This window comes from Streptomyces sp. NPDC035033, assembly GCF_040636735.1.
Taxonomy (GTDB): domain Bacteria; phylum Actinomycetota; class Actinomycetes; order Streptomycetales; family Streptomycetaceae; genus Streptomyces.
The window spans coordinates 57672-111139 of the sequence record NZ_JBEZUZ010000011.1 but is presented as its reverse complement, the minus strand read 5'-3'; the positions used below and the strand labels follow the sequence as shown (position 1 = coordinate 111139).

The window sequence follows — 53468 nt, the reverse complement described above, 5'->3', positions numbered from 1 at the left end:
CACACTCTTTCCCACCCCCACGCTCTTCCGATCTTAACTGACCGGGTGGCTCGCTGGAGCCGCTGCGCATTAGGGGAAGGCCCCGCACCGGACGGTGCGGGGCCTTCTCGCGTTTCCGTGCGCCGCGGCTCACGGCCGCCAGGACCAGGGCCGTCCGTCCGGCCCCAGGCCCACCACCGTGATCCCCCGGGCGCCCACGTGGAGCGCGGGCGCCCCCACCGCCACCGGGCCGCCGGTCCGGGTCCGCAGCCGGCCCCCGGCCCGCACGCACGCCCGCCCCGCCGCGTCCGTCCCCAGCAGCACCGTGCCCAGCGCGCCGGAGCGCGCCGCCCGCACCTCCCCGTGGCCGTCCAGGCCCGCGTCGGCGCCGTCCGGGCCGAGCAGCCGCGCCGAGGCCGGCGCCCGGAAGTACAGCCCGCCGTCCGCGCTCGCCACCGTCGAACCCGACAGCGGCAGCGCCCCCGGCGCCTCCCGCCCGTCCACCCAGTGCCGTACGGACTTCCGGCCCGCCGCGTACAGGTGGACACGGCCCGCCGCGTCCGCCGAGACCGCGAATCCGTCCTGCACCACCGCGTCCCCCGGCAGCGCCCGCCACGGCCCCCAGGAGCCGTCCGGCGCGCGGACCCGCTCGGCGACGCCCCGCGCCGCGTTCCGCACGTAGAGGCGGACCCGCCCGTCCGGGGCCGCCACCGCCACCGGGGCACCGAGCCGGCGGCTGCGCTCCGCGCCCCGGTCCGGGGTGCCGAGACCCCGCCAGGGCAGGAACGGCCCGCCGGGAGAACGCTGTTCGAGGAGGACCACCTCCCGCCGGTTCGGCCCGCCATGCCCCTCCAGGGCCGCGAACCGCACCCCGAAGAGCAGCAGCCGCCCGTCCGGCAGCACCGCCGAGCCCAGCGACGGCGCCAGCGGCCCGCCGCCCAGGTCCTCCGGGCCGCCCCACACCCCGGGCGCCGTCTCCCGCAGCCGGACCGCCCGCAGCCCCGCCACCGCGTACGCGGCGAGCCGCCCGTCCGGCTCCTCGGCGAGCCGCGGACCGGCGCCCGGCCAGCGGTGGTGCGTCGAGCGGACCCAGCCCTTGCGGTTGGTCAGCGGCCGGTCGCCGCCCACGCCGTAGTCCCCGCACCCCGAGGGGTTCCCGCACGCCCAGGACGGATCGCCGCCGTACGGGACGAGCCGGGCCGCCTTCCCCGCCAGCACCCCCGGCGGCAGGTTCTTCGGCCAGTGCCGGTTGTAGTAGCCGCGGAAGGCGCTCGCCGCGAAGACCGGCACCGGCGCCCCGGCCCGCACCTCCTCCGCCACCCAGCGCACCAGCGCCGCCCAGCTGAAACAGGCCACCGCCGTGTGGTCCCCGTGGTCCGAGTAGCCCGGCTGCTCGGAGTTCCGGCGGCGGGTCGCGTCGTCCCCCGGCTGGACGTCCGGATCCGGGTCGAGGGTGTGCACCACCGTCGGCCGGTAGCGGCGCAGCAGCCCGGTCAGGGCCGCCACCAGACCGTCGTGGTCGTACGGCCCCGAGCGCGCGACCGGCGAGCCCGCCGAGCGGTGCGCGGGCAGTTCGAGCGCCCCCCGGTCCTCCCACAGCGCGGGCAGCGCCATGTACCGGCGCGGGGTGTGCATCGGCAGGTCCAGGAAGAGCAGTTCGACCCGGCGCCCGCCGTGCTCCAGGACCGCCCGTTCGGCCGTCCGGCCGCCGCCGAGCGCCAGCGCGCCGCGCCGCCACGGCGTGAAGCGCGGCAGGCCCAGCGCCTCCGCGTAGCTCTGCCGCAGGCCCTGGCGGCGGGCGGAGGAGTACGCGGCCCGGTCCGGCGCGGCCGGGGGCATGCCCGCGACCCGGTTGACCCCGGTGTGCTCGCCGGCCGTCACGTAGACCGAGACCAGCGGCACCCCGGCGTCGAGCAGCCGCTGCGCGTCCGGGTTCATGAAGTACAGGTCGTCGTCCGGGTGCGCGACGATCTGGAACAGCAGCGCCCGGCCCGGCTCCCCGGTGGCGAGCGCCTTGCCCGGCGCCGGGTCGGCGGCCGGGGCGGTCCGGCGCGGGGCCGGTACGGAGCAGCCGGCGGCGACCGTGGCGGCCAGGCCCGCCAGGGCGGCGGCCAGGAGCGTACGGCGGGACGGTCTGTGCACGTCGGATGGCCCTTCCCCCGGGATCGGTCCCTGGCTAGACGGCTGTCGCGGGGCCGGGGTTGCCCGTCGGCGGGCGGTCCGGGGACGTCTCGCATGCCGGACGGACCGGAATGCTTACTGGTGCGTGCATTCACATGGGTGTAACAGTGGGGTCCTGCGGCGGTCCCACAGGTGCGGGGGCGCGCGAGGACGCCGCTCGTCAACGGCTCGGCAACGGCGCCGAGTCCCGCACCGCTTCCCTGGCGCGCAGCCGTGCCAGAAGGGGGTACTCCGTGCCGTCCCAGCCCACCGCCGCGACCACCGCCGCCCGGTCCGCGCTCGACGCCCTGCGCGTCGAGATCGAGCGCCGCAACCCGGCCCAGCCCGAGTTCCACCAGGCCGTCCACGAGGTGCTCGACACCCTCGCGCCGGTGCTCGCCGCCCGCCCCGAGTACGCCGAACCCGGCCTCCTGGAGCGGCTCGTCGAGCCCGAGCGGCAGATCATCTTCCGGGTCCCGTGGCAGGACGACCGCGGCCGCACGCACGTCAACCGCGGCTACCGCGTCGAGTTCAACAGCGCGCTCGGCCCGTACAAGGGCGGCCTGCGCTTCCACCCGTCGGTGAACCTCGGCATCGTCAAGTTCCTCGGCTTCGAGCAGATCTTCAAGAACGCCCTCACCGGCCTCGGCATCGGCGGCGGCAAGGGCGGCAGCGACTTCGACCCGCACGGCCGCAGCGACGCCGAGGTCATGCGCTTCTGCCAGTCCTTCATGACCGAGCTCTACCGCCACCTCGGCGAGCACACCGACGTCCCCGCCGGCGACATCGGCGTCGGCGGCCGGGAGATCGGCTACCTCTTCGGCCAGTACCGGCGGATCACCAACCGCTGGGAGGCCGGCGTCCTCACCGGCAAGGGCACCGGCTGGGGCGGCTCCGCGATCCGCCCGGAGGCCACCGGCTACGGCAGCGTCCTCTTCGCCGCCGCGATGCTCCGCGAGCGCGGCGAGGACCTGGAGGGCCAGAGCGCCGTCGTCTCCGGCTCGGGCAACGTGGCGCTGTACACGATCGAGAAGCTGCTCGCCCTCGGCGCCAACCCGCTGACCTGCTCCGACTCCAGCGGCTACGTCTACGACGACAAGGGCATCGACCTCGACCTGCTCAAGCAGGTCAAGGAGGTCGAGCGCGGCCGGGTCGCCGACTACGCCGAGCGGCGCGGCGGCTCCGCCCGCTTCGTCCCCGGCGGCCGCGTCTGGGAGGTCCCCGCCGACGTCGCCCTGCCGTCCGCGACCCAGAACGAGCTGGGCGAACAGGACGCCGCCGCGCTGATCCGCAACGGCGTCAAGGCCGTCGCCGAGGGCGCCAACATGCCCACCACCGCCGAGGCCGTCCACCTCCTCCAGCGGGCCGGCGTCGCCTTCGGCCCCGGCAAGGCCGCCAACGCGGGCGGCGTCGCCGTCAGCGCCCTGGAGATGGCCCAGAACCACTCCCGTACGTCCTGGACCGCGGCCCGGGTCGAGGAGGAGCTGGCCGCGATCATGACCGGCATCCACCGCACCTGCCACGAGACCGCCGAGCGGTACGGCGCCCCCGGCGACTACGTCACCGGCGCCAACATCGCGGGCTTCGAGCGGGTCGCGGACGCGATGCTGGCGCAGGGCGTGATCTGACCCCGTTCCCCGCCCTCCGACCCCCCGGAAGAATTTTCTTCGAAGATCTTTCCGGGGGATGTCGAGGATCCCCGCCCCGCTCCGACCGTAGGGTGACAGCGCGCCGCGAGGGCGCGCGGGGACGGGGAGGAACCCGAAGATGAAGTACGTCGCGATGATCTACGGCAACCAGGCCAAGTGGGACTCCTTCCCGGCCGAGGCGTGGCCCGAGGCGATCGCCCGCCAGGAGGCCTTCAACCGGAAGTACCGGGAGACCGGCGAGCTGATCGGCGCGTACGGGCTCGCCGACGCGGCCGCCGCCCAGCTGGTGCGCCGCGAGGGCGGCGCCCCGGCCGTCACCGACGGCCCCTACCTGGAGACCAAGGAGTACCTGGCCAGCTTCTACCTGCTGGACTGCGAGTCCCCGGAGCGCGCCCAGGCGATCGCCGCGGACATGCCCTTCGCCGACGTGGACCCGGTGGAGCTGTGGCCGGTCCTGCACGAGTCCGCGGCGGACGTGTGAGCGAGCCGGCCGGCGTCGAGGAGCTGCTGCGGGCGAGCGCCCCGCGGGTCCTCGGCGCGCTCGTCCGCCGCCACGGCGACTTCTACGGCTGCGAGGACGCCGTCCAGGAGGCGCTGATCGCGGCGGCCCGGCAGTGGCCGGAGCAGGGCGTGCCCGAGCGGCCGGGGAGCTGGCTGCTCGCGGTCGCCCAGCGCAGGTACGTCGACCAGGTGCGCAGCGAGGCCGCGCGCCGGCGCCGCGAGGACGCGCTCGCGCTCGCCATCCCGGCGGCGGAGCTGCTCGCGCCCGCCGCCGACGAGGCGGGGGAGGAGGCGGACGACTCGCTCGCGCTGCTCTTCCTCTGCTGCCACCGGGACCTGTCGCCGCCCAGCCGGATCGCGCTGACCCTGCGCGCGGTCGGCGGTCTCACCACGGCGCAGATCGCCGCCGCGTTCCTGGTGCCGGAGGCGACGATGGCGCAGCGGATCAGCCGCGCCAAGCAGACCGTCCGGGCGGCCGGGGACGTGCTGGCGCTGCCGGAGGGCGAGGACCGCACGGCCCGGCTCGCCGAGGTCCGGCACGTGCTCTACCTGGTCTTCAACGAGGGGTACACGGCGAGCGGCGGCGAGGAGCTGACCGCGCCGGAGCTGTCCGCGGAGGCGATCCGGCTGGCCCGGCTGCTGCACCGGCTGGTCCCCGAGGACGCCGAGACGGCCGGCCTGCTGGCCCTGATGCTCCTCACCGACGCCCGCCGCCCGGCCCGCACGGGCCCGCACGGCGAACTGGTGCCGCTGGCCGAGCAGGACCGGAGCCGCTGGGACGCGGCCCTGGCCGCGGAGGGCATCGCCCTGATCAGCCGCACCCTGCCGCGCGGCCGGGTCGGCCCGTACCAGATCCAGGCGGCGATCGCGGCGGTGCACGACGAGGCGGAGTCGGCGGAGGCGACCGACTGGCCGCAGATCCTCGCCCTGTACGAGCTCCTGGAGCGGACCGGCCCCAACCCGATGGTCACCCTGAACCGCGCGGTGGCGGTCGCCATGGTCCACGGCCCCGGGGCGGGCCTCGCCCTGCTCGACGTCCTGGCCGCCGACAAGCGGCTGGCCCGCCACCACCGCCTCCTGGCGACCCGGGCCCATCTCCTCGAACTGTCCGGCGCCCCGGAGGCGGCGGCGACGGCCTACCGCGAGGCGGCCCGCCGCACGACCAGCGCGCCGGAGCGCCGGCACCTGACGGAGCGGGCCCGGCGGCTGGGCTGAGCCCGTACGGCCCACGCGGCGTCGAACGGTCCCCCGGCGGTGGTGACGGCGCGGTGCGGAGCGTGCCGGGGCCATGGCCTCCCCCGAGGGGAAGCCGGCGCGTTCACGAGGCCGCGCGCCCCTCGCGTGTGCCCGTACGTGACGTGGGGTACAGTCTTCGCCCCCGATTGGCGGCCCGGAGGGGCCGTATGGCAGACTAGCGGGGTTGCTCGGTTGAGTGCCGATGCTGCGCGCCTCCCGCCGGGGGGACCGGAAGCGAGTCCCACAGTACTCGTCGCTCCTTCTCAGGAGCGGACGTACGGGAATCTTCCGGGAAGCGTCAGCGGGGTACCGGCCAGGCACCCGGCGGGTGTCCACCCCCGCTCCGCGGTCCTCGGCCCGCACCCCCTTGGTTGGGAAATCCTTCGGGAGTTCTTCGTAGAGGGAGTGCGACACGCCCGACCGCGTGGGTCGGAGGAAGGACGCGAACCCCCCGGGTTCCGGAGCGTTACGAAGAGACAGGACTACGAAGTAGCCATGGCGGGACAGAAGATCCGCATCCGGCTCAAGGCCTACGACCACGAGGTCATCGACTCCTCGGCGAAGAAGATCGTCGAGACGGTGACCCGCACTGGTGCGTCGGTCGCGGGCCCGGTGCCGCTGCCCACTGAGAAGAACGTGTACTGCGTCATCAAGTCGCCGCACAAGTACAAGGACTCGCGCGAGCACTTCGAGATGCGCACGCACAAGCGCCTCATCGACATCCTCGACCCCACGCCGAAGACGGTTGACTCGCTGATGCGTCTCGACCTGCCGGCGGGCGTCGACATCGAGATCAAGCTCTGAGGTGACGCGCGAGATGGCTAAGAACATCAAGGGCATCCTGGGCGAGAAGCTCGGCATGACGCAGGTCTGGGACGAGAACAACCGGGTCGTCCCGGTGACCGTCGTCAAGGCCGGCCCGAATGTCGTGACCCAGGTGCGTACGAACGACGTCGACGGCTACGAGTCGGTCCAGATCGCCTTCGGCGAGATCGACCCGCGCAAGGTGAACAAGCCCCTCAAGGGCCACTTCGCCAAGGCCGACGTCACCCCGCGCCGTCACCTCGTCGAGATCCGTACCGCTGACGCCAGCGAGTACACCCTCGGCCAGGAGATCACCGCCGAGGTCTTCGAGGCGGGCATCAAGGTCGACGTGACCGGCAAGAGCAAGGGCAAGGGCTTCGCCGGTGCCATGAAGCGCCACAACTTCCGTGGTGGCAAGGCCTCCCACGGTGCCCACCGCGTGCACCGCAAGCCCGGTTCGATCGGTGGCTGCGCCACCCCGGGCCGCGTCTTCAAGGGCATGCGCATGGCCGGCCGCATGGGCAACGAGCGCGTGACCACCCAGAACCTGACCGTTCACGCCGTTGACGCGGAGAAGGGCCTGCTGCTCATCAAGGGCGCGGTTCCTGGTCCGAACGGCGGCCTCGTCCTGGTCCGCACCGCGGCCAAGGGGGCCTGAGGATATGAGCACCATTGACATTCTGTCGCCCGCGGGCGACAAGGCGGGGACCATCGAGCTCCCGGCCGAGATCTTCGACGCCAAGGTCAGCGTCCCGCTGATCCACCAGGTCGTCGTCGCGCAGCTTGCGGCCGCCCGCCAGGGCACCCACAAGACCAAGACGCGTGGCGAGGTCCGCGGTGGTGGCAAGAAGCCTTACCGCCAGAAGGGCACCGGCCGCGCCCGTCAGGGTTCGACCCGCGCCCCGCAGTTCGCCGGTGGTGGCGTCGTGCACGGTCCCGTGCCGCGTGACTACTCGCAGCGGACCCCGAAGAAGATGAAGGCCGCCGCCCTCCGCGGTGCCCTCTCCGACCGGGCGAACCACTCCCGCATCCACGTCGTCACCGGCGTGGTCGAGGGTGAGGTCTCCACCAAGGCCGCCAAGACGCTGTTCGGCAAGATCTCGGAGCGCAAGAACCTGCTCCTGGTCGCCGAGCGCGCCGACGAGGCCGCGTGGCTGTCCGCCCGCAACCTGCCCCAGGTGCACATCCTGGAGCCGGGCCAGCTGAACACGTACGACGTGATGCGATCCGACGACGTGGTCTTCACCCAGGCCGCGTTCGAGTCCTTCGTGTCTGGCCCCAAGGCCGCTGACAACGAGGGGAACGAAGCCTGATGGCCGAGATCACCAGCAAGACCTTCACGGACCCGCGCGACGTCCTCGTCAAGCCGGTTGTCTCCGAGAAGAGCTACGCGCTGCTCGACGAGAACAAGTACACGTTCATCGTCGCGCCGGGCGCCAACAAGACGCAGATCAAGCAGGCCGTCGAGGCGGTCTTCTCGGTCAAGGTCACCGGGGTCAACACGATCAACCGCCAGGGCAAGCGCAAGCGCACCCGCACCGGTTTCGGCAAGCGCGCCAACACCAAGCGCGCCATCGTGACCCTCGCCGAGGGCAACCGAATCGACATCTTCGGCGGCCCGACCGCCTGACGGCGGTCGAGTCGTCCGATATCGGACGAGGACTGAGAAATGGGTATCCGCAAGTACAAGCCGACGACGCCGGGCCGCCGTGGCTCCTCCGTCGCCGACTTCGTCGAGATCACGCGGTCCACGCCGGAGAAGTCGCTGGTCCGCCCCCTGCACAGCAAGGGCGGCCGTAACAACACCGGTCGTGTGACCGTCCGTCACCAGGGCGGTGGCCACAAGCGTGCCTACCGCGTGATCGACTTCCGTCGTCACGACAAGGACGGCGTGCCGGCCAAGGTCGCTCACATCGAGTACGACCCCAACCGCACCGCGCGCATCGCGCTGCTCCACTACGCGGACGGCGAGAAGCGCTACATCATCGCTCCCAAGGGTCTGACGCAGGGTGACCGCGTCGAGAACGGCCCGGGCGCGGACATCAAGCCCGGCAACAACCTGGCCCTCCGCAACATCCCGGTCGGTACCACGATCCACGCGATCGAGCTCCGTCCCGGCGGTGGCGCCAAGTTCGCCCGCTCCGCGGGTGCCTCCGTGCAGCTGCTTGCGAAGGAGGGCACCATGGCCCACCTCCGCATGCCGTCCGGCGAGATCCGTCTGGTCGACGCCCGCTGCCGCGCCACCATCGGCGAGGTCGGCAACGCCGAGCAGTCGAACATCAACTGGGGCAAGGCCGGCCGCAAGCGCTGGCTGGGCGTCCGCCCGACCGTTCGCGGTGTGGCGATGAACCCGGTTGACCACCCGCACGGTGGTGGTGAGGGCAAGACCTCCGGTGGTCGCCACCCGGTCTCCCCGTGGGGTCAGAAGGAGGGTCGTACTCGTTCGCCGAAGAAGGCTTCGAACAAGTACATCGTCCGCCGCCGCAAGACGAACAAGAAGCGCTAGGAGCGGGTTTAGATGCCGCGCAGTCTCAAGAAGGGACCCTTCGTCGACGGCCACCTCATCAAGAAGGTGGACGCTCAGAACGAGGCCGGTACCAAGAACGTCATCAAGACCTGGTCCCGTCGCTCCATGATCATCCCGGCGATGCTCGGGCACACGATCGCGGTGCACAACGGCAAGACCCACGTCCCGGTGTTCGTCACCGAGTCGATGGTCGGGCACAAGCTCGGCGAGTTCTCGCCGACGCGTACCTTCCGGGGTCACGTCAAGGAAGACCGGAAGTCGAAGCGCCGCTAGTAGCGGATCGCATTCAGACACGTAAGTAACTGAAGGGACAACCATGGAAGCCAGGGCCCAGGCGCGGTACATCCGCGTCACGCCCATGAAGGCCCGCCGCGTGGTGGACCTGATCCGTGGCATGGATGCCACGGAGGCTCAGGCTGTTCTGCGATTCGCTCCGCAGGCAGCCTCCGTGCCGGTCGGCAAGGTGCTCGACAGCGCCATCGCCAACGCCGCGCACAACTACGACCACACGGACGCCTCTTCGCTGTTCATCAGCGAGGCGTACGTCGACGAGGGCCCGACCCTGAAGCGGTTCCGTCCGCGTGCCCAGGGCCGTGCCTACCGGATCCGCAAGCGGACCAGCCACATCACCGTGGTCGTCAGCAGCAAGGAAGGAACCCGGTAATGGGCCAGAAGGTTAACCCGCATGGGTTCCGGCTCGGCATCACCACGGACTTCAAGTCCCGCTGGTACGCCGACAAGCTGTACAAGGACTACGTCAAGGAAGACGTCGCCATCCGTCGGATGCTGACGTCCGGCATGGAGCGCGCCGGCATCTCCAAGGTCGAGATCGAGCGCACCCGTGACCGTGTCCGCGTGGACATCCACACCGCTCGTCCGGGCATTGTCATCGGTCGCCGCGGCGCCGAGGCCGACAAGATCCGCGGCCAGCTGGAGAAGCTGACCGGCAAGCAGGTCCAGCTGAACATCCTCGAGGTCAAGAACCCCGAGGTCGACGCTCAGCTCGTGGCCCAGGCCGTCGCCGAGCAGCTCTCCTCCCGCGTCTCCTTCCGTCGGGCCATGCGCAAGAGCATGCAGTCCGCCATGAAGGCCGGCGCCAAGGGCATCAAGATCCAGTGTGGTGGCCGTCTCGGCGGCGCCGAGATGTCCCGCTCGGAGTTCTACCGCGAGGGCCGTGTGCCGCTGCACACGCTCCGCGCGAACGTCGAGTACGGCTTCTTCGAGGCCAAGACGACCTTCGGCCGCATCGGCGTGAAGGTCTGGATCTACAAGGGCGACGTCAAGAACATCGCCGAGGTCCGCGCCGAGAACGCCGCCGCCCGCGCCGGCAACCGTCCGGCCCGTGGCGGCGCTGACCGCCCGGCCGGCCGCGGTGGCCGCGGTGGCGAGCGTGGCGGTCGCGGTCGCAAGCCGCAGCAGGCTCCCGCTGCCGAGGCCCCCAAGGCCGAGGCCGCCGCCGCTCCGGCTGCCGAGAGCACCGGAACGGAGGCCTGACCGAAATGCTGATCCCCCGTAGGGTCAAGCACCGCAAGCAGCACCACCCGAAGCGCAATGGCATGTCCAAGGGTGGCACGCAGGTTGCGTTCGGCGAGTACGGCATTCAGGCCCTCACCCCGGCCTACGTGACCAACCGCCAGATCGAGGCCGCGCGTATCGCGATGACCCGCCACATCAAGCGTGGCGGCAAGGTCTGGATCAACATCTACCCGGACCGCCCGCTGACGAAGAAGCCCGCCGAGACCCGCATGGGTTCCGGTAAGGGTTCGCCGGAGTGGTGGATCGCGAACGTCAAGCCCGGTCGGGTGATGTTCGAGCTGTCCTACCCGAACGAGAAGATCGCGCGTGAGGCTCTGACTCGTGCGGCCCACAAGCTGCCGATGAAGTGCAAGATCGTTAAGCGCGAGGCAGGTGAGCTGTGATGTCGGCCGGTACCAAGGCGTCCGAGCTGCGCGAGCTGGGCAACGAGGAGCTTGTGGCCAAGCTCCGCGAGGCCAAGGAAGAGCTGTTCAACCTCCGCTTCCAGGCGGCGACGGGCCAGCTCGAGAACCACGGCCGTCTGCGGGCGGTCCGTAAGGACATCGCCCGGATCTACACCCTCATGCGCGAGCGTGAGCTCGGCATTGAGACGGTGGAGAACGCCTGATGAGCGAGAACAACGTGACTGAGAAGACCGAGCGCAACGCCCGCAAGGTCCGCGAGGGCCTGGTCGTCAGCGACAAGATGGACAAGACCGTCGTCGTCGCCGTCGAGGACCGCGTCAAGCACGCGCTGTACGGCAAGGTCATCCGCCGTACGAACAAGCTCAAGGCTCACGACGAGCAGAACGCCGCCGGCATCGGTGACCGCGTCCTCCTGATGGAGACCCGGAAGCTGTCGGCGACGAAGCACTGGCGCGTCGTCGAGATCCTCGAGAAGGCCAAGTAATCCCTCCTAGGGGGACCCCCTAGGAACAGTTCCGCCAGGCTCGGCAGGGGCACTCCGGTGCCCCTGCCGGGAACCGGCAGACAATCAGGAGATAGACGTGATCCAGCAGGAGTCGCGACTTCGCGTCGCCGACAACACTGGTGCCAAGGAGATCCTTTGCATCCGTGTTCTCGGTGGCTCGGGTCGCCGCTACGCGGGCATCGGTGACGTCATCGTCGCCACCGTCAAGGACGCGATCCCCGGTGGCAACGTGAAGAAGGGTGACGTCGTCAAGGCGGTCATCGTTCGCACCGTCAAGGAGCGCCGCCGCCAGGACGGCTCGTACATCCGCTTCGACGAGAACGCCGCCGTCATTCTGAAGAACGACGGCGACCCTCGCGGCACCCGTATCTTCGGCCCCGTCGGCCGTGAGCTGCGCGAGAAGAAGTTCATGAAGATCATCTCGCTCGCGCCGGAGGTGCTGTAAGCATGAAGATCAAGAAGGGCGACCTGGTCCAGGTCATCACCGGCAAGGACAAGGGCAAGCAGGGCAAGGTCATCGCGGCCTACCCCGCCGAGTCCCGCGTCCTCGTCGAGGGTGTCAACCGGGTCAAGAAGCACACCAAGGCCGGCCCGAACCAGGCCGGCGGCATCGTGACCACCGAGGCCCCGGTCCACGTCTCCAACGTCCAGCTGGTCGTGGAGAAGGACGGCAAGAAGGTCGTCACGCGTGTCGGTTACCGCTTCGACGACGAGGGCAACAAGATCCGCGTTGCCAAGCGGACGGGTGAGGACATCTGATGGCTACCACCACTCCGCGTCTCAAGACGAAGTACCGCGAGGAGATCGCGGGCAAGCTGCGTGACGAGTTCAAGTACGAGAACGTCATGCAGATCCCCGGCCTCGTGAAGATCGTGGTCAACATGGGTGTCGGCGACGCCGCCCGTGACTCGAAGCTGATCGAGGGCGCCATCCGCGACCTCACCACGATCACCGGTCAGAAGCCGGCCGTCACCAAGGCCCGCAAGTCCATCGCGCAGTTCAAGCTGCGTGAGGGCCAGCCGATCGGTGCGCACGTCACCCTCCGCGGCGACCGCATGTGGGAGTTCCTGGACCGCACCCTGTCGCTGGCGCTGCCGCGCATCCGCGACTTCCGCGGCCTGTCCCCGAAGCAGTTCGACGGCCGTGGCAACTACACCTTCGGTCTCACGGAGCAGGTCATGTTCCACGAGATCGACCAGGACAAGATCGACCGTGTCCGGGGTATGGACATCACCGTGGTGACCACGGCGACCAACGACGACGAGGGCCGTGCCCTTCTGCGTCACCTCGGCTTCCCGTTCAAGGAGGCGTAAGCGAGATGGCGAAGAAGGCTCTCATCGCGAAGGCTGCCCGTAAGCCCAAGTTCGGTGTGCGTGCGTACACCCGCTGCCAGCGCTGCGGTCGCCCCCACTCCGTGTACCGCAAGTTCGGCCTGTGCCGCGTGTGCCTCCGTGAGATGGCTCACCGTGGCGAGCTGCCGGGCGTGACCAAGAGCTCCTGGTAATTCCCCCTCGCCCCACGGGCGTTGAGGAATGACCGGAGTCTCTCGGTAGGCATTGGGTTGGCGGACTCCCACCCCCGTATGGCTTAGGCTAGTGGGGTTGGGCGTCCGCCGCCCGTACGACTTACTACGCCGTAGGTCCACCGCACCGCACCCGCCCCGTCTCGGATCGGGGAGAGGGATGGTGCACCAGGAAACCCCGGCGAGAGAGGCCGAAGGCCAATTCATGACCATGACTGATCCGATCGCAGACATGCTCACGCGTCTGCGTAACGCGAACTCGGCGTACCACGACACCGTGACGATGCCGCACAGCAAGATCAAGTCTCACATCGCGGAAATCCTCCAGCAGGAGGGCTTCATCACGGGCTGGAAGGTCGAGGACGCCGAGGTCGGCAAGAACCTCGTCATCGACCTGAAGTTCGGTCCGAACCGTGAGCGCTCCATCGCGGGCATCAAGCGGATCTCGAAGCCGGGCCTCCGGGTTTACGCGAAGTCCACCAACCTGCCGAAGGTCCTCGGCGGCCTGGGCGTGGCGATCATCTCCACGTCCCACGGTCTCCTGACCGGCCAGCAGGCTCAGAAGAAGGGCGTGGGTGGGGAAGTCCTCGCCTACGTCTGGTAGTCGGGAACGGAGGAAAAGCCAATGTCGCGAATCGGCAAGCTCCCCATCACGGTTCCCGCCGGCGTGGACGTCACCATCGAGGGCCGCACGGTCACGGTGAAGGGTTCCAAGGGCACCCTGACCCACACCGTCGCCGCGCCGATCGAGATCGTCAAGGGCGAGGACGGCGTTCTGAACGTCACCCGTCCGAACGACGAGCGTCAGAACAAGGCCCTCCACGGCCTGTCCCGCACGCTGGTGGCCAACATGATCACCGGTGTGACCCAGGGGTACGTCAAGGCGCTCGAGATCAGCGGTGTCGGTTACCGCGTGGCCGCGAAGGGCTCCGACCTGGAGTTCCAGCTCGGCTACAGCCACCCGATCCTGGTGGAGGCCCCCGAGGGCATCTCCTTCAAGGTCGAGTCGCCGACCAAGTTCTCGGTCGAGGGCATCGACAAGCAGAAGGTCGGCGAGGTCGCCGCGAACATCCGCAAGCTGCGGAAGCCCGACCCGTACAAGGCCAAGGGCGTCAAGTACGCGGGCGAGGTCATCCGCCGCAAGGTCGGAAAGGCTGGTAAGTAAGCCATGGCATACGGTGTCAAGATCGCCAAGGGCGACGCTTACAAGCGCGCCGCGAAGGCGCGTCGTCACCTGCGCATCCGCAAGAACGTGTCGGGTACGGCGGAGCGTCCGCGTCTCGTCGTGACGCGTTCCAACCGCGGTATCACCGCGCAGGTCATCGATGACCTGAAGGGTCACACCCTGGCGTCGGCGTCCCACCTGGACGCTTCGATCCGCGGTGGCGAGGGCTCGAAGTCCTCGCAGGCCCAGCAGGTCGGCGCCCTGGTCGCCGAGCGCGCCAAGGCCGCCGGTGTCGAGGCCGTCGTGTTCGACCGTGGTGGCAACAGGTACGCCGGGCGCATTGCCGCTCTGGCTGACGCCGCCCGCGAAGCCGGGCTGAAGTTCTAAGCCCCGGTTCCGGGACTAACGGACGTAACAGAGAGAGGTATTCCAATGGCTGGACCCCAGCGCCGCGGCAGCGGTGCCGGTGGCGGCGAGCGGCGGGACCGGAAGGGCCGCGACGGTGGCGCTGCCGCCGCCGAGAAGACCGCGTACGTTGAGCGCGTTGTCGCGATCAACCGCGTCGCCAAGGTTGTGAAGGGTGGTCGTCGCTTCAGCTTCACCGCGCTGGTCGTGGTGGGCGACGGTGACGGCACCGTGGGTGTCGGTTACGGCAAGGCCAAGGAGGTGCCGGCCGCCATCGCCAAGGGTGTGGAGGAGGCCAAGAAGCACTTCTTCAAGGTCCCCCGTATCCAGGGCACCATCCCGCACCCGATCCAGGGTGAGAAGGCCGCGGGCGTCGTCCTGCTCAAGCCGGCTTCCCCCGGTACCGGTGTGATCGCCGGTGGCCCGGTGCGCGCCGTCCTGGAGTGCGCCGGCGTCCACGACATCCTGTCGAAGTCGCTCGGCTCCGACAACGCGATCAACATCGTGCACGCGACCGTGGAGGCCCTGAAGGGCCTGCAGCGTCCCGAGGAGATCGCGGCCCGCCGCGGTCTGCCGCTCGAGGACGTCGCTCCCGCGGCTCTGCTCCGTGCGCGTGCTGGGGCGGGTGCGTAATGGCTCGCCTCAAGATCACGCAGACGAAGTCGTACATCGGCAGCAAGCAGAACCACCGCGACACCCTGCGTTCGCTCGGGCTCAAGCGCCTGAACGACGTGGTCGTCAAGGAGGACCGCCCCGAGTTCCGCGGCATGGTGCACACCGTCCGCCACCTCGTGACGGTTGAGGAGGTCGACTGATCATGGCGGAGAACAACCCGCTCAAGATCCACAACCTCCGTCCCGCCCCGGGCGCCAAGACCGCCAAGACCCGTGTGGGTCGTGGTGAGGCGTCGAAGGGTAAGACGGCCGGTCGTGGTACCAAGGGCACCAAGGCCCGCTACCAGGTTCCGGAGCGCTTCGAGGGTGGGCAGATGCCCCTCCACATGCGTCTCCCGAAGCTCAAGGGCTTCAAGAACCCGTTCCGCACCGAGTACCAGGTCGTGAACCTGGACAAGCTGGCCGCGCTCTACCCGCAGGGTGGCGAGGTCACGGTGGCCGACCTGGTCGCCAAGGGCGCGGTGCGCAAGAACCAGCTCGTCAAGGTGCTCGGCACCGGCGAGGTCTCCGTGGCGCTGCAGGTGACGGTCGACGCCGTCTCCGGCTCCGCCAAGGAGAAGATCACCGCCGCCGGCGGCACCGTCACCGAGCTCGTCTGAGCTCCGGTCTGACGTAGACGAAAGCCTGGCCGGCACCCTCCGGGGTGTCGGCCAGGCTTTTTTCGTGCCCGGGATCCTCCTCGGACCGGACCGGACCGGACCGGGCCGGACCGGGCGGCTCAGGCGGCGGCGGGGATCAGGCCCCTCGCCGTGAGACCGGCCTGGAGCCGGCTCTCGACCCCGAGCTTGGCGAGGACCTGGGTCACGTACATCTTGACCGTCGTCTCCTTGATGCCGAGCATCCGCGCGATGCGCTGGTTGGTCAGGCCGTCGGAGAGCAGGTCGAGCACGGCCTGCTCCCGCGCGGTGAGCTGCGGAAAGCGCAGCCGCGGGCCGGTCAGCTCCTCGGCCATGCTCCGGGGGAAGTAGATGAAGCCGGCCAGCGCCGCGGAGAAGGCGCGGTCGAAGTCCTGCGGGGTCGCGTCGTCCGGCAGGAAGCCGTGGAGACCCGCGGAGATGCTGGAGGCGTTCATCAAGGACCGGGCCGCCTGCCCGAAGACGATGACCCGCGAGCCGCGCGAGACGCGCTGCAGGCGGGTGAGGACGGCCGGCGCGCTGTCGGGGATCCGGGCGGGGCCGAGCAGGACGATGTCCGGGGCCCCGGCGGACACCGCCTCGTACAGGCCCGGACCCGTGGCCGTGCTGATGCTTGTTACGTACGCGAACTCTTCGACGATCCGCTGGATCCCGGCCACCTGCGTCGGCCTGTCGTCGACGACCAGGACGTGGGCGCCTGTCTGCGTGTTCATATCCCCCCGTTTGGGACGTGGTCCGGGGGCGGTGCATGGCGATGTCCCCCGCCACCGCCCCGCTGTTCCTTCCGGTCGGTTGCGAGTGTAATGACAGAAGGGCCGGCGCCAGGGGTGAATAAAGGGGAACGGTCAGGCGGTGCCGGCGGGGCGGCAGTCCTGCCAGCCGGGGCGCCAGGCCGGAAGCGCGCCCGCCCGGTCGAGCCGGGTGCCGGTGATCACCGAGCCGATCTGTCCGTCCGGGCCCTTGATCGTGACCCGTCGGTCGGGATAGCGGCCGCCGGCGTCCGCGTACGCGGTGGTGACCAGGCCGGCCGTGGTGGACCACCGCCGGGTGCCGTCCGGCTCCCGCCGGGCGGCGGGCGGGACGGCGACGGGACCGAAGAGCTCGTCGGTGATCACGTCGACCCGGCTCGGCCGCGGCTGCGGGGTCTCCTCCGTCACCGCGCGGCACGACCGCCAGTCGCGCACGGTGATGGTCTCGGGCCGGCCGGCTTCCCAGAGGCGCTCCTCCGTCACCTTCCCGGCGGAGGTGGTGACCACGCGGAGCGTCCTGACCGCGCCGTCCAGGTGCTCGACGTGCATCTCGACGTGCCGTGCCGCGGTGCCGTCCCCCGCGGGGCCGATCAGCACGGCCTCGTCGAAGGCGATGCGGGTGAAGGACGGCGCCGCGCCGACGGCACCCCGGTCGGCTGGCGCCGTCCCGGCGTCCGTGCCGAGGTCCGTGCCCGCCGCCACTCCGGCCGCCACGGCGGCGACCACGAGGACGGCTCCCGCCGCGCCTGCCCACTGCGACTTCTTCACGCTGACTGGTCCTGATCCGTTCGTGTGATCGTTCGGGTGGTCGTGGGACGACGGACAGGGGCCGCTCATGAGGACATGAGCGGCCCCTGTCCGCGGGGAGGGACCCCGCGCGGGGGACGGGTCAGCAGGTGAACCGGTTCTGGGGGCCCGAGCCGCGGCCGACGCGCGGCTCCTCGCCGTTGCTGCCGCCGCGCACGGTGCCGAACATCCGGTACGTGAAGGTGCCCTTGCCCTGGCACTTCCACTCGAGGGTGCGGACGGAGCGGTTGCCGACCCAGCTCGCGCTGGCGAGGCCGGACCAGCCGTGCCAGCGGTGGTACTGCAGGGTGGCGCCGAGGGTGAAGCCGCTGCAGTTGTTGACGGTCTGGTAGGTGCCGCGGGAGTAGTTGGTGATGCCCGTGCGCGCCCGGTTCTCCTTCCACGGCTTGCTCAGCTTGAGGTTGCAGGTGGCCGCGGCGGCGGTGGCGGAGGCGTCCGACTGCACGACCGCGGTCCGCTCGGCGGGGCGCGCGGCGGGCTCGGCGGCCGAGGCGGTGGCCGGCGCCGCCAGCAGGAGCGCGGCGGCGCAGGCGGAGGCGGCTGCCATGGACTTCTTCATCGGTGTTTCCCCCAGGTACGGAAGACGGGCCGGCTCCCGTGGTCGTCGGGAGCCTCTGGTCCCCAGTCTTCTGAGGGCGCCGGGGGAGTGTCATCCCGGCCGATGGTCGGCCGCACCCCCGACGAAAGGAGGGGTGTGCCGGGGCGGGCCCCGTGAGATTCGGGGTCCCGCGGCCTGATGGAGACGTTTCCGCTGGACTCGGCAGCCGGGTATGGTATCCGCTGTTAGCGTCCCCGGCAGTCTGTGGTAGGTACACAGGACTGCCGTCTTCTGTACCTGCTCATCATCCACAATTGACCGTTGCCCTCACGCGCGCTACGCGGGGGTCGCAGGAGGCACCGTGCTCACCGCGTTCGCCCGGACGTTCAAGACGCCCGACCTGCGCAAGAAGCTGCTCTTCACACTCGGCATCATCGTGCTGTACCGGCTCGGGGCGCACGTCCCCGTCCCCGGCATCAGCTACGAGGCCGTGCAGATGTGTGTCAAGCAGGCCAGCGAGGGCGACAACAGCCTGTTCGGCCTGATGCAGATGTTCAGTGGCGGTGCGCTGCTGCAGATCACCATCTTCGCGCTCGGCATCATGCCGTACATCACGGCGAGCATCATTCTCCAGCTGCTGACTGTCGTGATCCCGCGCCTCGAAGCCCTCAAGAAGGAGGGACAGGCCGGTACCGCGAAGATCACGCAGTACACCCGGTACCTGACCGTGGCCCTCGCCATCCTCCAGGGCACCGGCCTCGTCGCCACCGCCAAGAGCGGCGCGCTCTTCAGCGGCTGCTCCGTCGCCAACCAGGTCGTCCCGGACCCGTCGATCTTCACGATCGCCACCATGGTCATCACGATGACCGCGGGCACCGCCGTCGTCATGTGGCTCGGTGAGCTCATCACCGACCGCGGCATCGGCAACGGCATGTCGATCCTGATGTTCATCTCGATCGCCGCCGGCTTCCCGAGCGCCCTGTGGGCCATCAAGAAGAGCGGCAAGCTCGCCCAGGGCTGGATCGAGTTCGGCGTCGTCATCCTGGTCGGCTTCGTGATGGTGGCCCTCGTCGTCTTCGTCGAGCAGGCCCAGCGCCGCATCCCGGTGCAGTACGCGAAGCGCATGATCGGCCGGCGTTCCTACGGCGGTACGTCCACGTACATCCCGCTGAAGGTGAACCAGGCGGGTGTGATTCCTGTCATCTTCGCGTCGTCGCTGCTCTACATCCCGGCCCTGGTCGCGCAGTTCTCGGACTCCACCGCCGGGTGGAAGACCTGGATCGAAGCCCACTTCGTCAAGGGTGACCACCCCTACTACATCGCCACGTACTTCCTCCTGATCGTGTTCTTCGCCTTCTTCTACGTGGCGATCTCGTTCAACCCCGAGGAAGTCGCCGACAACATGAAGAAGTATGGTGGCTTCATCCCGGGTATCCGGGCTGGTCGACCTACTGCCGAGTACTTGAGCTACGTGCTCAACCGGATCACTTGGCCGGGCTCGCTGTACTTGGGTCTGATCGCTCTTGTGCCGACGATGGCGTTGGCAGGCTTCGGCGGTGCCAATGCCAACTTCCCCTTCGGTGGAACGAGCATCCTCATCATCGTGGGTGTCGGGCTGGAGACCGTGAAGCAGATCGAGAGCCAGCTCCAGCAGCGCAATTACGAAGGGTTCCTCCGCTGATGCGAATCGTCCTCGTCGGACCGCCCGGGGCCGGCAAGGGAACGCAGGCCGCGTACCTTGCCCAGAACCTGGCCATCCCGCACATCTCCACGGGTGACCTGTTCCGTGCCAACATCTCGCAGGGCACGGCGCTGGGCCAGGAGGCGCAGTCGTACATGAAGGCCGGTCAGCTCGTACCGGACTCCGTGACGATCGGGATGGCCAAGGACCGCATGGAGCAGTCGGACGCCGAGGGCGGCTTCCTGCTCGACGGGTTCCCGCGCAACGTGGCCCAGGCCGAGGCCCTGGACGACATCCTCAAGGAGGGTGGCGTCCAGCTCGACGCGGTCCTGGACCTGGAGGTCCCCGAGGACGAGGTCGTGAAGCGGATCGCGGGCCGCCGCATCTGCCGCAACGACTCCGCGCACGTGTACCACGTGACGTACAACGCTCCGAAGACCGAGGGCGTCTGCGACGTCTGCGGCGGCGAGCTCTACCAGCGCGAGGACGACTCCGAGGAGACCGTCCGCCGGCGCCTGGAGGTCTACCACACGGAGACCGAGCCGATCATCGACTACTACCGGGCGCAGAACCTGGTCGTGACGATCTCCGCGCTCGGCAAGGTGGACGAGGTCACGGCGCGCGCGATGGACGCGCTGAAGAAGTAACCCCACGCTCACGCGGTACGGCCGCGGTGCCCCTGACGGGCGCCGCGGCCGTATCGTTGTTCTGTTCCCCGTACTCGATGGAAAGGCCCCGGCCACGATGGTGCAGATCAAGACCCCCGAGCAGATCGCGAAGATGCGCGAGGCGGGGCTGGTCGTCGCCGCCATCCACGCGGCGACCCGTGAGGCCGCCGTGCCCGGCGCCACCACCCGGGACCTCGACGAGGTCGCGCGCAAGGTGATCGCCGACCACGGGGCGAAGTCGAACTTCCTCGGTTACGGCGGCTTCCCCGCGACCATCTGCACCTCGGTCAACGAGGTCGTCGTCCACGGCATCCCCGACGAGAAGACCGTCCTCAAGGACGGCGACATCATCTCGATCGACTGCGGCGCGATCGTCGACGGCTGGCACGGCGACGCCGCGTACACCGCCTTCGTCGGCACCGGTCACGCCCCGGAGCTGATCGAGCTCTCCCGGGTGACCGAGGAGTCGATGTGGGCCGGCATCGCCGCGATGCGGGTGGGCAACCGGCTGGTGGACATCTCGAAGGCGATCGAGTCCTACATCAAGCGCCAGCCGCGGCCGGCGGTCGGCGACCACAGCCTCGGGAAGTACGGCATCGTCGAGGACTACGGCGGCCACGGCATCGGCACCGAGATGCACATGGACCCGCACCTCCTGAACTACGTCTCCCGCAAGCGCGGCAAGGGCCCCAAGCTGGTCCCCGGCTTCTGCCTGGCGATCGAGCCGATGGTCTCCCTCGGCACGCCGCGCACGGAGGTCCTGGAGGACGACTGGACCGTCGTCACCACCGACGGCACCTGGTCCTCCCACTGGGAGCACAGCGTCGCCCTCACGGAGGACGGCCCCCTGGTCCTCACCGCCGTCGACGGCGGCAGGGCGAAGCTGGCGGAACTGGGCATCACCGCCGCGCCCGACCCGCTGGCGTGAGCGGCGGAATCCCGGCGGAGTAAGGATCTTCCGCGCTGGGCACACTCTCCCGATTCGTCTTTTGGGAGGGCCTGGCGTAGACTGATGCGTCGGCTCTCGTGTACCCGTGTGTCCGCACCGGAGTGCGAGAGTCGATCAAGGTAGCCGATTCGAAGGGCGAAGCGTGGCCAAGAAGCAAGGTGCCATCGAGATCGAGGGCACCGTGATCGAGTCCCTGCCGAACGCCATGTTCAGGGTGGAGCTCCAGAACGGTCACAAGGTCCTCGCGCACATCTCCGGAAAGATGCGTATGCACTACATCCGCATCCTCCCGGACGACCGGGTCGTCGTGGAGCTGTCTCCGTACGACCTGACGCGCGGCCGGATCGTCTACCGGTACAAGTAGATCTTGCCCGTACCCGCCTTCCGCGCGGGTGGTGGCACTGACCCGGAGAACCTCACATCCCATGAAGGTCAAGCCGAGCGTCAAGAAGATCTGCGACAAGTGCAAGGTGATCCGCCGTCACGGCCGGGTCATGGTCATCTGCGACAACCTGCGCCACAAGCAGCGCCAGGGCTGACGCACGCCGACCGACCTGCATCTCGCAGTTCTTCGCGCGACGCATAGCAACACGTGTACATACGCAGAACCCGTCCGGCCGTGATCCACGGCTGACGGCACCTCCGGCGGGGGCCGGGGACCCGATTCGTACCTCGTACGGCGGTCGGGAGCGGTTCTGCGGCAGACCCCCGAACACACAGGAGCCATTGAATGGCACGCGTTTCCGGTGTTGACATCCCGCGCGAGAAGCGTGTGGTGGTCGCACTCACCTACGTCTTCGGCATCGGGCGCACCCGGTCCGAGGAGATCCTCGCCGCGACCGGCGTGAACCCGTCCACCCGTGTCCGCGACCTTGCCGAGGAAGACCTCGTCAAGATCCGCGAGTACGTGGACGCCAACCTCCAGACCGAGGGTGACCTCCGCCGCGAGATCGCCGCCGACATCCGCCGCAAGGTCGAGATCGGCTGCTACCAGGGCCTGCGCCACCGTCGTGGCCTGCCCGTCCGCGGTCAGCGCACCAGCACGAACGCTCGTACCCGCAAGGGCCCGCGTCGCGCCATCGCCGGCAAGAAGAAGCCGGGCAAGAAGTAGTCCTCAGCGGACGCTTGACCAAGCGGTCTTCGCTGTAGGACCGACCACCTCCCGTAGGAGTTAAGAGATGCCCCCCAAGGGACGTCAGGGCGCTGCCAAGAAGGTGCGCCGCAAGGAAAAGAAGAACGTCGCTCACGGCCACGCGCACATCAAGAGCACGTTCAACAACACGATCGTCTCGATCACGGACCCGTCCGGCAACGTGATCTCCTGGGCCTCCGCCGGCCACGTCGGCTTCAAGGGCTCGCGCAAGTCCACCCCCTTCGCCGCGCAGATGGCCGCCGAGTCGGCCGCCCGCCGCGCGCAGGAGCACGGCATGCGCAAGGTCGACGTCTTCGTCAAGGGTCCCGGCTCCGGCCGTGAGACCGCGATCCGCTCCCTCCAGGCCACCGGCCTCGAGGTCGGCTCGATCCAGGACGTCACCCCCACGCCGCACAACGGCTGCCGTCCCCCCAAGCGCCGCCGCGTCTGACGCGTCGCCTGCTTGACCTGGGCATTCGGGCGGTGCGCCCCCTCCGGGGGGCGTGCCGCCCGTACCCTTGCAGTACGCAGTACCGCAAGACCCCCGTCGGGCGTCAAATAGTGGGCGTCCACGAATGAAGGAACACACATGCTTATCGCTCAGCGTCCGTCGCTGACCGAAGAGGTCGTCGACGAGTTCCGCTCCCGGTTCGTGATCGAGCCGCTGGAGCCGGGCTTCGGCTACACCCTCGGCAACAGCCTCCGTCGTACCCTCCTCTCCTCGATCCCGGGTGCCGCCGTCACCAGCATCCGCATCGACGGCGTCCTGCACGAGTTCACCACCGTGCCGGGCGTCAAGGAGGACGTCACCGACCTCATCCTCAACATCAAGCAGCTGGTCGTCTCCTCGGAGCACGACGAGCCGGTCGTGATGTACCTGCGCAAGCAGGGCCCGGGTCTGGTCACCGCCGCCGACATCGCGCCCCCGGCCGGTGTCGAGGTGCACAACCCCGACCTCGTCCTGGCGACCCTGAACGCCAAGGGCAAGCTGGAGATGGAGCTGACCGTCGAGCGCGGTCGCGGCTACGTCTCCGCCGTCCAGAACAAGCAGGTGGGCCAGGAGATCGGCCGCATCCCGGTCGACTCCATCTACTCGCCGGTCCTCAAGGTCACCTACAAGGTCGAGGCGACCCGAGTCGAGCAGCGCACCGACTTCGACAAGCTCATCGTCGACGTCGAGACCAAGCAGGCCATGCGCCCGCGCGACGCCATGGCGTCCGCCGGCAAGACCCTGGTCGAGCTGTTCGGTCTCGCCCGCGAGCTGAACATCGACGCCGAGGGCATCGACATGGGCCCGTCCCCGACGGACGCCGCCCTCGCCGCCGACCTCGCGCTGCCGATCGAGGAGCTGGAGCTCACCGTCCGCTCCTACAACTGCCTCAAGCGCGAGGGCATCCACTCCGTGGGTGAGCTCGTGGCGCGCTCCGAGGCCGACCTGCTCGACATCCGCAACTTCGGTGCGAAGTCGATCGACGAGGTCAAGGCGAAGCTGGCCGGCATGGGCCTCGCGCTCAAGGACAGCCCGCCCGGATTCGACCCGACCGCCGCGGCGGACGCCTTCGGCGCCGACGACGACGCGGACGCCGGGTTCGTCGAGACCGAGCAGTACTGAGGGCTCGGGCCTTCGGGTCCGTACTCGGGTGCGGGTGGACTGTGGCTGTTCGCGCAGTTCCCCGCTCCCCTTCCCGGGGCGTACGCCCCGGTCTCCGACAGGTAACCGCCTGCTCGGACACTGACTCCGGTACCTGACACGGCCGGGGCAGACACTAGGAGAAACACCAATGCCGCGTCCCACCAAGGGTGCCCGCCTCGGCGGTTCCGCCGCGCACGAGAAGCTGCTCCTCGCCAACCTGGCGAAGTCGCTCTTCGAGCACGGCCGCATCACGACGACCGAGGCCAAGGCCCGCCGCCTGCGTCCGGTCGCCGAGCGCCTGATCACCAAGGCGAAGAAGGGCGACATCCACAACCGTCGCCTGGTGCTGCAGACGATCACCGACAAGGGCGTCGTCCACACCCTCTTCACCGAGATCGCCCCGCGCTACTCGGAGCGTCCCGGCGGTTACACCCGCATCACCAAGATCGGCAACCGTCGTGGCGACAACGCCCCGATGGCCGTGATCGAGCTGGTCGAGGGCGAGATCGCCAAGAAGGCGACCGTCGCCGAGGCCGAGGCCGCCACCAAGCGCGCCGTCAAGGAGGCCGACGAGGCCGCCGCCGTCGAGGCGACCGAGGACGAGGCGAAGGACGCGTAAGCGTTCCCGCGACGTTTCTCGCGGACGGGCCCGCACCCCCTGGGGTGCGGGCCCGTTCCCGTGTGTCTGAGAGGATTTTCTGGTGAGTGATGACGTGCAGCCCGGGTTCGTACGGGTACGGCTCGACCTTTCGTACGACGGCAGGGACTTCTCCGGCTGGGCCAAGCAGGCCCGCGGGCAGCGGACCGTGCAGGGCGAGATCGAGGACGCGCTGAGGACCGTGACGCGGTCCCCGGAGACGTACGAGCTGACCGTCGCCGGCCGGACCGACGCCGGGGTGCACGCGCGCGGGCAGGTCGCCCACGTGGACCTGCCGGAGGGGCTGTGGGAGGAGCACCGCGAGAAGCTGCTCCGGCGGCTCGCCGGGCGGCTCCCGCACGACGTGCGGGTGTGGAGCGTGGCCGAGGCCCCCGCGGGCTTCAACGCGCGTTTCTCGGCGATCTGGCGGCGGTACGCGTACCGGGTCACCGACCACCCCGGCGGCGTCGACCCGCTGCTGCGCGGGCACGTGCTGTGGCACGACTGGACGCTCGACATGGACGCCATGAACGAGGCCGCGGCGGCGCTGGTCGGCGAGCACGACTTCGCCGCGTACTGCAAGAAGCGGGAGGGCGCGACGACCATCCGCACCCTTCAGGAGCTGCGCTGGGAGCGGCGGCCCGACGGCGTCCTGGAGGCCACGGTCAAGGCCGACGCCTTCTGCCACAACATGGTCCGCTCGCTGGTCGGCGCGCTGCTCTTCGTCGGCGACGGGCACCGGCCGGTGGAGTGGCCGGGCAAGGTGCTGGCCGCCGGCGTCCGGGACTCCGCGGTGCACGTCGTGCGGCCCCACGGCCTCACCCTCGAAGAGGTCGGCTACCCGGCCGACGACCAGCTCGCCGCCCGCAGCCGCGAGGCCCGCAACAAGCGCACCCTCCCGGGCGTCGCGGGCTGCTGCTGAGCCTGCGCGGCGGCCCCGCAGCTACTGCGGCGGTACCGGGGCGGCGGCCTTCGCCTGGCTCTTGCCGCGGGCGTAGATCTGGTTGAAGGCGAAGGTGCCCAGGTCGTCGCTGGCCCGGAAGACGGACGTGTCCTCCGTGGTGACCTTGGTGCCGTCGGTGAAGCCCGCCTGGGTGAAGTAGGCGTAGCGGCCGACCGAGTTCGAGCGGCGGAGGCAGACCGTCGCGTGGCAGAAGTTCCCCACGCCCGCGCCGGCGAGGGGGGCGATGCCGCCGCTGGCCTGCTTCTTCGCGGCCAGGGCGGCCTTCTCCGAGGGGAAGACGGCGACGCCGACGGTGACCGCCACGCCGTCCCTGACGTAGGTGGCGCGCACCACCCGCTGACAGCCGTTCTTCTTCAGCACCGAGCCGAGCGCGCCCTGGGTGACCGAGACGCAGTTCGTCGTCGAGGAGGTCGCGCCCTTCTTGTAGGGGCGGCCGTACATGGTGAGCTTCTTGCCGGGGAAGAGGCCCTCGGCGGTCAGCGGCGCCCGGTCCTTCTTCGGGTCGGTGATGTAGTCCTTCGGGTCCGGCGGGGGCGGCGGGGCGACCGAGGAGAAGGTCGGCGCGGGGGTGGGGGAGGCCGTCGCGGTGGCCGAGACCGTGGGGGTCGGGCCGCCGTTCTTGGCCTCCTCGTTCTTCTTGTTGGTGGCCACGACGGCGGTCGCGACGACCGCGCCCACGGCGAGGGTGGCGACGACCCCGCCCGCGACCACCAGGCGGCGCTTGCGGCGGCTGCCGGCCTCGGAGGCGGCCGCGAGGGCGCCCCAGTCGGGGGTGCCGTCGCCCTGTCCGCCCGCGAAGGGGTCCTGCGGCGGCGGATAGCCGTACCCGTGCTGCGGCTGCTGCTGTCCGTACGGCCCCGGCTGCTGCGGGTACCCGTAGCCGGGCCGCTGTCCGTACCCCTGCTGCCCCTGCTGCCCCTGTTGCTGCGGCTCCTGCGGCCACTGCGGTCCCCCAAAGCTCATGCCGCGCATCCTAAACCGCTTGGGAGAAGCCGACGCGGGCGGCGACAATGCACTCCATGGGACATGTCGAGGCCGCGCATCTGGAGTACTACCTTCCCGACGGGAGGGTCCTCCTCGGGGACGCCTCCTTCCGGGTCGGGGAGGGCGCGGTCGTCGCGCTGGTCGGGGCCAACGGCGCCGGCAAGACCACCCTCCTGCGGATGATCGCGGGAGACCTCCAGCCGCACGGCGGCTCCGTCACCGTCAGTGGCGGGCTCGGCGTGATGCCGCAGTTCATCGGCTCCGTGCGGGACGAGTCGACCGTCCGCGACCTGCTCGTCTCCGTGGCGCACCCGCGGATCCGGGAGGCGGCGAAGGCGGTCGACGAGGCCGAGCACCTGATCATGACCGTCGACGACGAGGCCGCGCAGATGAAGTACGCGCAGGCGCTCGCCGACTGGGCGGAGGTGCAGGGGTACGAGGCCGAGACGCTGTGGGACATCTGCACCATGGCCGCGCTCGGCGTGCCGTACGAGAAGGCGCAGTTCCGGCAGGTGCGGACGCTCTCCGGCGGGGAGCAGAAGCGGCTCGTCCTGGAGTCGCTGCTGCGCGGCACCGACGAGGTGCTGCTCCTCGACGAGCCGGACAACTACCTGGACGTGCCGGGCAAGCGGTGGCTGGAGGAGCGGCTGCGGGAGACCCGCAAGACGGTGCTCTTCATCTCCCACGACCGGGAGCTGCTCTCCCGGGCCGCGCAGAAGATCATCGCGGTGGAGCCCGGCGCGGCCGGCTCCGACGTGTGGGTGCACGGCGGCGGCTTCGACACCTTCCACGAGGCCCGGCGGGAGCGGTTCGCCCGCTTCGAGGAGCTGAAGCGGCGCTGGGAGGAGAAGCACGCGCAGCTGAAGAAGCTGGTCGTCAACCTGCGGCAGGCGGCCGCGGTCAGCCACGAGATGGCGTCCCGGTACGCCGCCGCCCAGACCCGGCTGCGGAAGTTCGAGGAGGCCGGCCCGCCGCCGGAGCCGCCGCGCGAGCAGGACATCCGGATGCGGCTGCGCGGCGGCCGGACCGGCGTCCGTGCCGTGACCTGCGAGAACCTTGAGCTCACCGGGCTGATGAAGCCCTTCTCGCTGGAGATCTTCTACGGGGAGCGGGTCGCCGTCCTCGGCTCGAACGGCTCCGGCAAGTCCCACTTCCTGCGGCTGCTCGCCGGTGACGGGTCGGTGGCGCACACGGGCGTGTGGAAGCTGGGCGCGCGGGTCGTCCCCGGGCACTTCGCGCAGACCCACGCCCACCCCGAGCTGGCCGGGCGCCCGCTCGTCGACATCCTGTGGACCGAGCACGCCAAGGACCGGGGCGCGGCCATGTCCATGCTGCGCCGGTACGAGCTGGAGCGGCAGGGCGACCAGGCCTTCGACAAGCTCTCCGGCGGCCAGCAGGCCCGCTTCCAGATCCTCCTCCTGGAGCTGGCCGGCACCACGGCGCTCCTCCTCGACGAGCCCACGGACAACCTGGACCTGGAGTCCGCCGAGGCCCTCCAGGACGGCCTGGAGTCCTACGAGGGCACGGTCCTCGCCGTCACCCACGACCGCTGGTTCGCCAAGAGCTTCGACCGCTACCTGGTCTTCGGGTCCGACGGCGTGGTGCGCGAGACGACCGAGCCGGTGTGGGACGAGCGGCGGGTGGAGCGGGCGCGCTGATCCCGGGGGGCGTACGACGGGGGTGGTCCGGGCGCGTTTTGACCCGCCCGGGGGCGCCCGGGTACGCTTCTGGTTTGTTATGCGTATTGGCTTCGTCGTTCTCACGCGGAGGGGCCTTACGCGGTTCCCTGGAGCAGTTACCAGTGGCTTGCATACGGGCGGTGTCCCGGCAGTGTGTGCCCCAGCTGCATGATCGCTTCAGGTGTGTCTGGACTCCATCCACTGAAGAAGCGAAGGCTACGAAGTGCGTACGTACAGCCCCAAGCCCGGCGATGTCACTCGCCAGTGGCACATCATCGACGCGCAGGACATCGTCCTGGGCCGTCTGGCGACGACGGCTGCGAACCTCCTGCGAGGCAAGCACAAGCCGGTCTACGCCCCCCACATGGACATGGGCGACTTCGTCATCATCATCAACGCCGACAAGGTCCACCTGTCCGGCAACAAGAAGACCCAGAAGATGGCGTACCGCCACTCCGGCTACCCGGGTGGTCTGCGCTCCGTCCGTTACGACGAGCTTCTGGAGAAGAACCCCGAGAAGGCCGTCGAGAAGGCCATCAAGGGCATGATCCCCAAGAACTCCCTGGGCCGTCAGATGCTCTCGAAGCTGAAGGTCTACGCGGGCGAGAACCACCCGCACGCTGCCCAGCAGCCGGTCCCGTTCGAGATCACCCAGGTCGCGCAGTAGTTCCGGCCACACCCCCTAAGAACGAAAGAAATCTGAGGAGCATCGTGGCCGAGACCACCCCTGAGACCCCCGTCGACGAGTTCGAGGGCGTCGAGGAGTACACCACCGAGACCGAGGTCGTCGAGGGTGACTACACCTCCGAGTCCCTCGCGTCGCGCTTCGGCGACCCGCAGCCGGCCGCCGGCCTGGGCCGTCGCAAGAACGCCATCGCCCGCGTCCGGATCGTCCCGGGCACCGGCAAGTGGAAGATCAACGGGCGTACGCTCGAGGACTACTTCCCGAACAAGGTCCACCAGCAGGAAGTCAACGAGCCCTTCAAGGTGCTCGAGCTCGACAACCGCTACGACGTGATCGCCCGCATCGCGGGTGGCGGCGTCTCCGGCCAGGCCGGCGCCCTGCGCCTCGGTGTCGCCCGCGCCCTGAACGAGGCCGACGTCGAGAACAACCGCCCGGCGCTGAAGAAGGCCGGCTTCCTCTCCCGTGACGACCGTGCGGTCGAGCGGAAGAAGGCCGGTCTCAAGAAGGCCCGCAAGGCTCCGCAGTACAGCAAGCGCTAATCGCCTGCTCGCACTGCTTGTACGTACGCCCCGGCGCACTGCGCGTGCCGTCGGGGCGTACGTTTTTTCTCAACCCTTTTCACCCGGACCCTTCCCCCCCGGGCCTTTTCATCCTTGGGCACGCATTTTCGGAGGACAGCTGTGGGACGACTCTTCGGCACCGACGGCGTACGCGGCGTCGCCAACGCGGACCTGACGGCGGAGCTGGCGCTCGGCCTGTCGGTCGCGGCGGCGCACGTGCTCGCCGAGGCGGGTACCTTCGAGGGCCATCGGCCGACCGCCGTGGTCGGGCGTGACCCGCGGGCGTCCGGAGAGTTCCTGGAGGCGGCCGTCGTCGCCGGTCTCGCCAGCGCCGGCGTCGACGTCCTGCGCGTCGGCGTCCTGCCGACCCCGGCCGTCGCCCACCTCACCGGCGTCCTCGGCGCCGACCTCGGTGTGATGCTCTCCGCGAGCCACAACGCCATGCCCGACAACGGCATCAAGTTCTTCGCCCGCGGCGGCCACAAGCTCGCCGACGAGCTGGAGGACAAGATCGAGGCCGTGTACGAGGAGCACCGCACCGGCGCCCCCTGGGACCGCCCGACCGGTGCCGGCGTCGGCCGCGTCCGCGACTACGACGAGGGCTTCGAGACCTACGTCTCCCACCTCCTCGACGTGCTGCCCAACCGCCTCGACGGCCTGAAGATCGTCCTCGACGAGGCCCACGGCGCCGCCGCCCGCGTCTCGCCCGAGGCCTTCACCCGCGCCGGCGCCCAGGTCGTCACCATCGGTGCCGCCCCCGACGGCCTCAACATCAACGACGGCTGCGGCTCCACCCACCTGGAGCTGCTGAAGGCCGCCGTCGTCGAGCACGGCGCCGACTTCGGCATCGCGCACGACGGCGACGCCGACCGCTGCCTCGCCGTCGACCACACCGGCGAGGAGGTGGACGGCGACCAGATCCTCGCCGTGCTCTCCCTCGCCATGCGCGAGGCCGGCACCCTGCGCGGCGACACCGTCGTCGCCACCGTCATGTCCAACCTGGGCTTCAAGCTCGCCATGGAGCGCGAGGGCCTCACCCTCGTCCAGACCGCGGTCGGCGACCGCTACGTCCTGGAGTCCATGAAGGAGCACGGCTACGCCCTCGGCGGCGAGCAGTCCGGGCACGTCATCGTGCTCGACCACGCCACCACCGGCGACGGCACCCTCACCGGCCTCATGCTGGCCGCCCGGGTCGCCGCCACCGGCAAGTCCCTCGCGGAGCTGGCCTCCGTGATGGAGCGGCTGCCGCAGATCCTCATCAACGTGAAGGACGTCGACAAGTCCCGCGTCACCACCTCCGGCGAGCTGGCCGCCGCCGTCGCCGACGCCGAGCGCGAGCTGGGCACCACCGGCCGCGTGCTGCTCCGCCCCTCCGGCACCGAGCCGCTGGTCCGCGTCATGGTCGAGGCCGCCGACATCGAGCAGGCCCGCTCGGTCGCGCAGCGCCTCGCCGACGCCGTGAAGTCCGCGCTGGGCTGAACCCCCTGAGCGGTACGGGCCGGGCCCCGCGCACTCCGGTGCGGCGGGGCCCGGCCCGTACCCCGCTCAGCTCCTGCGCAGCCGGCGCCTCAGCTTGCCCCGCTGGGTGTCCCACAGCCACTTCTGCGCCAGCAGCGTCGCCGTGCCCGCCAGCATGATGCCCAGCAGGTTCAGCAGCAGCTGCTCGACCGAGCCCCAGGTCTGGCCGACCTCGCCGTAGCTCAGCGCCACCGCCGCGTTCGCCGCCGCCGGGACCGTCGTCACCGAGATCGCCACGCCCACCAGGGCGCCCGCCTTCGACGAGGTCAGCGACAGGGTGCCGGCCGCGCCCGCGAGCAGCGCCACCACGAAGGAGAACGGGTCCGGCTGCCAGATGAACGACGTCTGCGGCCGCTCCGCGTCCAGCTGCGCCCTGCTGAACAGCCCCAGCGCGTCCATCACCAGGCTGAACAGCGCCGTCACCGCGATCGCCGCCAGGAAGCCGACGAGCAGCGCCACCAGGCAGCGGACCGCCAGCCGCGGCGCCCGCTTCACGATCGCCGTGCACACCCCGGCGACCGGCCCGAACTCCGGGCCGACGGCCATCGCGCCGACGATCAGGATCGCGTTGTCCAGGACCACACCGCAGGCCGCGATCATCGTCGCCAGCAGCATGAAGGAGAGGTACGTGAGGGAGAGCGTCGACTCCTCGTGGGTCGACTCCGCCAGCTGCTCCCAGATCACCGCGTCCGCGCCCTCGCCGGGGGCCTCCTCCTCGGCCGCGTCCGCCCGCTCCGACATCGACAGGTCGATGTTCTCGACGGCGATCGAACCGTCCTGATCGATCCTCAGCTCCCGCAGTCCGTGCAGCAGTTCGTCGCCCGCCTCGCGGGCCACGTCGCACAGCACGAGGTCCCCGGCCGGGTCCCGGGCCGCCCCGGCGAGCACCACCAGGTGGGTGGTGCCGACCGTGGCGCCGATCAGCTCGGTCACCGCCTCCGTGCGGTCCGGGGGCACGATCATCCGCAGATGCAACATCCCCCGAGCTTACGGAGGTCAGAGCTTGCGCAGGCTCAGGCGCTGCACCTTGTGGTCCGGGCCCTTGCGGACCACGAGCGTCGCCCGGCCGCGCGTCGGCGCCACGTTCTCCAGGAGGTTGACCTTGTTGACGGTCCGCCACATCGTGCGGGCGTAGTCCAGGGCCTCCTCCTCGGAGACCTGCGTCCAGCGCCGGAAGTACGAGGACGGGTCCTGGAAGGCGGTCTCCCGCAGCTTGCGGAAGCGGTTCAGGTACCAGCCCTCGATGTCCTCCGGCCGGGCGTCCACGTACACCGAGAAGTCGAAGTAGTCCGCCAGACCGACCCGGGTCCGCCCGTCCTTGCCGGGCAGCGCCGGCTGGAGCACGTTCAGCCCCTCGACGATCAGGATGTCGGGGCGGCGCACGACGAGCTGCTCGCCCGGCACCCGGTCGTAGATGAGGTGCGAGTAGACCGGTGCGGTGACCTCCTCCTTGCCCGCCTTCACGTCGGCGACGAACCGGGTCAGCGCCCGGCGGTCGTACGACTCGGGGAAGCCCTTCCGGGACATCAGCCCGCGGGCCTTCAGCTCCGCCATCGGGTAGAGGAAGCCGTCCGTGGTGATCCGCTCCACCCGCGGGTGCTCGGGCCAGCGGGCGAGGAGTGCCTGGAGGAGCCGGGCCACCGTCGACTTGCCGACGGCGACGGAGCCCGCGACCCCTATGACGAACGGCGTGCCGCGCTGCTCGCCGCTCTCGCCGAGGAAGGTGTTGAGGGCGCCGCGCAGACCGCTGGTGGCCTGCACGTACAGGTTGAGCAGCCGGGAGAGCGGCAGGTAGACGTCCCGGACCTCGTCGAGGTCGATGACGTCTCCCAGACCCTGGAGGCGCTCGACCTCCTCGGCGGTCAGGGGGAGCGGGGTCTTGTCGCGCAGGGCGCTCCACTCGGCGCGGGTGAGGTCGACGTACGGGGTCGGCTCGGAGGACCTGCGGGAGGTCCCCCCGTTCCCGGCTCCGTTGCCGTGGGCGCTTCGTGGCGGCGAGGTGATCACCCCGCCATTGTCCCGGCTTCCCGTCCGCCGTGGGCCGTGGGGTGGGTCACGTGCCGCGCGGTTGACGCCGGCCGACCCGACTCCGTGCGGGGTCCGGGCCGGGGGCGCCCTCCGGCCGTAGGCTGCCGTCATGTGCGGAATCGTGGGATACGTCGGCGGGCAGTCGGCGCTTGATGTGGTCGTCGCGGGGCTGAAGCGGCTGGAGTACCGCGGGTACGACTCGGCCGGGGTCGCCGTGCTCGCGGACGGCGGGCTCGCCGCCGCGAAGAAGGCGGGCAAGCTCGTCAACCTGGAGAAGGAGCTCGCCGAGCGGCCGCTGCCCGGCGGCTCCGTCGCCGTCGGGCACACCCGGTGGGCCACCCACGGCGGCCCCACCGACGCCAACGCGCACCCGCACCTCGACAACGCCGGGCGCGTCGCCGTCGTGCACAACGGGATCATCGAGAACTTCGCCGCCCTGCGCGAGGAGCTCGCCGAGCGCGGCCACGACCTGCTCTCGGAGACCGACACCGAGGTCGTCGCGCACCTCCTCGCCGAGGAGTTCTCCTCCGTGGGCGACCTCGCCGAGGCCATGCGGCTGGTCTGCCGGCGGCTCGACGGGGCCTTCACCCTGGTCGCCGTCCACGCCGACCAGCCCGACGTCGTCGTCGGCGCCCGCCGCAACTCGCCGCTGGTCGTCGGCGTCGGCGAGGGGGAGAACTTCCTCGCCTCCGACGTCTCCGCCTTCATCGCCCACACCCGGTCGGCGATCGAGCTCGGCCAGGACCAGGTCGTCGAGCTCACCCGGGACGGCGTCACCGTCACCGACTTCGACGGGGCGCCCGCCGACGTCCACGCCTTCCACGTCGACTGGGACGCCTCCGCCGCCGAGAAGGGCGGCTACGACCACTTCATGCTCAAGGAGATCGCCGAGCAGCCGAAGGCGGTCGCCGACACCCTCCTCGGGCGGATCGACGCGAGCGGCCGGCTCGCCCTCGACGAGGTGCGCATCCCCGACGCGGTGCTCCGCGAGGCCGACAAGGTCGTCATCGTCGCCTGCGGCACCGCCTTCCACGCCGGGCTGATCGCCAAGTACGCCATCGAGCACTGGACCCGGATCCCGTGCGAGGTCGAGCTGGCCAGCGAGTTCCGGTACCGGGACCCGATCCTCGACCGGCGGACCCTCGTCGTCGCGATCTCGCAGTCCGGCGAGACCATGGACACCCTGATGGCGCTGCGGCACGCCCGCGAGCAGGGCGCCAAGGTCCTCGCGATCTGCAACACCAACGGCTCGACGATCCCGCGCGAGTCCGACGCCGTGCTGTACACCCACGCCGGGCCCGAGGTGGCCGTCGCCTCCACGAAGGCCTTCCTCACCCAGCTCGTCGCCTGCTACCTCCTCGCCCTCTACCTGGGGCAGGTGCGCGGCACCAAGTGGGGCGACGAGGTCCGGGCCGTCGTCCGCGAGCTGGCCAGGATCGGCGAGGAGGTCGAGCGGGTCCTGGAGACCATGGAGCCGGTGCGGGCGCTGGCCCGCTCCCTCGCCCACAAGGACACGATCCTCTTCCTCGGCCGGCACGTCGGCCACCCGGTGGCCCTGGAGGGCGCGCTGAAGCTCAAGGAGCTGGCGTACATGCACGCCGAGGGCTTCGCGGCCGGGGAGCTGAAGCACGGGCCGATCGCCCTCATCGAGGAGGACCTGCCGGTCGTCGTGGTGGTTCCCTCGCCGAAGGGGCGCTCGGTCCTCCATGACAAGATCGTCTCCAACATCCAGGAGATCAGGGCCCGGGGCGCCCGCACGATCGTGATCGCTGAGGAGGGCGACGAGGCCGTCGTGCCCTTCGCCGACCACCTCGTCCGGATCCCCGCCACGCCCACGCTGCTCCAGCCGCTCGTCTCGACCGTGCCGCTCCAGGTCTTCGCCTGCGAGCTCGCCGCCGCCCGGGGCAACGAGGTGGACCAGCCGCGCAACCTGGCCAAGTCCGTGACGGTGGAGTGAGGGAAGAAGTGATCATCGGGGTGGGGATCGACGTGGCGGAGATCGACCGCTTCGCCGCGTCGCTGGAGCGGACGCCGGCGCTGCTGGAGCGCCTCTTCGTGGAGGAGGAGCTGTTCCTCCCGAGCGGCGAGCGCCGCGGCCCGGCCTCCCTCGCCGTGCGGTTCGCCGCCAAGGAGGCCCTGGCCAAGGCGCTCGGCGCGCCCGGGAACCTGCACTGGACGGACGCCGAGGTGTACGCAGAGCCCACCGGACGGCCCCGGATCCGGGTCCGGGGCACGGTGGCGGCCCGCGCGGCCGAGCTGGGCGTGCGGCACTGGCACGTCTCGCTGAGCCATGACGCGGGGGTGGCCTCGGCGGTGGTGATCGCCGAGGGGTGACCGCGCCGGGCGGGCGCGCGGGTGCGGACGCGGGAGCGGGGCCCGGCCGCGGGGAGGCGGCACCGGGCCCCGTACCGTGCCGCGCGCGACCGCCAGGGCCGGCGATGGATGCGAGTGCCGCGCGCGGAGCCTCGACCGCCCCCCGGGGGCTCCTCCTCGGCGCGCCGCCGGCACCGGTGAGGGCGGTGCGGGTGCGCGGGGCGGAGCAGCCCCTCCACGACGGGGTCGGTTAGGTAAGGCAAACCTAAGTTTACCGGTGAGAGGGTGTCAAGCCGCGCGTTCCGGCCACTCCCCGGCCGCCCCGTTCGCCTTCTCCCGGGCGGGGGCCCGCCCCCTGCGGCAGACTGCTGCCCATGCGCACCGCTCACCACGTGGAGACCGTCCGGGCCGCCGAGGCCGCGCTGATGGCCCGGCTGCCCGAGGGGGCGCTGATGCACCGCGCCGCCGCCGGGCTCGCCGCCGCCTGCTGCTCGCTGCTCGGCAGGGGACGCGTGTACGGCTCCCGGGTCGTCCTCCTCGTCGGCAGCGGCGACAACGGCGGCGACGCCCTGTACGCCGGCGCCCGGCTGGCCCGGCGCGGCGCCGGGGTCGCCGCCGTGCTGCTCGGCGGCCGCGCCCACGGGGCCGGCCTCGCCGCGCTCCGGGCGGCCGGCGGGCGCGTCACCGAGGACCCGTACGAGGCGCTGGCCGCCGCCGACCTCGTCCTCGACGGCGTCACCGGCATCGGCGGGCGCGGCGGACTGCGCCCCGAGGCCGTCCCCGTCGCCCGCGCCGCGCGCGGCTCCGACGCGGTCGTGGTCGCCGTCGACCTGCCCAGCGGCGTCGACGCCGACACCGGCGAGGTCGCGGGCGAGGCCCTGCGCGCCGACGCGACCGTCACCTTCGGCACGTACAAGCCGGGGCTGCTCGTCGACCCGGGTCGGGAGTACGCGGGCGCGCTGCGGCTCGTGGACATCGGCATCGGCCCGTACCTGCCCTCGGTGCCCGACCTGGAGGCGCTCCAGCACGAGGACGTGGCCCGGCTGCTGCCGGAGCCCGCCGCCGAGAGCGACAAGTACCGGCGGGGCGTCCTCGGGATCGTCGCCGGCTCCGCCCGCTACCCGGGCGCCGCCGTCCTCGCCGTCGCGGGCGCGCTGCGCGGCGGGGCCGGGGCCGTGCGGTACGTGGGACCCGCCCGCGAGGCGGTGATCGCCGCCCACCCGGAGACGCTGGTGCACGCGGGCCCGCCGGAGAAGGCCGGCCGCGTCCAGGCCTGGGCCGTCGGACCCGGCCTCGGCGACGGGCCCGGCGCGGAGGTCGCCGTCGCCGAGGTGCTCGCCTCCGACGTGCCCGTCCTCGTCGACGCCGACGGCCTGCGCGCCCTGGACCCGGAGGCCGTGCGGGAGCGCGCCGCGCCCACCCTGCTCACCCCGCACGCCGGCGAGGCGGCGGCCCTGCTCGGCACCGACCGGGCGGAGGTGGAGGCCCGCAGGCTCGCCGCCGTCCGCGAACTCGCCGCCCGCTACGGCGCCGCCGTCCTCCTCAAGGGCTCGACCACCCTGGTCTGCGGCCCCGGCGGCACCGGCCCGGTCCGGGTCAACCCGACCGGCACCCCCTGGCTCGCCACCGCCGGCTCCGGCGACGTCCTGTCCGGCCTCGCCGGCTCGCTCCTCGCCGCCGGACTCGGCCCCCTCGACGCCGCCTCCTGCGCCGCCTACCTGCACGGCCTCGCCGCCCGCCGGGCCTCCGCCGGCGCCGGACCGATCACCGCGACCGAGGTGGCCGACGCGCTGCGCGCCGCCTGGCGGGACGTGCGGGAGCCCTGACCGCGCCGCGCCCACGGTCGGCGCAACCCGGTTGCTCCGCGCGTGGGGCAGCGCGTGCCGGGCCGGCCGGGGGCGGGTTCGGATGGACCGGTGAGCAGATGGAGAAGCCGAATCCTGTCGTCGTTGCTGGCCGCCGCCGTCACGGCGGGCGCCGCCCCCGCGTACGCGGAGGAGCCCGCGCCCGACGCCCTCGTCCCCGGCGTCGCGGGCGCCGGACGCCCCGAGTACCCCATGGACACGCCCGACCAGGTGCTGCCCCCGGTCGCCCCCGACGGCGAGATCCCCGTCCCCGAACCGGAGACCGAGCCCGACGAACTCGTCGAGTACCTGCCGCGCCACGCCGTCAAGGCCGCCTGCACCGCCCAGACCGGGATGTACCAGCGGCAGGTCGAGCGGCTGCTGAGGCTCAAGGCCGACGGGAAGCAGTCCGCCGCCGACTGCCGGGCGATCCGCGCCTTCCAGACCCGGCAGAAGATCAAGCCCGCCAACGGCTACGCCGGCCCCGTCACCTGGGCCCGCGCCGAACTGCTCGCCGCCCGGAAGAACCCCAACGCCGCCAAGAAGTGCCCCGTCCGCTCCCACCCGGTCGCCTGCGTCGACCTGAACCGCGAGCTGATGTGGGTGCAGAAGGGCGAGAAGATCACGTACGGCGTGGTCAACATCCGCAGCGGCCGGGCCGGCTACCGCACCCGCACCGGCTGGCACACCGTCTACTGGCGCCACAAGGACCACTGGTCGACCATCTACGACACGCCGATGCCGTTCTCCCAGTTCTTCGACGGCGGGCAGGCCTTCCACGGCGTCTACGGGGCCATCGCCACCCCCACCGGGAGCCGCGGCTGCGTGAACCTGACCTACAAGAACGCCGAGAAGCTCTGGTCCGTCCTCCGCAAGGGTGACCGGGTCTACATCTGGGGCAAGCGGCCGGGGCTGTGACCACCTGAGAGACTGGGCGCGATGACTGAGACAGCACTCCCGCCCCGACGGGCCCGCGCCGAGATCGACCTCGGAGCGCTGCGCGCCAACGTCCGCGCGCTGCGCTCCCGCGTCGCCCCCCACGTCCGGATCATGGCCGTGGTCAAGGCCGACGCGTACGGACACGGCGCGGAGCGCTGTGCCCGCGCCGCCCTCGACGCGGGCGCGGACTGGCTCGGCACGGCCACCCCGCAGGAGGCGCTGGCGCTGCGCGCCGCCGGGATCACCGGCGTCCCCGTCCTGTGCTGGCTGTGGACCCCCGGCGACCCGTGGGACGCGGGCATCGAGGCCGGGCTCGACATGGCGGTCAGCGGCCTGTGGGCGCTGGAGGAGGTCACCGCCGCGGCCCGCCGCACCGGCGGCACGGCCAGGATCCAGCTCAAGGCCGACACCGGCCTCGGCCGCAACGGCTGCCAGCCCGCCGACTGGCCGGCGCTGGTCGCCGAGGCGCTGAAGGCCGAGCAGGAGGGCCTGGTCAAGGTCACCGGCCTCTGGTCCCACTTCGCCTGCGCGGACGAGCCGGGCCACCCCTCGATCACCGCCCAGCTCGACGTCTTCCGCTCGATGCTCGACTACGCGGAGAAGGCCGGGATCGAGCCCGAGGTCCGGCACATCGCCAACTCGCCCGCCACCCTCACCCTGCCCGAGACCCACTTCGACCTGGTCCGGCCCGGCATCGCGATGTACGGCGTCTCGCCCGCGCCCGAGCTGGGCACCTCCGCCGAGCTCGGCCTGCGCCCGGTGATGTCGCTGAAGGCGAGCGTCGCCCTGGTGAAGGAGGTCCCGCCCGGCCACGGCGTCTCCTACGGCCACCACTACGTCACCGGCGGCGAGACCACCCTCGGCCTGATCCCGGTGGGCTACGCCGACGGCGTCCCCCGGCACGCCTCCGGCCGCGGCCCGGTCCTCGTCGACGGCAAGGTCCGCACGGTCGCCGGACGGGTCGCCATGGACCAGTTCGTGGTGGACCTCGGCGGCGACCGGCCCGAACCCGGCACCGAGGCCGTCCTGTTCGGCTCCGGCGACCACGGCGAGCCGACGGCCGAGGACTGGGCGGCGGCCGCCGGCACCATCGCGTACGAGATCGTCACCCGGATCGGCGCGCGCGTGCCGCGCGTCTACGTGGGGGAGTAGCCCGGCGTGGGGGAGGCGACCGGGAGCGGCTGGCGGCGCGCGGGGTTCGCCGGCGCCGCGATAGGCGTGCTCGCCGCCGGCGCGGCGGCGGGCGTGGCGATCGAGCGGCTGACCGTGGGCCGCTCCGTCCGGCAGAAGGCGCGCCTCGCCCTGGACGCCACCGGCCCCTACGGCGCCCTCCGCGGCGCCCCCGGCCGGGCGCTCGCCGACGACGGCACCGCGCTCGCCTACGAGACCGACGAGGCGTCCGCCGGGCCCCTGACCGTGGTCTTCTCGCACGGCTTCTGCCTGAGCCAGGACTCCTGGCACTACCAGCGGGCCGCCCTGCGCGGCCGGGTCCGGGCCGTCTACTGGGACCAGCGCGGCCACGGCCGCTCGGCCCGCGGCCCCGAGGAGCCCGTCACCATCGACCGGCTCGGCCGCGACCTGAAGGCCGTCATCGACGCCGCCGCGCCCGAGGGGCCGCTCGTCCTCGTCGGGCACTCGATGGGCGGCATGACGGTGATGGCGCTCGCCGAGCGGTACCCGGAGCTGGTCCGGGACCGGGTCGTGGGCGTCGCCTTCGTCGGCACCTCCCCGGGGCGGCTCGAAGAGGTCTCGTACGGGCTGCCGCTCGCCGGCGTCAACGCGGTCCGCCGGGTCCTGCCCGGGGTGCTGCGGGCCCTCGGCTCCCAGGCCGAGCTGGTCGAGAAGGGGCGCCGGGCCACCGCCGACCTCTTCGCCGGGCTCGTGAAGAAGTACTCCTTCGCCTCGAAGGACGTGGACCCGGCCGTCGTCCGCTTCGCCGAGCGGATGATCGAGTCCGTCCCGGTCGACGTGGTCGCCGCGTTCTACCCGGCCTTCGGCGCGCACGACAAGCTCGCCGCCCTCGCCGCCTTCCGGGACCTGCCCGCGCTGGCCCTCGCCGGCGACCGGGACCTCGTCACCCCCGCCTCGCACACCGAGGCCATCGCCGCCGAACTGCCCGGCGCCGACCTGGTCGTCGTGCCCGACGCCGGCCACCTGGTGATGCTGGAGCGGCCCGAGGCCGTCACCGAGGCGCTCGCCGCCCTGCTGGCCAGGGCCGGGGAGGGGCCGGACAACGGATAGGTTGGCGGGTATGGAAGCAGCGCACCCGCCCGTCTCCGGCGCCACCCTCTCCGTCGACTCCCCCGAGCGCATGCAGGAGCTCGGCCGCCGGCTCGCGAAGATCCTCCGTCCCGGCGACCTCGTCATGCTCACCGGCGAACTGGGCGCCGGGAAGACCACGCTGACCCGCGGCCTCGGCGAGGGCCTCGGGGTGCGCGGCGCGGTCACCTCGCCGACCTTCGTCATCGCCCGCGTCCACCCCTCGCTGACCGGCGGCCCGGCCCTGGTGCACGTGGACGCCTACCGGCTCGGCGGCGGCCTCGACGAGATGGAGGACCTGGACCTCGACGTCTCGCTGCCCGAGTCCGTGGTGGTCGTGGAGTGGGGCGACGGCAAGGTCGAGGAGCTGACCGACGACCGGCTGCACGTCCTCATCCACCGCGTCACCGGCGACACCGACGACGACCGGCGCACGGTCGTGCTGCGCGGGATCGGCGGGCGCTGGGCCGGGGAGGACCTGGAACTGCTCCGACCGCCGGCCCGCCGGGAACAGCCGTAGGTTCCGACAGCATGTCGGGAAAGTGTTGCGCCGCCGCTCCGCGCCGTGGTGACATGGAAGCACGATCTGGTTAGGTGTACCTAACCTACGGGAGGCATGCATGGCGACGCAGATGCCGGAGCGCGACGACCGCGCCGACGGGGAGGGCGTCTCGATGAGCGAGCTGCTGGCCTCCTGCGCCGCGGCCACCGCCGTCTCCACCCCGCCGCGGGCCGAGCCCGGGCCCGCGCGGAAGGACCCGGAGCACCGGGAACCGGAGCTCCGGGACGAGGCCGCGTAACCCGTTCGGGTGAGGCTCCGGCCGGGCCGGGCGTCAGGGGACGACGACCACCTTCGCGCCGATCGACGCGAAGGTCCACATCGCGTCCCCGTCCGCCCGCTTCATCCGGATGCCGCCGGTCTTCTTCGCCGGGTCCGGCGACGGCATCGAACCGTCCACCGCCGCGCTGAAGCCGACCGTCACGCCGTCCACGCTCGCGAAGCGCACCACGTGCTCGATCTGCACCCCGTCGGAACCGGTCACCGAACCCGACCGGGAGGTCACCGCGTACGCCCCCGGCGCCGGGCTCACCGAGCTCGGCGCCACCCGGAAGGTGCGGGTCGCCCTGTTCTTCCCGTCGACCAGCCACACCCGGCGGTCCTGGAGGGCGTACACCACGCGCTCGCCCGTCCCGGAGGCCGCGGGCACCGCCAGCGGGTCCTTCGCCGGCTTCTTCGCCCCGGGGGACATCGTCGCCGACGGCGCGGCCGTGCCGGCCGCCGCGGGCCGCTCCGCGAGGTCCGCGGGCGCGCTCGCCGCCGCCTCGTAGGCGAGGAAGGCGACCGCGGCGACGGCCGCCGCCGTGAGCCCGGCCACGAATCCCGAGCTGCTCCTTGCCACCGTCTCCACCTCATCGTCCGCGCGTGCCGAGCCTGGGAACCAACGGCCCGACGGTAGCAGCCGGGCCCCCGGAGGGCCGCGCGCCGCATCGCCCGCCCGTGGCGCCGTAGGCTGTTCGCGTGCTGTTGCTCGCCATGGATACCGCCACCCCCGCCGTCACCGTCGCCCTCCACGACGGCACGGACGTCGTCGCCGAGTCGACCGGAGTCGACGCCCGCCGCCACGGGGAACTGCTGCTCCCCGCCGTCGACCGGGTCCTGAAGGAGGCCGGGACCGCGCTCGACGCGGTCACCGGGATCGTGGTCGGGGTCGGCCCGGGACCGTACACCGGCCTGAGGGTCGGGCTCGTCACCGCCACCACCTTCGCCTCCGCCCTCGGCGGGGTGCCCGTGCACGGCCTGTGCACCCTGGACGGCCTCGCGTACGCCTCCGGCATCGAGGGGCCCTTCGCGGTGGCGACCGACGCCCGCCGCAAGGAGGTCTACTGGGCGCGGTACGACGACGCCCGCACCCGCGTCACCGACGCCTCCGTCGACCGGCCCGCCGACATCGCCGAGCGGCTCGCCGGACTGCCGGTGGTCGGCGCGGGCGCCCTGCTCTACCCGGACGCCTTCCCGGACGCCCGGGGCCCCGAGCACCAGTCCGCCGCCGCCCTCGCCGCCCTCGCGGCCGAGCGGCTGCGGGCCGGCGGGGAGGGCTTCCTCGACCCGCTGCCGATGTACCTGCGGCGGCCCGACGCGCAGGTGCCGAAGAACTACAAGGTGGTCACGCCCACGTGACCGGCGCGGCGGTGACCGGGGAGGCGGTGGCCGGCGGCGCCGTCCTGCGCGAGATGCGCTGGTGGGACCTGCCGGAGGTGCTGGCCCTGGAGGCGGACCTCTTCCCCGAGGACGCCTGGTCCGAGGGGATGTTCTGGTCCGAGCTGGCGCACGCGCGCGGGCCCCGGGCCAGCCGGCGGTACGTGGTCGCCGAGACTCCGGAGGGGAAGCTGGCCGGGTACGCGGGCCTGGCGGCGGCCGGCGGCCTCGGCGACGTGCAGACCATCGCCGTCGCCCGCGAGCAGTGGGGCACCGGCCTCGGCGCCCGGCTCCTCACCGACCTGCTCCAGCACGCCACCGCCTTCGAGTGCGACGAGGTCCTGCTCGAAGTGCGCGTGGACAACACCCGGGCGCAGAAGCTCTACGAGCGCTTCGGCTTCGAGCCCATCGGGTTCCGGCGCGGCTACTACCAGCCGGGCAACGTGGACGCGCTCGTGATGCGACTGACTGTTCAAGGAACTGGGACCGATATCTGATGGCTGCTGACGAACCCCTCGTGCTCGGCATCGAGACCTCCTGCGACGAGACCGGCGTCGGCATCGTCCACGGCACCACCCTCCTCGCCGACGCCGTGGCCTCCAGCGTCGACACCCACGCCCGCTTCGGCGGCGTCGTGCCCGAGATCGCCTCCCGGGCCCACCTGGAGGCGATGGTCCCGACGATCGAGCGGGCCCTGAAGACCGCCGGCGTCTCCCCGAAGGACCTCGACGGCATCGCGGTCACCGCGGGCCCCGGCCTCGCGGGCGCGCTGCTCGTCGGCGTCTCCGCCGCCAAGGCGTACGCCTACGCGCTGGGCAAGCCGCTCTACGGCGTCAACCACCTGGCCTCGCACATCTGCGTCGACCAGCTGGAGCACGGCAGGCTGCCCGAGCCGACGATGGCGCTGCTGGTCTCCGGCGGGCACTCCTCGCTGCTGCTCTCCTCCGACATCACCTCCGACGTGCGGCCGATGGGCGCCACCATCGACGACGCGGCCGGCGAGGCCTTCGACAAGATCGCCCGCGTCCTCGACCTGGGCTTCCCCGGCGGCCCGGTCATCGACCGGCTCGCCAAGGAGGGCGACCCGGCCGCCATCGCGTTCCCGCGCGGCCTGTCGGGCGCCAAGGACCCCGCGTACGACTTCTCCTTCTCCGGCCTCAAGACCGCCGTGGCCCGCTGGATCGAGGCCAAGCGGGCGGCCGGTGAGGAGGTGCCGGTGCGGGACGTGGCCGCCTCCTTCCAGGAGGCCGTCGTCGACGTCCTCACCCGCAAGGCCGTCCGGGCCTGCAAGGACGAGGGCGTCGACCACCTGATGATCGGCGGCGGCGTCGCCGCGAACTCGCGGCTGCGGGCGCTGGCCGAGGAGCGCTGCGAGCGGGCCGGGATCCGGCTCCGGGTGCCCCGGCCGGGCCTGTGCACCGACAACGGCGCCATGGTCGCCGCGCTCGGCGCCGAGATGGTCGCCCGGGGCAGGGCCGCCTCCGACCTGGAGCTGTCGGCGGACTCGTCCCTGCCGGTGACGGACCCGCACGTCCCCGGGGCGCACGCCCACGACCACGACCACGTGCACGAGGTCAGCAAGGAGAACCTGTACTCGTGAGGGTCACGCTGATGTGGGAGGCCCGGGCCGTGCGGGGCCGGGGCGCCGAGCTCCTGGAGTGGGCGCGGGCCCGGACCCGGGTCCTGGCCCGCGAGCCGGTGCGCCGGGAGGTCTTCCGGGCCCCGCAGGACCGGGTCCTCGTCCTCACCTGGTGGGAGGCGGAGGGCCTCGACGCCGAGCTGCCCGAGCTGCCGGAGCCGGACGCGGAGCTGATCACCCGTCCGGTCCACCGCTGGCGCTTCGAATCGGTCGAATAGGCGAACAGTTCGGAGAGAGGGCAACCTTTCGATCCGATCGGGCATCCCACAGCCCGTGAAGAAGTCGATCGCGGTGTGGGCGGCGCTGACCGCAGTGACCCTCCTGATGACGGGCTGTACGGCCGGGGCCCCGGCCCCGGCCCCGGTGGCGGCCCCGGTGGCGGCCCCGGCGACGCCGTCGGAGGCCGCCGCCCCGGAGCCGGCGCCCGCCCCGGAGGCGGCGCGGGCGGCCGCGTACCGCAGGTGGGGGCTCAAGCCCTTCCCCGCGCCGCCCGCCCCGCCCGCCGTGAAGCCGGTGAAGCGGACGCCCGGCGGCCCGGTCCCGGTGATCAGCGACATCCCGACCACCGACAAGGTCGTCTTCCTCACCATCGACGACGGGGCCGAGAAGGACCCCGCGTTCGTGCGGATGATGGACGAACTGGACGTCCCCTTCACGATGTTCCTCACCGACTCGGTGATCAGCGGGAACTACGGCTACTTCGACCCGCTCGTCGCCCAGGGCCACGGCCTCGCCAACCACACCCTCACCCACCCGAACCTGCGCACCCTCTCCCCGGAGGCCCAGCGCCGCGAGATCTGCGGCCAGCAGGAGAAGCTGCGGAAGCGGTACGGCACCGCCCCGCGCCTCTTCCGCCCGCCCTTCGGCAACTGGAACGAGGCCACCCGGGCCGCCGCCGGCAGCTGCGGGGTGGACGCGATCGTGCTCTGGCGCGAGTCCATGCAGATCAAGAACATGCAGTACCAGCGCGGCGACCGGAAGCTCCGCCCCGGCGACATCGTCCTCGCCCACTTCCGCGGCCCCTCCGAGCTCAAGGGCCGCACGATGACCGAGATGACCGCCACCATGCTGCGGAAGATCCAGGAACAGGGCTTCACGGTGGCCCGCCTGGAGGACTATGTCTGAGGCCACCGGGCCGGACGCGACGGAAGAGACGGCCTAGGGTGCGGGGCATGTCCTCGCGCATACCGCTGCCCCCGCCGCCCCCGCCCGCCGAACTCCGCAGCTGGCCCGACCGGGACGCGCTGCTCGCCGACCGGGCGCTGGCCCTGGGGGAGTTGACGCGGCGTCTGCTCGGGGGCGGGCGGTTCGCGCTGTTCGCGGGCGCGGTGCTGGTGCTCCAGCTGGGCTGGGGCATGACCGGCGTGCTGCTCGTCGAGCTGGGCCACGGGGCGATCCTCGACCCGATCGCGTTCTTCGTCGGGCTGATCGCCGCCCTCCTGGGCCTCGGCGTGATGGTGCCGGGCGTGTGGCTCGCGGTGCGCGGGGTGCGCCGGGACCGGGTGGCGCGCGAGCGGCTGCTGCTGTGGGCGGCCCTGGACCGGCACGGGCCGACGGACGCGCGGCTGCGCCGGCCGGTGCTGAGCGCCTGCTGGATGGTGGTCTCCACCGTGCTGTGCGGGCTCGGGCTGTGGCTGGGCTTCGCCGTGCCCGCCGCGGCGAGCCCGTCGGAGGGCTACGGCCTCGTCGCGTACGGCATGGGCGTCGCCCTGATCTTCTGGATCAACGGCCTGATCGGGCTCTTCAAGGCCGTCGGGCACTTCCGGACGGCGCTCAGGCTCGTGCCGGCCGGCCGATCAGCATCGTCGGGGCGCCCGCGACACGTGTGAGCAGCACCGTCGCCGCGTTCGGGCCCTTGGGCCGCACCTTGCGCCGGATCTCCTCGGGCTCGACGGCCGAACCGCGCTTCTTCACCGTCAGGTTGCCCACCTCCCGCTCGCGCAGCAGGGCCTTCAGCTTCTTGAGGTTGAAGGGGAGTTCGTCGGTGATCTCGTAGGCGGCGGCGTACGGGGTGGGGGTCAGGGCGTCGGCGGTGACGTAGGCGATCGTCGCGTCGATCAGGCCGCCGTCCAGCTCCTCGGCGACCTCGGCGACCAGGTGGGCGCGGATGACGGCGCCGTCCGGCTCGTACAGGTAGCGGCCGACCGGGCGGACCGGCGGGTCGGGCAGGCCCCGGCCGGTGAGGGTCGCGCCGGAGGGCAGCAGGGTGGCGCGGCGGGCGCCCGGCTCCGTACCGAACCAGAGCACCGCCTCCTTCACGTCCCCGCCGTCCGAGATCCACTCGGCCTCGGCCTCGTCCGGGACGGTCTCGTGCGGGATGCCGGGGGCGATCTTCAGGGCCGCGTGCGGGGCCTTGCGGGCGGCGTCCATCGCCCAGGAGAGCGGCGGCGAGTACGCCTCGGGGTCGAAGATCCGGCCCCGGCCGCCGCGTCGGGCGGGGTCGACGAAGACGGCGTCGTACGGGCGGGTGTCGATCTCGGTGACGTCGGCGCAGCGGACCTCGATCAGGCCGTCGAGGCCGAGCGCGGCGGCGTTGGCGCGGGCGACCTCGGCGGTCAGCGGGTCGCGGTCGACGGCGAGGACGGAGACGCCGGCGCGGGCGAGCGCGAGCGCGTCGCCGCCGATGCCGGAGCAGAGGTCGGCGACACTGGTCACGCCGAGCTCCTTGAGCCGGGCCGCGCGGTGGGCGCCGACGGAGGCGCGGGTGGACTGCTCGACGCCGTTCGGCGTGAAGTACATGCGGTACGCGTCCTCCGCGCCGAACTTCGCCACCGCGCGCTGCCGCAGCCGGGCCTGGCCGAGGGCGGCCGACACCAGCTCGGCGGGGTGGTCGCGGCGCAGCCGGGAGGCGACCGCCAGCTCCTGGGCGGGGTCGTAGTCGCGCAGGGCGGCGAGGAGCGTCTGGCCCTCGGGGGAGAGCAGGGCGGCGAAGGCGGCGAGGTCGGTCACCGTCCCATTCTCCCCGGGGGTGCGCTGTGGGCCGGGCGGGGGACGGTGGGGCCGCCACGGCGGTGTCGCGGCCGGACGGGCGGATCGCGCTGACAGGATGCGGCGCCATACCGGTCGTACGACAAAAGGAAGAAATGATGACAAAGGGTGGCTCGCGCCGCGCCCTGGGGGCCGCACTCCTCGTCGCCGCGCTCACCTCCACCGCCGCCTGCGGGGACGGCGCCGAGCCCGGCGCCCCCGGCGCCCCGGCCCCCGCCGCCGGCCAGCAGGCCCCCGCCAAGTCCGCCGCCCAGCTCGCCCGGGAGAAGAAGGCCGTGGCGGCGGAGCAGAAGGCCGCGCGGGCGAAGCGGCGGGCCGCCGCCGCGAAGAAGTGGGGCCTCAAGCTGACGCCCCTGGAGGCGCCCGCCCCGCCGAGGACGAAGCCGAGGATCACCACCCGGAAGGGGTTCGAGACCGACGGCGAGGGACTGCCGCCCGTCTTCACCACCGTCCCCACCAAGGAGAAGGTCGTCTTCCTGACGATCGACGACGGCGCCGAGAAGGACCCCGAGCTCATCCGCATGATGAGCGAACTGGACATCCCGTACAGCGCCTTCCTCAGCGACTACGTGGTCAGCGACGACTACGGCTACTTCGCGAAGATGCAGAAGTCCCAGCCGCGCGGCGTCTCCCTCCACAACCACACCCTGAACCACAAGTACCTGCCCGGACTCTCCTACGCGCGCCAGAAGCGGGAGATCTGCGGGATGCAGGACGTCATCGAGAAGAAGTACGGCAAGCGCCCCGAGCTCTTCCGGCCGCCGTACGGCAACTACAACGAGGACACCCTGCGCGCCGCCAAGTCCTGCGGCGTCAAGGCCGTCCCGCTCTGGGCCTCCGAGGCCTTCCCCGACCACATGGAGTGGCGCGAGTGGGACCGGGACCTGCACCCCGGCGACATCGTCCTCACCCACTTCCGCGGCGAGGAGGACTGGAAGGGCAGCATGCCGGACATGGTCCGCCGGGTGATGAACGTGATCACGTCCAAGGGGTACGCGGTCGGCAAGCTGGAGGACTACGTATGAGCCGGCTCCGCCCGCTCGTGGTCGCGGCCCTGCTCCTCGGCCTCACCGGCTGCGCCTCCGCCGTCGACCCGCTCGAACGCCTCGGCCGCAAGGCGGTGGAGCGGGTCGCGGACCGCGGCCCGGACGGGGAGACCGTCCGGGCGGAGGGTTCCCGGGGCTGACGCCCCGGGGACGGGCCGGGGGGCGCCCTCGCGCAGCCGGTCCTCGGCCGCGGAGAGCAGGGCGGCGCCGGCGAGCAGGACCGCCACGACGATCTGCGTCCCGCCCGCCCAGAACCACCCCCCGCGCCACAGCGCCGCACCGGACAGGGCGATCAGCGCCATGGCCGCCACGAACCACCAGGGCGGCGGGACGCCCGCCGCCCGCTGCCCGGGATGCTCCGGGGCGCCCGAACTCAGCGCCGCCAGCGCGGTCAGGAGCAGGAGCATCCCCAGCGCGGCGGCGTCGATCACCAGCAGCAGCACGGCGAGGGCGACGTCGAGGGCGGTGGGGGCGGGGGGACGGGACGCGGCCATGGGGGCACCTTCGTACGGAACCCCGTGATCCGCTCGCGCGTTCCCCGGATCGAGACCCGATCGCGGCCCCGCCGCGCCCTTCCGGAACCGCCACGGAGTGAGGAATTGGCACTCCGCTTGACCGAGTGCTAATCGCGGTCATAGTCTCGGCTCTGGCACTCCCCAGTGGAGAGTGCCAACACAGCGACGGGCAGGTCCGGCACCCGCGACGACGGATCCACCTGGTCGCCACCTCAGACAGTTAACCCCGCGAGATCTCCGAAGGGGGAGGTCGGATCGTGACGACCGCCAGCTCCAAGGTTGCCATCAAGCCGCTCGAGGACCGCATCGTGGTCCAGCCGCTCGACGCCGAGCAGACCACGGCCTCTGGCCTGGTCATCCCGGACACCGCGAAGGAGAAGCCCCAGGAGGGCGCCGTCCTCGCCGTGGGCCCGGGCCGCTTCGAGAACGGCGAGCGCCTTCCGCTCGACGTGAAGGTCGGCGACGTCGTGCTCTACAGCAAGTACGGCGGCACCGAGGTCAAGTACAACGGCGACGAGTACCTCGTCCTCTCGGCCCGCGACGTGCTCGCGATCATCGAGAAGTAAGACGACGTACGTGCAGTGAACCGCGCCCCTGACCCCCTCCACGGGCGTCCAGGGGCGCGGTTTGTTTTTCCACCCGATTTCCGAGAGGGCTGAATCGCTCCCATGGCGAAGATCCTGAAGTTCGACGAGGACGCCCGTCGCGCCCTTGAGCGCGGCGTCAACAAGCTGGCCGACACGGTGAAGGTGACGATCGGCCCCAAGGGCCGCAACGTCGTCATCGACAAGAAGTTCGGCGCCCCCACCATCACCAACGACGGTGTCACGATCGCCCGCGAGGTCGAGATCGAGGACCCGTACGAGAACCTCGGCGCCCAGCTCGTGAAGGAGGTGGCGACCAAGACCAACGACATCGCGGGTGACGGCACCACCACCGCCACCGTCCTCGCCCAGGCGCTCGTCCGCGAGGGCCTGCGCAACGTCGCCGCCGGCGCCTCCCCGGCCGCCCTGAAGAAGGGCATCGACGCCGCGGTCAAGGCCGTCTCCGACGAGCTGCTCGCCACCGCGCGCCCGATCGACGACAAGTCCGACATCGCCGCCGTCGCCGCGCTCTCCGCGCAGGACCAGCAGGTCGGCGAGCTCATCGCCGAGGCGATGGACAAGGTCGGCAAGGACGGCGTCATCACCGTCGAGGAGTCCAACACCTTCGGCCTGGAGCTCGACTTCACCGAGGGCATGGCCTTCGACAAGGGCTACCTCTCGCCGTACATGGTCACCGACCAGGAGCGCATGGAGGCCGTCCTCGACGACCCGTACATCCTGATCCACCAGGGCAAGATCTCCTCCATCCAGGACCTGCTGCCCCTCCTGGAGAAGGTCATCCAGTCCGGTGGCTCCAAGCCGCTGCTGATCATCGCCGAGGACGTCGAGGGCGAGGCCCTCTCCACCCTCGTCGTCAACAAGATCCGCGGCACCTTCAACGCCGTGGCCGTCAAGGCCCCCGGCTTCGGCGACCGCCGCAAGGCGATGCTCGGCGACATGGCCACCCTCACCGGTGCCACCGTCATCGCCGAGGAGGTCGGCCTCAAGCTCGACCAGGCCGGTCTGGACGTGCTGGGCACCGCCCGCCGCGTGACCGTCACCAAGGACGACACCACCATCGTCGACGGCGGCGGCGACTCCGCCGACGTCGCGGGCCGCGTCGCCCAGATCAAGGCCGAGATCGAGACCACGGACTCCGACTGGGACCGCGAGAAGCTCCAGGAGCGCCTCGCGAAGCTGGCCGGCGGCGTGTGCGTGATCAAGGTCGGCGCCGCCACCGAGGTGGAGCTGAAGGAGAAGAAGCACCGTCTGGAGGACGCCATCTCCGCGACCCGCGCCGCGGTCGAGGAGGGCATCGTCTCCGGTGGTGGCTCCGCGCTCGTCCACGCCGTGAAGGTCCTGGAGGACAACCTCGGCAAGACCGGCGACGAGGCCACCGGCGTCTCCGTCGTCCGCCGCGCCGCCGTCGAGCCGCTGCGCTGGATCGCCGAGAACGCCGGCCTGGAGGGCTACGTCATCACCTCCAAGGTCGCCGAGCTCGACAAGGGCCAGGGCTTCAACGCCGCCACCGGCGAGTACGGCGACCTGGTCAAGGCCGGCGTCATCGACCCGGTCAAGGTCACCCGCTCCGCCCTGGAGAACGCCGCCTCCATCGCCTCCCTGCTCCTCACCACCGAGACCCTCGTGGTGGAGAAGAAGGAGGAGGAGCCGGCGGACCACGGTCACGGCCACGGTCACGGCCACTCCCACTGACGTGTGAACGTCGCGAGGCCCGGTGCTCCCGTCGCGGGGGCACCGGGCCTCGGTGTCTCTCCCTACGCCTCGACCGCGCCGAGCTGGTTCATCAGTCCGAGCAGGTCGTACTGCCACCAGCCCTCGACGATCTTGCCGTCGTCGCCGAAGCGGTGGACGGTGGTGCCGGTCATGGTGACCTCCATGCCGGTCGGCTGGAGGCCCATGAAGTCGCCGACGTGGGTCCCCTTCCAGCTCCACCGGGTGCACACGCGGTCGCCGTCGGCGATCTGGTCCTCGACGGTGAACGCGAAGTCGAAGCCGGCGCGCCACTCCTCCACCTCGCGCCGGACCGCGTCCGTCCCGATGGCGTCCTGCGGGTTCGCCGGATCGTGGTCGTGGTAGCCCTCGGCGAGCAGGACGTCGAGCAGCGCCACGTCCGTGCCGTCCGCCAGCCGCTCGAACAGCTGCCGCGCGTTCGCCTTGTACAGCGCCTCGTCCCGGACCACGTCCAGATCGGTGAAGGTCGGCATCTCGTCGCAGAGGGCCACCATCTCCCGGAAGATCCGGTCGGTCTCCGGCAGCTGCGAGTTGCGCATGGCCACGTCGTACGAGGGGAACTCGACGATCTCCACGACGTGCGAGGCGTCGGACCGGTCGGTCCCGACGATGCCGCGGGTGGCGGTCCGTTTCCCCCGGGTCTCCTCGACCCACCGGTCCATGAGCCGGTTGAGCTCCTCGACCCGGCTCGTCCTGCACTCGATGATCTGCACGAAGGTCATGGCCGCCTCCGACGGGCGAAGCCGCGGGTGGACCCTTCCAGTCTAGGTCGTCTCTTTCGGATCAGGCCGGATCAGGGAGCGGCGTCTGGTGCGTGCGCTCGCAAGGCGGAGGAGGGAGTCCATGCGGAGCATCGGCGACCGACGACAACGCGGCGAGCGTGCGTGCCAGGCGTCGCGAGCCCGGCATGATCCGGAAGAGACGACCTAGGCCGACCGGGTGAGGTCGGCGGCCTTGACCTCCTCCGCGAAGGGCTCGCCCCGGGTGTAGCGGACGATCTCGTCCAGGGCCTGGTCGGCCATCCGGTGGAGCTCGTTGCCCAGCGAGCCGGCGATGTGGGGCGTGAGGAGGACGTTCGGGAGGGTGTAGAGGGGGGAGTCCGGCGGCGGCAGTTCGGGGTCGGTCACGTCGAGGACCGCGTGCAGGCGGCCCGCCGTCAGGTGGGGGAGCAGCGCCTCCTCGTCGATCAGGGAGCCCCGGGAGGTGTTGATCAGGGTCGCGCCGTCGGGCAGGGCGGCGAGCTGGCGGGCCCCGATCATCCGGTACGTGGACGGGAGTTGGGGCGCGTGCACGGAGACGACCGAGCTGCGGGAGCAGAGCTCGTCCAGGCCGGCGAGGCGCGCCCCCGGCGGGGGAGCGGTCAGGTACGGGTCGTACAGCAGCACCTCGACGTCGAAGGGGCGCAGCAGCTCGACGACCCGGCGGCCGATGCGGGAGGCGCCGACGATGCCGACCGTGCGGCGGTAGTTGCCCCAGTCGGCGGCCTCGTCGAGCCAGGCGTGGCCGGTCCGGAGCCCGGCGTACCGCTGGGCCGCGCGCAGCACCCGCTTCCCGGCGAAGAGGATCGCGGCGAGGGTGTACTCGGCGACGGGCAGGGCGTTGGCGCTCGCCGCCGAGGTGACCCGGAGGCCGCGCTCCCAGCAGGCGCCGGTGATGTGGTGCTTGACCGAACCGGCCGCGTGCACCACGGCCTTGAGCCGGGGCGCGCGGGCCAGGACCTCCGGGGTGAGCGGGGTGGCGCCCCAGCAGGTGAGGAGGAGTTCGGCCTCGGCGAGGGCGGCGGCGGCCTTCGGGCCGGGGGCGGTCAGGTCGTGGGCGACCAGGCGCGGGTCGGTGCGGGTGAGGGCCGCGAGGCGGGCCCGGTGGGCGTCGGTGAGGAGGCGGTCGGCGACGCCGGGGCCCATCGCGAGCAGGAGGGCCGGGCGGGGGTCGGTGGTCGGGTGCATGGCGGGGCCTGTGCTCCTCACGTGGCGGTGCTCCTCACTTGACGCTGCCGGCGGTCAGGCCGGCCTTCCAGTGGCGCTGGAGCGAGACGAAGGCGAGGACGAGGGGGACGACGGCGAGCAGGGAGCCGGTGACGACGAGCGGGTAGTAGTCGGGTTCCGCGTGGGCGTTGCTGTTCCACGCGTACAGGCCGAGGCTCAGCGGGAAGAGCTTCTGGTCCGAGAGCATCACCAGCGGCAGGAAGAAGTTGTTCCAGACGGCGGTGAACTGGAAGAGGAAGACGGTCACGAACCCCGGCATGACCGTGCGCAGCCCGATCGACCAGAAGACCCGCATCTCGCCGGCGCCGTCGATGCGGGCGGCCTCCAGCGCCTCGTCGGGCACGTAGGCGGCGCACAGCACCCGGGAGAGGTAGACCCCGAAGGGGTTGACGAGGACCGGCAGCAGCACGGCGGCGTAGGTGTTGACGATGCCGATCTCGCTGGCGAGCAGGTACATCGGCAGGGCGAGCGCGGTGGTGGGGACGAGGACGCC

Annotated in this window: 68 protein-coding genes (1 of these 68 only partly in view); 55 read left to right on the top strand and 13 right to left on the bottom strand. The window is 71.6% G+C overall.

The genetic code is table 11. From position 1 onward, the window contains the following. Positions 1–129: 129 nt before the first annotated feature. On the bottom strand, positions 130–2121 hold the full coding sequence (locus AB0E83_RS07695) for a PIG-L family deacetylase (RefSeq protein WP_362107415.1): 1992 nt from the start codon (positions 2119–2121) through the stop codon (positions 130–132). A 272-nt stretch (positions 2122–2393) separates the two neighbouring features. Between AB0E83_RS07695 and gdhA the strand changes: the two genes are divergently transcribed. The 24 genes from gdhA to rplO all read left to right on the top strand — a co-directional run bounded on the left by gdhA (position 2394) and on the right by rplO (position 15666). Beyond that, positions 2394–3767 (top strand): NADP-specific glutamate dehydrogenase, encoded by a 1374-nt coding sequence (gene gdhA / locus AB0E83_RS07690; protein ID WP_362107412.1) that lies wholly within the window; start codon positions 2394–2396, stop codon positions 3765–3767. A gap of 139 nt (positions 3768–3906) precedes the next feature. Beyond that, a complete protein-coding gene (locus tag AB0E83_RS07685) occupies positions 3907–4269 on the top strand; it encodes a YciI family protein (RefSeq protein ID WP_362107409.1) in 363 nt (120 codons plus the stop codon). Continuing rightward, entirely contained in the window at positions 4266–5504 is a 1239-nt protein-coding gene (locus AB0E83_RS07680) for a DUF6596 domain-containing protein (protein ID WP_362107407.1), read from the top strand. Before AB0E83_RS07685 ends, AB0E83_RS07680 begins: the two co-directional genes overlap by 4 nt. Before the next feature lie 516 nt (positions 5505–6020). Continuing rightward, positions 6021–6329: a 30S ribosomal protein S10 gene (gene rpsJ, locus AB0E83_RS07675; protein WP_003948644.1), complete on the top strand. Its 309-nt coding sequence runs from the start codon at positions 6021–6023 to the stop codon at positions 6327–6329. A 13-nt stretch (positions 6330–6342) separates the two neighbouring features. Then, a complete protein-coding gene (gene rplC, locus AB0E83_RS07670; RefSeq protein ID WP_031012092.1) occupies positions 6343–6987 on the top strand; it encodes a 50S ribosomal protein L3 in 645 nt (214 codons plus the stop codon). Positions 6988–6991: 4 nt separating this feature from the next. Continuing rightward, entirely contained in the window at positions 6992–7642 is a 651-nt protein-coding gene (rplD, locus tag AB0E83_RS07665) for a 50S ribosomal protein L4 (protein ID WP_282694358.1), read from the top strand. Then, on the top strand, positions 7642–7959 hold the full coding sequence (gene rplW / locus AB0E83_RS07660) for a 50S ribosomal protein L23 (protein ID WP_030494253.1): 318 nt from the start codon (positions 7642–7644) through the stop codon (positions 7957–7959). The genes rplD and rplW overlap by 1 nt, the downstream gene beginning before the upstream one ends. A gap of 39 nt (positions 7960–7998) precedes the next feature. Continuing rightward, positions 7999–8835 carry a 50S ribosomal protein L2 gene (rplB, locus tag AB0E83_RS07655; RefSeq protein ID WP_030494254.1) on the top strand — a complete coding sequence of 279 codons (837 nt, stop codon included), beginning with the start codon at positions 7999–8001 and terminating at the stop codon, positions 8833–8835. A gap of 12 nt (positions 8836–8847) precedes the next feature. After that, positions 8848–9129 carry a 30S ribosomal protein S19 gene (rpsS, locus tag AB0E83_RS07650; RefSeq protein WP_030759378.1) on the top strand — a complete coding sequence of 94 codons (282 nt, stop codon included), beginning with the start codon at positions 8848–8850 and terminating at the stop codon, positions 9127–9129. Positions 9130–9172: 43 nt separating this feature from the next. Then, positions 9173–9520 carry a 50S ribosomal protein L22 gene (gene rplV / locus AB0E83_RS07645; RefSeq protein ID WP_009327087.1) on the top strand — a complete coding sequence of 116 codons (348 nt, stop codon included), beginning with the start codon at positions 9173–9175 and terminating at the stop codon, positions 9518–9520. Then, a complete protein-coding gene (gene rpsC / locus AB0E83_RS07640) occupies positions 9520–10350 on the top strand; it encodes a 30S ribosomal protein S3 (protein ID WP_030759375.1) in 831 nt (276 codons plus the stop codon). The genes rplV and rpsC overlap by 1 nt, the downstream gene beginning before the upstream one ends. 5 nt (positions 10351–10355) lie before the next feature. Then, on the top strand, positions 10356–10775 hold the full coding sequence (gene rplP / locus AB0E83_RS07635; RefSeq protein ID WP_030494257.1) for a 50S ribosomal protein L16: 420 nt from the start codon (positions 10356–10358) through the stop codon (positions 10773–10775). Beyond that, entirely contained in the window at positions 10775–10999 is a 225-nt protein-coding gene (rpmC, locus tag AB0E83_RS07630; protein ID WP_030494258.1) for a 50S ribosomal protein L29, read from the top strand. The genes rplP and rpmC overlap by 1 nt, the downstream gene beginning before the upstream one ends. Further along, the gene (gene rpsQ / locus AB0E83_RS07625) at positions 10999–11280 is read left to right on the top strand and encodes a 30S ribosomal protein S17 (RefSeq protein ID WP_123454679.1); all 282 of its coding nucleotides are present in this window, start codon (positions 10999–11001) and stop codon (positions 11278–11280) included. The genes rpmC and rpsQ overlap by 1 nt, the downstream gene beginning before the upstream one ends. Positions 11281–11377: 97 nt before the next feature. Continuing rightward, positions 11378–11746 carry a 50S ribosomal protein L14 gene (gene rplN / locus AB0E83_RS07620; protein ID WP_003956455.1) on the top strand — a complete coding sequence of 123 codons (369 nt, stop codon included), beginning with the start codon at positions 11378–11380 and terminating at the stop codon, positions 11744–11746. Between the two features lie 2 nt (positions 11747–11748). Continuing rightward, positions 11749–12060 (top strand): 50S ribosomal protein L24, encoded by a 312-nt coding sequence (gene rplX, locus AB0E83_RS07615; protein ID WP_282694363.1) that lies wholly within the window; start codon positions 11749–11751, stop codon positions 12058–12060. Then, positions 12057–12614: a 50S ribosomal protein L5 gene (gene rplE / locus AB0E83_RS07610; RefSeq protein WP_265864084.1), complete on the top strand. Its 558-nt coding sequence runs from the start codon at positions 12057–12059 to the stop codon at positions 12612–12614. The genes rplX and rplE overlap by 4 nt, the downstream gene beginning before the upstream one ends. A 5-nt stretch (positions 12615–12619) precedes the next feature. Next, positions 12620–12805, top strand: coding sequence for a type Z 30S ribosomal protein S14 (locus tag AB0E83_RS07605; protein ID WP_003956452.1), 186 nt, complete (start codon positions 12620–12622; stop codon positions 12803–12805). Positions 12806–13028: 223 nt separating this feature from the next. Beyond that, a complete protein-coding gene (gene rpsH, locus AB0E83_RS07600) occupies positions 13029–13427 on the top strand; it encodes a 30S ribosomal protein S8 (RefSeq protein WP_031012103.1) in 399 nt (132 codons plus the stop codon). Between the two features lie 21 nt (positions 13428–13448). Then, a complete protein-coding gene (gene rplF, locus AB0E83_RS07595) occupies positions 13449–13988 on the top strand; it encodes a 50S ribosomal protein L6 (protein ID WP_031012105.1) in 540 nt (179 codons plus the stop codon). A 3-nt stretch (positions 13989–13991) separates the two neighbouring features. After that, complete coding sequence (gene rplR / locus AB0E83_RS07590; RefSeq protein WP_128985126.1) at positions 13992–14375, top strand: 50S ribosomal protein L18; 384 nt, start codon at positions 13992–13994, stop codon at positions 14373–14375. A 45-nt stretch (positions 14376–14420) separates the two neighbouring features. Continuing rightward, complete coding sequence (gene rpsE, locus AB0E83_RS07585; protein WP_030201551.1) at positions 14421–15026, top strand: 30S ribosomal protein S5; 606 nt, start codon at positions 14421–14423, stop codon at positions 15024–15026. After that, a complete protein-coding gene (gene rpmD / locus AB0E83_RS07580; protein WP_005313525.1) occupies positions 15026–15208 on the top strand; it encodes a 50S ribosomal protein L30 in 183 nt (60 codons plus the stop codon). Before rpsE ends, rpmD begins: the two co-directional genes overlap by 1 nt. A gap of 2 nt (positions 15209–15210) precedes the next feature. Beyond that, positions 15211–15666: a 50S ribosomal protein L15 gene (rplO, locus tag AB0E83_RS07575; protein ID WP_362107397.1), complete on the top strand. Its 456-nt coding sequence runs from the start codon at positions 15211–15213 to the stop codon at positions 15664–15666. A gap of 119 nt (positions 15667–15785) precedes the next feature. On the opposite strand, the gene AB0E83_RS07570 is transcribed toward rplO, so the two are convergent. The 3 genes from AB0E83_RS07570 to AB0E83_RS07560 form a co-directional block, all read right to left on the bottom strand. Beyond that, complete coding sequence (locus tag AB0E83_RS07570; protein WP_362107394.1) at positions 15786–16415, bottom strand: response regulator transcription factor; 630 nt, start codon at positions 16413–16415, stop codon at positions 15786–15788. A 132-nt stretch (positions 16416–16547) separates the two neighbouring features. After that, positions 16548–17219 (bottom strand): hypothetical protein, encoded by a 672-nt coding sequence (locus AB0E83_RS07565; protein WP_362107391.1) that lies wholly within the window; start codon positions 17217–17219, stop codon positions 16548–16550. Positions 17220–17340: 121 nt separating this feature from the next. After that, positions 17341–17817, bottom strand: coding sequence for a hypothetical protein (locus AB0E83_RS07560; RefSeq protein WP_362107389.1), 477 nt, complete (start codon positions 17815–17817; stop codon positions 17341–17343). Positions 17818–18157: 340 nt separating this feature from the next. On the opposite strand from AB0E83_RS07560, the gene secY reads away from it, so the two are divergent. From secY to truA, 10 genes are all read left to right on the top strand, one after another. Next, positions 18158–19477, top strand: coding sequence for a preprotein translocase subunit SecY (secY, locus tag AB0E83_RS07555; protein WP_362107386.1), 1320 nt, complete (start codon positions 18158–18160; stop codon positions 19475–19477). Continuing rightward, on the top strand, positions 19477–20124 hold the full coding sequence (locus AB0E83_RS07550) for an adenylate kinase (protein ID WP_362107383.1): 648 nt from the start codon (positions 19477–19479) through the stop codon (positions 20122–20124). Before secY ends, AB0E83_RS07550 begins: the two co-directional genes overlap by 1 nt. Before the next feature lie 97 nt (positions 20125–20221). After that, positions 20222–21073 carry a type I methionyl aminopeptidase gene (map, locus tag AB0E83_RS07545; RefSeq protein ID WP_362107380.1) on the top strand — a complete coding sequence of 284 codons (852 nt, stop codon included), beginning with the start codon at positions 20222–20224 and terminating at the stop codon, positions 21071–21073. 163 nt (positions 21074–21236) lie between these two features. Further along, positions 21237–21458 carry a translation initiation factor IF-1 gene (gene infA, locus AB0E83_RS07540; protein ID WP_014047798.1) on the top strand — a complete coding sequence of 74 codons (222 nt, stop codon included), beginning with the start codon at positions 21237–21239 and terminating at the stop codon, positions 21456–21458. 61 nt (positions 21459–21519) lie between these two features. After that, positions 21520–21633, top strand: coding sequence for a 50S ribosomal protein L36 (gene rpmJ, locus AB0E83_RS07535; protein ID WP_003956441.1), 114 nt, complete (start codon positions 21520–21522; stop codon positions 21631–21633). A gap of 191 nt (positions 21634–21824) precedes the next feature. Beyond that, positions 21825–22205, top strand: coding sequence for a 30S ribosomal protein S13 (gene rpsM / locus AB0E83_RS07530; protein WP_015035595.1), 381 nt, complete (start codon positions 21825–21827; stop codon positions 22203–22205). Between the two features lie 67 nt (positions 22206–22272). Next, complete coding sequence (gene rpsK, locus AB0E83_RS07525) at positions 22273–22677, top strand: 30S ribosomal protein S11 (RefSeq protein WP_003956432.1); 405 nt, start codon at positions 22273–22275, stop codon at positions 22675–22677. A gap of 138 nt (positions 22678–22815) precedes the next feature. After that, a complete protein-coding gene (locus tag AB0E83_RS07520) occupies positions 22816–23838 on the top strand; it encodes a DNA-directed RNA polymerase subunit alpha (protein WP_004946635.1) in 1023 nt (340 codons plus the stop codon). Positions 23839–24007: 169 nt separating this feature from the next. Beyond that, positions 24008–24478: a 50S ribosomal protein L17 gene (gene rplQ / locus AB0E83_RS07515; RefSeq protein WP_265864057.1), complete on the top strand. Its 471-nt coding sequence runs from the start codon at positions 24008–24010 to the stop codon at positions 24476–24478. Between the two features lie 82 nt (positions 24479–24560). Beyond that, positions 24561–25418 carry a tRNA pseudouridine(38-40) synthase TruA gene (gene truA, locus AB0E83_RS07510; protein WP_362107377.1) on the top strand — a complete coding sequence of 286 codons (858 nt, stop codon included), beginning with the start codon at positions 24561–24563 and terminating at the stop codon, positions 25416–25418. A 21-nt stretch (positions 25419–25439) separates the two neighbouring features. Here truA and AB0E83_RS07505 read toward each other — a convergent pair whose 3' ends face one another. Continuing rightward, a complete protein-coding gene (locus tag AB0E83_RS07505) occupies positions 25440–26423 on the bottom strand; it encodes a hypothetical protein (RefSeq protein WP_362107374.1) in 984 nt (327 codons plus the stop codon). A 56-nt stretch (positions 26424–26479) separates the two neighbouring features. On the opposite strand from AB0E83_RS07505, the gene AB0E83_RS07500 reads away from it, so the two are divergent. The 4 genes from AB0E83_RS07500 (at position 26480) to glmM (ending at position 30847) form a co-directional block, all read left to right on the top strand. Next, positions 26480–28102: an ATP-binding cassette domain-containing protein gene (locus AB0E83_RS07500; RefSeq protein WP_362107371.1), complete on the top strand. Its 1623-nt coding sequence runs from the start codon at positions 26480–26482 to the stop codon at positions 28100–28102. A 244-nt stretch (positions 28103–28346) separates the two neighbouring features. Then, a complete protein-coding gene (gene rplM / locus AB0E83_RS07495) occupies positions 28347–28790 on the top strand; it encodes a 50S ribosomal protein L13 (RefSeq protein WP_030494272.1) in 444 nt (147 codons plus the stop codon). A 44-nt stretch (positions 28791–28834) separates the two neighbouring features. Next, entirely contained in the window at positions 28835–29347 is a 513-nt protein-coding gene (rpsI, locus tag AB0E83_RS07490) for a 30S ribosomal protein S9 (RefSeq protein WP_030494273.1), read from the top strand. 141 nt (positions 29348–29488) lie between these two features. Then, on the top strand, positions 29489–30847 hold the full coding sequence (glmM, locus tag AB0E83_RS07485) for a phosphoglucosamine mutase (RefSeq protein WP_362107367.1): 1359 nt from the start codon (positions 29489–29491) through the stop codon (positions 30845–30847). A gap of 66 nt (positions 30848–30913) precedes the next feature. Here the strand turns inward: glmM and AB0E83_RS07480 are convergent, their stop codons facing one another. Both AB0E83_RS07480 and coaA read right to left on the bottom strand, forming a co-directional pair. Next, positions 30914–31864 carry a DUF389 domain-containing protein gene (locus AB0E83_RS07480; RefSeq protein WP_362107364.1) on the bottom strand — a complete coding sequence of 317 codons (951 nt, stop codon included), beginning with the start codon at positions 31862–31864 and terminating at the stop codon, positions 30914–30916. A gap of 18 nt (positions 31865–31882) precedes the next feature. Then, on the bottom strand, positions 31883–32893 hold the full coding sequence (coaA, locus tag AB0E83_RS07475; RefSeq protein WP_362107361.1) for a type I pantothenate kinase: 1011 nt from the start codon (positions 32891–32893) through the stop codon (positions 31883–31885). A gap of 130 nt (positions 32894–33023) precedes the next feature. Here coaA and glmS point away from each other — a divergent pair, with 130 nt between their 5' ends. The 8 genes from glmS to AB0E83_RS07435 all read left to right on the top strand — a co-directional run bounded on the left by glmS (position 33024) and on the right by AB0E83_RS07435 (position 41069). Then, positions 33024–34871, top strand: a complete 1848-nt coding sequence (glmS, locus tag AB0E83_RS07470; RefSeq protein ID WP_362107359.1) for a glutamine--fructose-6-phosphate transaminase (isomerizing) — start codon at positions 33024–33026, stop codon at positions 34869–34871. Positions 34872–34879: 8 nt separating this feature from the next. Continuing rightward, complete coding sequence (locus AB0E83_RS07465; protein ID WP_362107356.1) at positions 34880–35248, top strand: holo-ACP synthase; 369 nt, start codon at positions 34880–34882, stop codon at positions 35246–35248. A 353-nt stretch (positions 35249–35601) separates the two neighbouring features. Beyond that, the gene (locus AB0E83_RS07460) at positions 35602–37053 is read left to right on the top strand and encodes an NAD(P)H-hydrate dehydratase (protein WP_362107353.1); all 1452 of its coding nucleotides are present in this window, start codon (positions 35602–35604) and stop codon (positions 37051–37053) included. A 90-nt stretch (positions 37054–37143) separates the two neighbouring features. After that, complete coding sequence (locus AB0E83_RS07455) at positions 37144–37989, top strand: L,D-transpeptidase family protein (RefSeq protein ID WP_362107350.1); 846 nt, start codon at positions 37144–37146, stop codon at positions 37987–37989. A gap of 21 nt (positions 37990–38010) precedes the next feature. Continuing rightward, complete coding sequence (alr, locus tag AB0E83_RS07450) at positions 38011–39162, top strand: alanine racemase (RefSeq protein ID WP_362107347.1); 1152 nt, start codon at positions 38011–38013, stop codon at positions 39160–39162. Positions 39163–39168: 6 nt separating this feature from the next. Further along, positions 39169–40251 (top strand): alpha/beta hydrolase, encoded by a 1083-nt coding sequence (locus AB0E83_RS07445; RefSeq protein ID WP_362107344.1) that lies wholly within the window; start codon positions 39169–39171, stop codon positions 40249–40251. A gap of 10 nt (positions 40252–40261) precedes the next feature. Then, positions 40262–40789 carry a tRNA (adenosine(37)-N6)-threonylcarbamoyltransferase complex ATPase subunit type 1 TsaE gene (gene tsaE, locus AB0E83_RS07440; RefSeq protein ID WP_362107341.1) on the top strand — a complete coding sequence of 176 codons (528 nt, stop codon included), beginning with the start codon at positions 40262–40264 and terminating at the stop codon, positions 40787–40789. Between the two features lie 100 nt (positions 40790–40889). Further along, on the top strand, positions 40890–41069 hold the full coding sequence (locus AB0E83_RS07435; protein ID WP_362107338.1) for a hypothetical protein: 180 nt from the start codon (positions 40890–40892) through the stop codon (positions 41067–41069). Positions 41070–41102: 33 nt separating this feature from the next. Here the strand turns inward: AB0E83_RS07435 and AB0E83_RS07430 are convergent, their stop codons facing one another. Beyond that, positions 41103–41645 carry a hypothetical protein gene (locus AB0E83_RS07430; protein WP_362107335.1) on the bottom strand — a complete coding sequence of 181 codons (543 nt, stop codon included), beginning with the start codon at positions 41643–41645 and terminating at the stop codon, positions 41103–41105. 143 nt (positions 41646–41788) lie between these two features. On the opposite strand from AB0E83_RS07430, the gene tsaB reads away from it, so the two are divergent. Genes tsaB through AB0E83_RS07400 form a run of 6 tightly spaced genes read left to right on the top strand, consistent with a single transcriptional unit; the run spans position 41789 to position 45934 of the window. After that, on the top strand, positions 41789–42448 hold the full coding sequence (gene tsaB, locus AB0E83_RS07425) for a tRNA (adenosine(37)-N6)-threonylcarbamoyltransferase complex dimerization subunit type 1 TsaB (protein WP_362107332.1): 660 nt from the start codon (positions 41789–41791) through the stop codon (positions 42446–42448). 53 nt (positions 42449–42501) lie between these two features. Next, positions 42502–42963, top strand: coding sequence for a ribosomal protein S18-alanine N-acetyltransferase (gene rimI / locus AB0E83_RS07420; RefSeq protein ID WP_362107424.1), 462 nt, complete (start codon positions 42502–42504; stop codon positions 42961–42963). Continuing rightward, positions 42963–44066, top strand: coding sequence for a tRNA (adenosine(37)-N6)-threonylcarbamoyltransferase complex transferase subunit TsaD (gene tsaD / locus AB0E83_RS07415; protein ID WP_362107330.1), 1104 nt, complete (start codon positions 42963–42965; stop codon positions 44064–44066). The genes rimI and tsaD overlap by 1 nt, the downstream gene beginning before the upstream one ends. Beyond that, a complete protein-coding gene (locus AB0E83_RS07410) occupies positions 44063–44323 on the top strand; it encodes a hypothetical protein (RefSeq protein WP_362107327.1) in 261 nt (86 codons plus the stop codon). Before tsaD ends, AB0E83_RS07410 begins: the two co-directional genes overlap by 4 nt. Positions 44324–44378: 55 nt before the next feature. Beyond that, the gene (locus AB0E83_RS07405; RefSeq protein ID WP_362107324.1) at positions 44379–45230 is read left to right on the top strand and encodes a polysaccharide deacetylase family protein; all 852 of its coding nucleotides are present in this window, start codon (positions 44379–44381) and stop codon (positions 45228–45230) included. Between the two features lie 47 nt (positions 45231–45277). Then, positions 45278–45934 (top strand): hypothetical protein, encoded by a 657-nt coding sequence (locus tag AB0E83_RS07400; RefSeq protein WP_362107321.1) that lies wholly within the window; start codon positions 45278–45280, stop codon positions 45932–45934. Here the strand turns inward: AB0E83_RS07400 and AB0E83_RS07395 are convergent. Next, complete coding sequence (locus tag AB0E83_RS07395; protein ID WP_362107318.1) at positions 45879–47054, bottom strand: class I SAM-dependent methyltransferase; 1176 nt, start codon at positions 47052–47054, stop codon at positions 45879–45881. The genes AB0E83_RS07400 and AB0E83_RS07395 overlap by 56 nt on opposite strands. Before the next feature lie 137 nt (positions 47055–47191). Between AB0E83_RS07395 and AB0E83_RS07390 the strand changes: the two genes are divergently transcribed. Continuing rightward, positions 47192–48118 (top strand): polysaccharide deacetylase family protein, encoded by a 927-nt coding sequence (locus tag AB0E83_RS07390; RefSeq protein ID WP_362107315.1) that lies wholly within the window; start codon positions 47192–47194, stop codon positions 48116–48118. Here AB0E83_RS07390 and AB0E83_RS07385 read toward each other — a convergent pair. Beyond that, positions 48109–48633, bottom strand: coding sequence for a DUF6234 family protein (locus AB0E83_RS07385; RefSeq protein WP_362107312.1), 525 nt, complete (start codon positions 48631–48633; stop codon positions 48109–48111). The two genes, AB0E83_RS07390 and AB0E83_RS07385, sit on opposite strands and share 10 nt — an antisense overlap. 278 nt (positions 48634–48911) lie before the next feature. Here AB0E83_RS07385 and groES point away from each other — a divergent pair, with 278 nt between their 5' ends. After that, entirely contained in the window at positions 48912–49220 is a 309-nt protein-coding gene (groES, locus tag AB0E83_RS07380) for a co-chaperone GroES (RefSeq protein ID WP_004955293.1), read from the top strand. A gap of 102 nt (positions 49221–49322) precedes the next feature. Continuing rightward, complete coding sequence (groL, locus tag AB0E83_RS07375) at positions 49323–50951, top strand: chaperonin GroEL (protein WP_362107309.1); 1629 nt, start codon at positions 49323–49325, stop codon at positions 50949–50951. Between the two features lie 62 nt (positions 50952–51013). Here groL and AB0E83_RS07370 read toward each other — a convergent pair whose 3' ends face one another. From AB0E83_RS07370 to AB0E83_RS07360, 3 genes are all read right to left on the bottom strand, one after another. Then, a complete protein-coding gene (locus AB0E83_RS07370) occupies positions 51014–51712 on the bottom strand; it encodes an ester cyclase (RefSeq protein WP_362107306.1) in 699 nt (232 codons plus the stop codon). A 204-nt stretch (positions 51713–51916) separates the two neighbouring features. Next, positions 51917–52936 (bottom strand): hydroxyacid dehydrogenase, encoded by a 1020-nt coding sequence (locus AB0E83_RS07365; protein ID WP_362107421.1) that lies wholly within the window; start codon positions 52934–52936, stop codon positions 51917–51919. 34 nt (positions 52937–52970) lie between these two features. Continuing rightward, positions 52971–53468, bottom strand: partial view of a carbohydrate ABC transporter permease gene (locus AB0E83_RS07360; RefSeq protein ID WP_362107303.1) — the 3' portion only. 357 nt of this gene lie beyond the right edge of the window; the window shows 498 of its 855 coding nt (coding positions 358–855); the start codon falls outside the window, past its right edge — the gene reads right to left on this strand; it ends in the stop codon at positions 52971–52973.

What these genes read in the sequence shown, in the direction of transcription:
- rpsK (WP_003956432.1), top strand. Translation starts at nt 22,273, where the DNA reads ATGCCCCCCAAGGGACGTCAGGGCGCTGCCAAGAAGGTGCGCCGCAAG.
- glmS (WP_362107359.1), top strand. Translation starts at nt 33,024, where the DNA reads ATGTGCGGAATCGTGGGATACGTCGGCGGGCAGTCGGCGCTTGATGTG.
- rplO (WP_362107397.1), top strand. Translation starts at nt 15,211, where the DNA reads ATGGCGGAGAACAACCCGCTCAAGATCCACAACCTCCGTCCCGCCCCG.
- AB0E83_RS07385 (WP_362107312.1), bottom strand. Translation starts at nt 48,633, where the DNA reads ATGGCCGCGTCCCGTCCCCCCGCCCCCACCGCCCTCGACGTCGCCCTC.
- rpsJ (WP_003948644.1), top strand. Translation starts at nt 6,021, where the DNA reads ATGGCGGGACAGAAGATCCGCATCCGGCTCAAGGCCTACGACCACGAG.
- rpsE (WP_030201551.1), top strand. Translation starts at nt 14,421, where the DNA reads ATGGCTGGACCCCAGCGCCGCGGCAGCGGTGCCGGTGGCGGCGAGCGG.
- groL (WP_362107309.1), top strand. Translation starts at nt 49,323, where the DNA reads ATGGCGAAGATCCTGAAGTTCGACGAGGACGCCCGTCGCGCCCTTGAG.
- tsaE (WP_362107341.1), top strand. Translation starts at nt 40,262, where the DNA reads ATGGAAGCAGCGCACCCGCCCGTCTCCGGCGCCACCCTCTCCGTCGAC.
- rpsC (WP_030759375.1), top strand. Translation starts at nt 9,520, where the DNA reads ATGGGCCAGAAGGTTAACCCGCATGGGTTCCGGCTCGGCATCACCACG.
- AB0E83_RS07460 (WP_362107353.1), top strand. Translation starts at nt 35,602, where the DNA reads ATGCGCACCGCTCACCACGTGGAGACCGTCCGGGCCGCCGAGGCCGCG.
- alr (WP_362107347.1), top strand. Translation starts at nt 38,011, where the DNA reads ATGACTGAGACAGCACTCCCGCCCCGACGGGCCCGCGCCGAGATCGAC.
- rplD (WP_282694358.1), top strand. Translation starts at nt 6,992, where the DNA reads ATGAGCACCATTGACATTCTGTCGCCCGCGGGCGACAAGGCGGGGACC.
- map (WP_362107380.1), top strand. Translation starts at nt 20,222, where the DNA reads ATGGTGCAGATCAAGACCCCCGAGCAGATCGCGAAGATGCGCGAGGCG.
- rplQ (WP_265864057.1), top strand. Translation starts at nt 24,008, where the DNA reads ATGCCGCGTCCCACCAAGGGTGCCCGCCTCGGCGGTTCCGCCGCGCAC.
- AB0E83_RS07365 (WP_362107421.1), bottom strand. Translation starts at nt 52,936, where the DNA reads ATGCACCCGACCACCGACCCCCGCCCGGCCCTCCTGCTCGCGATGGGC.
- tsaD (WP_362107330.1), top strand. Translation starts at nt 42,963, where the DNA reads ATGGCTGCTGACGAACCCCTCGTGCTCGGCATCGAGACCTCCTGCGAC.
- AB0E83_RS07520 (WP_004946635.1), top strand. Translation starts at nt 22,816, where the DNA reads ATGCTTATCGCTCAGCGTCCGTCGCTGACCGAAGAGGTCGTCGACGAG.
- rplR (WP_128985126.1), top strand. Translation starts at nt 13,992, where the DNA reads ATGGCATACGGTGTCAAGATCGCCAAGGGCGACGCTTACAAGCGCGCC.
- AB0E83_RS07505 (WP_362107374.1), bottom strand. Translation starts at nt 26,423, where the DNA reads ATGAGCTTTGGGGGACCGCAGTGGCCGCAGGAGCCGCAGCAACAGGGG.
- AB0E83_RS07605 (WP_003956452.1), top strand. Translation starts at nt 12,620, where the DNA reads ATGGCGAAGAAGGCTCTCATCGCGAAGGCTGCCCGTAAGCCCAAGTTC.
- rpmC (WP_030494258.1), top strand. Translation starts at nt 10,775, where the DNA reads ATGTCGGCCGGTACCAAGGCGTCCGAGCTGCGCGAGCTGGGCAACGAG.
- rplX (WP_282694363.1), top strand. Translation starts at nt 11,749, where the DNA reads ATGAAGATCAAGAAGGGCGACCTGGTCCAGGTCATCACCGGCAAGGAC.
- AB0E83_RS07550 (WP_362107383.1), top strand. Translation starts at nt 19,477, where the DNA reads ATGCGAATCGTCCTCGTCGGACCGCCCGGGGCCGGCAAGGGAACGCAG.
- AB0E83_RS07370 (WP_362107306.1), bottom strand. Translation starts at nt 51,712, where the DNA reads ATGACCTTCGTGCAGATCATCGAGTGCAGGACGAGCCGGGTCGAGGAG.
- rpsQ (WP_123454679.1), top strand. Translation starts at nt 10,999, where the DNA reads ATGAGCGAGAACAACGTGACTGAGAAGACCGAGCGCAACGCCCGCAAG.
- rpsS (WP_030759378.1), top strand. Translation starts at nt 8,848, where the DNA reads ATGCCGCGCAGTCTCAAGAAGGGACCCTTCGTCGACGGCCACCTCATC.
- AB0E83_RS07685 (WP_362107409.1), top strand. Translation starts at nt 3,907, where the DNA reads ATGAAGTACGTCGCGATGATCTACGGCAACCAGGCCAAGTGGGACTCC.
- AB0E83_RS07570 (WP_362107394.1), bottom strand. Translation starts at nt 16,415, where the DNA reads ATGAACACGCAGACAGGCGCCCACGTCCTGGTCGTCGACGACAGGCCG.
- rplF (WP_031012105.1), top strand. Translation starts at nt 13,449, where the DNA reads ATGTCGCGAATCGGCAAGCTCCCCATCACGGTTCCCGCCGGCGTGGAC.
- rplV (WP_009327087.1), top strand. Translation starts at nt 9,173, where the DNA reads ATGGAAGCCAGGGCCCAGGCGCGGTACATCCGCGTCACGCCCATGAAG.
- AB0E83_RS07435 (WP_362107338.1), top strand. Translation starts at nt 40,890, where the DNA reads ATGGCGACGCAGATGCCGGAGCGCGACGACCGCGCCGACGGGGAGGGC.
- rplP (WP_030494257.1), top strand. Translation starts at nt 10,356, where the DNA reads ATGCTGATCCCCCGTAGGGTCAAGCACCGCAAGCAGCACCACCCGAAG.
- AB0E83_RS07560 (WP_362107389.1), bottom strand. Translation starts at nt 17,817, where the DNA reads ATGAAGAAGTCCATGGCAGCCGCCTCCGCCTGCGCCGCCGCGCTCCTG.
- AB0E83_RS07390 (WP_362107315.1), top strand. Translation starts at nt 47,192, where the DNA reads ATGACAAAGGGTGGCTCGCGCCGCGCCCTGGGGGCCGCACTCCTCGTC.
- rpmJ (WP_003956441.1), top strand. Translation starts at nt 21,520, where the DNA reads ATGAAGGTCAAGCCGAGCGTCAAGAAGATCTGCGACAAGTGCAAGGTG.
- rplB (WP_030494254.1), top strand. Translation starts at nt 7,999, where the DNA reads ATGGGTATCCGCAAGTACAAGCCGACGACGCCGGGCCGCCGTGGCTCC.
- AB0E83_RS07480 (WP_362107364.1), bottom strand. Translation starts at nt 31,864, where the DNA reads ATGTTGCATCTGCGGATGATCGTGCCCCCGGACCGCACGGAGGCGGTG.
- rpsM (WP_015035595.1), top strand. Translation starts at nt 21,825, where the DNA reads ATGGCACGCGTTTCCGGTGTTGACATCCCGCGCGAGAAGCGTGTGGTG.
- rimI (WP_362107424.1), top strand. Translation starts at nt 42,502, where the DNA reads ATGCGCTGGTGGGACCTGCCGGAGGTGCTGGCCCTGGAGGCGGACCTC.
- rpmD (WP_005313525.1), top strand. Translation starts at nt 15,026, where the DNA reads ATGGCTCGCCTCAAGATCACGCAGACGAAGTCGTACATCGGCAGCAAG.
- rplC (WP_031012092.1), top strand. Translation starts at nt 6,343, where the DNA reads ATGGCTAAGAACATCAAGGGCATCCTGGGCGAGAAGCTCGGCATGACG.
- AB0E83_RS07400 (WP_362107321.1), top strand. Translation starts at nt 45,278, where the DNA reads ATGTCCTCGCGCATACCGCTGCCCCCGCCGCCCCCGCCCGCCGAACTC.
- AB0E83_RS07500 (WP_362107371.1), top strand. Translation starts at nt 26,480, where the DNA reads ATGGGACATGTCGAGGCCGCGCATCTGGAGTACTACCTTCCCGACGGG.
- rplW (WP_030494253.1), top strand. Translation starts at nt 7,642, where the DNA reads ATGGCCGAGATCACCAGCAAGACCTTCACGGACCCGCGCGACGTCCTC.
- rpsH (WP_031012103.1), top strand. Translation starts at nt 13,029, where the DNA reads ATGACCATGACTGATCCGATCGCAGACATGCTCACGCGTCTGCGTAAC.